The organism is Niveispirillum sp. FG156 (assembly GCF_057809555.1).
Genome location: NZ_JBMDKE010000003.1, coordinates 57,672 through 114,372, shown reverse-complemented (window position 1 = coordinate 114,372; position 56,701 = coordinate 57,672). Strand labels below are relative to the sequence as shown.

Here is a 56,701-nt window from a genome sequence, read left to right as displayed (position 1 = left end):
CGCACGGGGCGCGAAGGCTGGCTGGCCGACGAAATGGCCATCCTCACCGATGCCGCCACATACCGCACGGAGCCGGAGGATGCCTGGAAGCGCCTCAAGGTCCGTACCGAGAAGCCGCGCTTCCTGGCCATCCTGAAAGAGGTTGCCGCCTGGCGGGAGCGGGAGGCGCAGCGCAAAAACCTGCCGCGCAACCGCGTGCTGCGGGATGAGGCGCTGATGGAAATCGCCGCCCATGCCCCCACCAATATCGATGATCTGGGCCGCACGCGCGGGCTGGGCGTCGGCATGGCGCAGGGCCGTTACGGCACGGAAATCCTGGCCGCCATCAAGACGGCCCAGGCCATCCCCGACAGCGCCCTGCCGCGCGCCGAACCGCGTGCGGAGCCGGCCCCCGGCATCGCCCCCATTGTGGAGCTGCTGCGGGTGCTGCTGAAAATGGTCTGCGACGATAATGACGTGGCCAGCCGCCTTGTCGCCAACGCTGCCGACCTGGAAGCCATCGCCGGCGACGACAAGGCCGATGTCGATGCCCTGAAAGGCTGGCGCCGCGACCTGTTCGGCGACGCCGCCCTGCGGTTGAAGCAGGGCAAGCTGGCCCTGGCCATCGCCGGCAAGAAGGTGAAGATCGTCGATCTGGGGTGAGGGTGGGCTGGTAGCCTGTCGGATTACATCATCCGTCATCCCGGCGAAAGCCGGGACCCAGGGGCCAAATGCCCGACCTGTCGGCAGCGATGATCGACGCGGCGTATAGGTTTGATCCTGTGGCCCCTGGGTCCCGGCTTTCGCCGGGATGACGAAGAAAAGTGCGATTCAAGTCTGAAGAATGACGATCTAAAACACCCGCACATGCTGCTGCTCAAACGCGGCGCGAACGGGCGGGCGGAAGCTGTCGATTTCGCCCAGGTCCACCGGTCGCCCCAACAGCCCTTCCAGCATCAGCCGCGTATCTTCCATACGGATCAAGGAGAAGGAACGGTTGGGGTCGATGTCGATGGCGATATCAACGTCGCTGTCGGCCCGATCCTCACCCCGCGCAACTGAACCGAAGACCGACAGATGACGGATGCCGCGCCGGCGCAAATCGTCCGCGCGGTCCCTGATCCTTGTCACCACCTCGTTCAATGTGTCGGCCATGGGTCTGATCCCTTGCATGACCCGGACAGCATATAGGCATTCACCCCAAAAGAAAAACCGCCGAGGTTTCCCCCGGCGGCTTTCTTCAGATGCGTGTTCCTGTCGGAACCGTCAACCGTGGCTGGATCAGCCGACGATCTCGGTACCGGCGAAGAAGTAGGCGATCTCGATCTTGGCGTTGTCCAGGCTGTCGGAGCCATGGACGGAGTTCGCCTCGATGCTCTCGGCGAAGTCCTTGCGGATCGTGCCGGCGGCGGCGTTGGCCGGGTTGGTGGCGCCCATGATCTCGCGGTTGCGAGCCACGGCGTTCTCACCTTCCAGAACCTGCACGACGACCGGGCCGGAGATCATGAAGGACACCAGCTCGCCGAAGAACGGACGCTCGCGGTGAACGTCATAGAACTGCTCGGCCTGCTGCTTGGACAGCCAGACGCGCTTCTGGGCAACGATGCGCAGGCCGGCTTCTTCGAAGCGGGCATTGATCTTGCCGGTCAGGTTGCGGCGGGTCGCGTCGGGCTTGACGATCGACAGCGTCCGTTCGACAGCCATGGGTATCTCCATAAGACATAAGGCTTGAAACTGCGGCGGCTTATACAGGGGGTGTTTCCGCGCCGCAACGCCGAATCCGGCGGGCCATGTATGCGTCCCGCTTCTGCGCCACCCGGCTTTATGCTACAGGGCGGGCATCATGCTGCAGATCACCGACCTCACCTATCGCATCGCCGGCCGCCTGTTGCTGGATCAGGCCTCCGTCACCATCCCCGCCGGCCATCGTGTGGCGCTGGTGGGCCGCAACGGCACGGGCAAATCCACCCTGCTGCGCCTGATCGCGGGCGAGGTGCAGGGCGATGCCGGGTCCATCACCCTGCCCACCGGCCTGAAGATGGGCTGGGTCAAGCAGGAAGCGCCGGGCAGCGAGATGTCGCTGATCGACGCCGTGCTGGCCGCCGATACCGAACGCACCGCCCTGCTGGCGGAGGCGGAGATTGCGACCGATCCGTTGCGCATCGCGGAAATCCATCACCGCCTGTCCGATATCCAGGCCCATTCGGCAGAGGCGCGGGCCGCGCGCATCCTGTCGGGCCTGGGTTTTGATGCCGATGCACAGCGCCGCCCCTGTTCGGATTTCTCCGGCGGCTGGCGCATGCGTGTGGCGCTGGCCGGTGTGCTGTTTGCCGAACCCGACCTGCTGCTGCTGGACGAGCCGACCAACCATCTGGATCTGGAAGCGACCCTGTGGCTGGAGGAATACTTACGCAACTACCCGCACACCATGCTGATCGTCAGCCATGATCGTGGCCTGCTGAACCGCGTGCCGACCAGCATCGTGCATCTGGACCAGTTGAAGCTGACCGCCTATGGCGGCAATTACGATCAGTTCGTGCAGGTCCGCACCATGCGGATGGAGCATGCCAAGGCCCAGGCCGTCAAACAGGACGCCCAGCGCGCGCATTTGCAGGCCTTCGTGGACCGGTTCCGCGCCAAGGCCAGCAAGGCGACCCAGGCGCAGTCGAAGCTGAAGGCCATCGAACGGCTGGGCCCGCGCATCCAGGTTATTGACGACACGCCCGTCAATTTCAATTTCCCCTCGCCCGACGAACTGGCCCCGCCACTGATCCGGCTGGACGATGTCTCCGTCGGTTATGGCGACCGGGTGGTGCTTCGCAAGCTGGGTCTGCGTATCGATGCCGATGACCGCATCGCGCTCTTGGGCGCCAACGGCAACGGCAAGTCAACGCTGGTCAAGCTGCTGGCCGGGCGCCTGGGCACCATGGGCGGGGAGATGTTCCGCTCAAGCAAGCTGCGCGTCGGCTATTTCGCACAGCATCAGTCGGACGAACTGAACCTGGGTTGGACCGCGCTGCAGCAGATGCAGTCGGTGATGCCGGCGGGCACGCTGGAGGGGCAGGCGCGGTCGCATCTGGGCCGCTTCGGCTTTACCCAGCCCAAGGCCGATACCAAGATCAGCAGCCTGTCGGGCGGGGAAAAGGCCAAGCTGCTGCTGGCCATGATGACGCGCGACGCACCGCATATCCTGATGCTGGACGAACCGACCAACCATCTGGATATCGACAGCCGCGAGGCGCTGGTCGAGGCGCTGAACGAATATGAAGGGGCCGTCATCGTCATCAGCCACGACCCTTATCTGGTGGAACTGACCGCCGACCGGCTGTGGCTGGTCAATGACGGCACCTGCAAGCCGTTCGAGGGCGACCTGGACGATTACAAGCGCCTGCTGCTGGAGAAAAGCCGGGCGGAGCGGGCGGCAGCCGCCGGTGTGGGCGGGGGTGCTTCCGCCGACAAGTCCGGCGGGCGCGATGCGCGCAAGGACGAACGCCGGGCAGCGGCAGAGTTGCGTCAGCAACTGGCCCCCCTGCGCCGGCAGATCGAGGCGCTTGAAAAGAAGATGGCCACCCTGACCAAGCGCAAGACGGAGTTGGAGGCCAAACTGGCCGACCCCAAGCTCTATGAAGGCCCGTCGGACAAGGTCGCCAAATTGCAGATCGAGCTGGGCGCCGTTGCCAACGACCTGGAAGGCGTGGAAATGGAATGGCTGGACCTGTCCGAACAGATGGAAACGGCGCTGGCGGCGGGCGCGCCCTAAGCCCACATACAGTGAGGTGCGGCGAGACATCCCAGGCTTGTCACGGGGCGGTCGTTGCATTGCGGCAATGGGCATGCCATGTCTGTTGCCGGTATCACCGTCAGGTTGACAGAATGATCCATCGCCACGCCACGGTCCGCACGCATCAAGACGCCAGCGCCGCCTGGCTGTTCTTCAAGCGCTGGCTGGCCAATCCGCTGAGCATGGCGTCCATCACCCCGTCGGCCCCATCCCTGTCGCGCCTGATGGCCGAACAGATCACACGCGGACCGGACGAGGTGGTGGTGGAATTCGGCGGCGGCACCGGTTCGGTAACCCGCGCCATCCTGGAAGCCGGTGTGCCCGCCGACAAGCTCTACACCGTCGAACGCGACCCCGAACTGGCGGACTACCTGCGCCGGCATTATCCCGGCATTCATGTGCTGGAAGGCGATGTGGCCGATATCCGCGCCATGCTGCCCGATGATGTGAAGGGCAAGGTGGGCACGGTCCTGGTCTGCCTGCCCATGATCCTGATCCCGGCGGAGGATCAGGGGCGCATCGTGGATGCCATCTTCGACATCATGCCGCCGGGCAGCGCCTTCTATTCCTACACCTATTCCGCCCGCTCACCGGTAAAGCGCCGGGCGCTGAGCCTGAAGGGCCGCCGCGTCGGCTTCACCATCGCCAATATCCCGCCGGCCAGCGTCTGGCGGTTCTGGCGGGAATAGGCGGGCGTTGCTCCACGGATTACGACTAACGCCTAATCCACGCTACGATTGTCAATGCCGACCGGTCGGTTGTAGCGCGGATTAGCGCAGCGTAATCCGCGGCGCAACGGATCAGGTGGAAACAACCGGCCTGCAAAACGCAAAACGGGGTGCCGTTTCCGACACCCCGTTCGCAAACTCAAAGCCTGTCAGGCGCCTGATCAGGCGGCCTTCAGCTTCGACAGCTTTTCGACCGTCGCGTTGACGCGGGCGGTGATCGGCTCGGCGGCCTGGTTGGCGACCTTGATGCCGGCTTCGGAGACCTTGGTGGCCTCGGCGACGATGGCGTCGAAGGAGGACTTGGCGAATTCGGTCTGCAGGTCGACCAGTTCCTTCACCGACTTCACGGCGAACAGGGCCTTGGTGGTCGCGACCGACTGCTCATACTGGGCCTGGGTGAAGGCGGCGATTTCCTTCGACAGGGCTTCAAAGCCCTTGGTCAGGATCGTGGAGGAAGCAACGATTGCCTCCACATTCTCCTTCTGGAAGCCAACGACATCTTCGAACGTGGCGAAAACCTGCTTGCTCATCTTTTCCACCTTTTCCTGGGTATAGGCGACAGCCTGGACAACTTCTTTTGCCGCAGGGGCGGCGGGTTCTTTTGCCGCGGGCGCGGCGGGTTCGGGCGCTGACACCGCTTCCGGGATCGGGGCGGGGGCAGCAGCGGCCTTGGGAGCCGCCGGTTTCACTGGGCTGGGCGCCACCGGCTTGACCACGGCCTTGGGGGCCGGTGCCTCGGGCGCCTTGACCACCACCGGAGCCTCAACGGCCACAGGGGGGGCGACAGGCGGGGCCTGGGTGGGGGCCACAGCAGCGGCCACGGGCGTCGGCGCGGGTTCGGCGGGGGCGGTCTTCACCTCCTCCACCGCATGCGCGACCGCCGGGGCCGGTGCGGGTTCAGCGGCCACGGGGGCCGTCACAATCTTTTCAACCGGCGGAACCACCGCAGGCTTCGCAACGACTTTCTTCAGCGTCGTGCCAGCCACGGGCCCCTTCGGCGTGCGGGTTGCCATATGCTATCTCCTTCGCGCTCTGTCGTTGCCGGTCCGCTGGTGCAGCCCCGGCACCGGTCGCCGCCTTGTCATCCCGATGCGGACCTGCCGGCCCGGACCTGGACGTGCTGCAATGCAGCATGGGGATAGATATATCGGCACGATGGAGAAGAGTCAAGGCACTTTTGTGCAGTGCAACAAAAGTGTCGGTTGTCCATTCGGATAGGTTTCCCGCCTGCTGCCTGCATGCCTTCCCGTCGCGGCGGGGATGTACGCTTTTTGGTTTCGCGGCCCGGTTGAGCATGACAGGATGCCGCCCCTTCCGCATCGCACCCGGAGCCACTGGCCCATGACCTATTGTCTCGGCATCAAGATCAAGGACGGGCTGATCGCCCTGGCCGATGGCCGCATCACCGCCGGCACCCAGGTGACGGCGGCGCGCAAGGTCACCTTGATGAAGAATGGCAAGGAACAGTTCTTCGTCATGACGTCGGGCCTGCGCTCCGTCCGGGACAAGACGCTGGCCTATCTGCGCCGGGAAATGGCGGACAAGAAGGCCAAGCCGTTTCCCACCATGCTGGACGCGGCCAACGCCTTTGCCCGCTGCCTGCGCACGGTCGCCAAGGAGGACAAGGAGGCGCTGGAAGCGTCGAACCTGAAGTTCAACCTTCATGCCATCATCGGCGGCCAACTGTCCAAGGATGAGGAACCGACCATGTTCCTGATCTATCCAGAGGGCAATTGGATCGAGGTGGATGAGCGCACGCCCTATCTGTCCATCGGCGCCACCACCTATGGCAAGCCGATCCTGGACCGCGCGCTGAAGCATGACACGACCATGACGATGGCGCTGAAACTGGCCTATCTGTCCTTCGACAGCACGCGCTATTCCTCCGCCGATGTCGGCTATCCTATTGATGTGCTGACCTACCACCCGTCCGACCGCAAATGGCGGGAGGATCAGTTCGACTATGATCATCTGGTCGAACAGCGTCATTGGTGGAACAAGCACATCACCGATCTGGCCAACCGTCTGCCCAACGGCCCCTGGATGGACACGCTGCTGCCCGATCAGAAATAAGCAGCCGATTCGCCCGCACCCCCGCCCCGCCGCCGGTCACCGACAGGGGCGGGGCGGGCGGGGCCGTCAAAGGCCTGCATACGTGCATGTGCGGGTCAGTGCCCGACAGCGCAATCAGATGGCGGGCCACGCCAGGGGCGTGCATAAAGCTTGAACCTGAACACGCCGAAAGCGTAGTTTGCCACCATAGATATAGTTAACGGGAGTCCGTGGCCGTGACGGATTTCACCATCGTTCCCCCCACTTCGCAGGACGAAGAAGGCTGGCGCCGTAACTGGGCCACCTATCAGACACGGTATGATGTCATTGTTCAGCCAGTGACCACGGATGTCATCTGGGCCCGGCTGCTGGACCCCGCATCTTCCATGCGGGGGCTGATCGCCCGTGACGAACAGGGCAACGGCATTGGTTTCTGCCATCTGGTCCTGCATGACAATGCCTGGACCCTGCGCCCCTTCTGCAATCTGGCCGACATGTTCGTGGCCGCCAGCCACCGCCGGCGTGGCGTGGGGGGCGCCATGCTGAAGCGTATCATCGCCATGGCGGAGGAGAACCAGTGGGCCCGCGTCTATTGGACCACGGGCAGGGGCAACGAACCGGCCCGCGCCCTTTATGACAGCGTCGCCGGCGGTCCCGACCAGATGGTGCAGTACACGGTCAAGATGAAGCCCTGATCGTATCCCTTCCGTCAGTGTCGATGATTTTCGACAGCGCTGTCGTTCCCCTTTGGTTCGCGCGGTAACCATGTTAGGCTGCTGCCCGCCGGAAGGGTCGGGGGGGGCCTTGTCCGGCGGGCCGGTCCGTTTCACGAAGCCGCGAACCCGTTTCGCGTAATCGACCGTGAAAAGACCGCCCCCTTTACCGATATCCAAGCCGCCCCACCCTTATCCCCACGCCGCATGCCGGCGGGGAATGTCTGGATGCTGGACGGAAAACAACGATGACAGATAAACGTGACCTGCTGCGCTCCCTGACCATCGACCGCCCGGCGGATATGCCGGCGGCGGGGATGGCCCCGCCCCGATCCGGTCTGCCGGGCTGGGCCAAGGGGGTGGGCGTTGTGGCCCTGCTGGCCCTGGGCGTTGCAGGTGGCGTCTATGGTCCGGCCCTTCTGGGGGGTAAGGAAGCCGCCGCCCCGGCCAAGGTGGCAGCATCGGGCGCGCAGGCCACGGCACCCGCCAGCGGTGGTGCCGCCGCCGCCACACCGGCCACCCCTGTGGCCGCACCGCGCCCCACCAACACGCTGGTGGCATCGGGCTATATCGTGGCGCGGCGCACGGCCACGGTTTCCGCCGAAATCACGGGCCGGGTGCAGGATGTGCTGGTCGATGAGGGCATGGTGGTGACCAAGGGCCAGGAACTGGCCCGCCTGGACGCCACGCTGGCCGGCATCGATCTGGACCTCTCCAAGGCGCGCGTCGCCTCTGCCCAGGCGCAGATCGAGGGGCTGTCCGCCGACCTTCGCGACGCCGAGCGCATTCTGGCCCGCACCGCGTCCCTGTCGAAGGCATCAAACGTCTCCGAAGCGGAACTGACCCGCGCCCAAGCCCGCGCCGAAACCCTGCGCGCCCAGTTGAAGGGGGCTAGGGCCGACCTGGAGGTGGCGCGCATTTCCGTGGCCCGGCAGACGGAAACGGTCGACCGCCATATCGTGCGTGCGCCCTTCAACGGCGTCGTGATCGACAAGAATGCGCAGCCGGGAGAGATCATCTCCCCGATGTCGTCGGGCGGCTTTACCCGTACCGGCGTCTGCACCCTGGTCGATATGGACAGCCTGGAGGTGGAGGTGGACGTGAACGAGGCCAATATCGGCCGCGTCCGCAGCGGCCAGAAGGTGGAGGCGGTGCTGGACGCCTATCCCGACTGGAAAATCCCGTCCAGCGTCATCGCCGTGGTCCCGCGCGCCAACCGCGACAAGGCGACCATCAAGGTGCGCATCAAGCTGGAGCAGCGCGATGGCCGCGTGCTGCCCGACATGGGGGCCAAGGTCACTTTCCTGGACGCGCGTCCGGCGGGCAACTGAACCTGTTTCATCGATATTCAACCGGCTTCGGGAATGGCCGGCAACGGGGGGAATACCATGACGTCACTGATCAGCATCCAGGGTGGGGCCAAGCGCTTCGTGAAGGGGCGTGAGACCATCACCATCTTCGACCATCTGGACATGACCATCGAGGCGGGCGACTTCATCGCCATCATGGGTCCCTCCGGTTCAGGCAAGACCACGCTGCTGAACCTGCTGGGCGGCATCGACCGCGCCACCGCCGGCAGCATCACCTTTGCGGGGCAACGCCTGGACCAGATGAGCGAGGGGCAGTTGTCGGCCTGGCGGGCCGCCAATGTCGGCTTCATCTTCCAGTTCTACAATCTGATGCCGGCCCTGAACGCCGCCCGCAATGTCGAACTGCCCCTGCTGCTGACGAGCTTGGGGGGCGGTGAACGCAAGCGCCGGGTGGAAACAGCCCTGAGTATCGTGGGCTTGGCCGAACGGGCCAAGCATTTCCCCCGCGAAATGTCGGGTGGTCAGCAGCAGCGCGTGGCCATCGCGCGGGCCATCGTGGCCGACCCCAAGATGCTGCTCTGTGACGAGCCGACAGGCGATCTGGATCGCAAGACGGCGGACGAGATTCTGTCCATGCTCCAGCTTCTGAACAAGGAAATGGGTAAGACCATCATCATGGTCACCCATGACCCGGAGGCCGCGCGCTATGCAAACCGCGTCCTGCATCTGGACAAGGGCCGCTTCGTCGAACAGGTGGCCGCATGACCGATTTCTCCTTGATCCTGGCCAATCTGTTCAGCCGGAAACTGCGCGCGATCCTGATGCTGGTGGCGATCTTCTTCGCCTTCCTGATCTTCGGCGTGCTGGCCGGTGTGCAGAACGGCTTCAACAGCATTGGTGGCGGGGCCGGTGAAAACCGGCTGGTCACCATCAACAAGATCAACTTCACCCAGCCCCTGCCCGTCGCCTATGTGGAGCGTATCCGCGCGGTGAACGGGGTGGCCCGCGCCACCTATGCCAACTGGTTCGGCGGCTATTACCAGGATGGCAAGAACCAGGTCGTGACCTTCGCCATAGACCCGGAATTCTATCTGGATGTCTTTGCCAGCGAATTCACCCTGACACCGGAAGAGCGTGCGGCCTTCATGACCGACCGCACGGGCCTGCTGGTCGGGCGCAAGACGGCGGATCAGCAGGGCTGGAAACTGGGTGACCGCATCCCGCTCTCTTCCAACATCTACACCAACAAGAATACCGGCAAGCAGACCTGGGATTTCACCATTGTCGGCATCCTGGAACCGGCGCGGGAGGATGCGGGCACCAACGTCACCTTCTTCCACCACGCCTATTTCAACGAATCGGTGACCTTTGGCCAGGATACGGTGGGCTGGATCGTCATCGAAACGGCTGACAAGGCCCAGAATACCGCCGTGTCGAAGGCGATTGACGAGATGTTCGCCAACTCGCCTGCCGAAACGGCGACCGACACGGAGAAGGCCTTCAATCAGGCCTTCGTGGGTCAGCTGGGCAATATCACGCTGATCGTGACGCTGGTGGTGGGGGCGGCCTTCATCACCATCCTGATGATCGTGGGCAACACCATGGTCATGGCGGTACGCGAACGGACCAAGGAGATCGGCGTGATGAAGACGCTGGGCTTCCCGTCGGGCCGTATCTTCAAGATAGTGCTGGGCGAATCGCTGATGCTGTCGCTGCTGGGCGGTCTTCCGGCCCTGGGCGTGTCCGCCCTGCTGCTGCATCTGATGCGCAAGGCGGTGGGTTTTCCGGGTCTGGCCCTGTCGTCGGACTTCGTGGCGCTGGGCATCGCCATCATGCTGGCCCTGGGCCTTCTGACCGGGATCATTCCGGCCTGGAACGCGCTGCGGCTGAATATCGTGACCGCGCTCGGTCGGCAGTAAGGACAGGGGGCAAGGATGCGTATCCTCAATCAGATCATCGCCGTCTGTTCCATCAATCTGAAAAGCCTGCCGCAGCGTTTCTGGCTGTCCTTTTCCACCGTGGTCGCGGTGGCCATGGTGGTGACGGTACTGCTGGGCTTCCTGGCGCTGGCCGCCGGGTTCAAGCGCACGCTGGATGGCACCGGCTCCGATACTATCGCCATTCTGCTGCGCGACGGCTCGCAGCAGGAGGTGAACTCCGTCATCATGCTGGATCAGATCCGCCTGATCGGCGAGGCGCCAGGCATCGTCCGCAAGCAGGACGGCAATCCGCTGATATCGGGTGAGCTTTACGTCATCGTCGATGGTGTGAAGCGCTCAACCGGGTTGAAGGCCAACCTGCCCCTGCGCGGGATCGGCAAGGATGGTGCGGTCCTTCGCGACGACCTGACCATCACCCAGGGCCGCATGTTCGAACCGGGCAGCAACGAGATCGTGGTGGGTGAAGGCCTGGTGCGGGAATTTGCCGGCTTCGACCTGGGCAGCGAGGTCCGGCTGGGCACCGGCACCTGGAAGGTGGTGGGCGTCTTCTCCATGAAGGGGTCGGTTTTCGAAAGCGAGCTGTGGGGCGACACGGCGGTGGTACAGAGCCTGTTCCGCCGTGGTTCCTCCTTCCAGACGGTGCGCGTCCGCCTGGAAAGCCCGGAAGCCATTGACCAGTTGCGCGACTATGTGGCGGGCGAACCCCGCCTGAAACTGGAAGTGTTTTCGGAGAAGGGCTATTTCGCGGGCCAGTCGTCAAACACTGTCAAGCTGATCCAGAATGCCGGCTGGCCGCTGGCCATCGCCATGGCGCTGGGTGCCCTGGCCGGGGCGCTGAACACCATGTACAGCTCCGTCGCATCCCGCGCGCGGGAGATTGCGACCCTCCGCTGCCTGGGCTTCGGCGGCTTCCCCAGCTTTGTCGCCACCTTACTGGAAAGTCTGGTACTGGCCGGCATCGGTGGCCTGATCGGGTCGATGGGCATCTTCCTGTTCTTTGACGGGTTCAGCACCTCGACCCTGGGCCAGGGCTTCACGCAGATCGTCTTCTCGGTCAGCCTGACGCCCGCCCTGGTGAAGCAGGGCATCATCCTGGCCCTTCTGGTCGGTTTGATCGGCGGCTTCTTCCCGGCGCTCCGCGCCGCACGTCTGCCCATCGTGACGGCCTATTCGCAGGGTTAATTCCCCATATCCCCCGTGATGGTTCTGAAATGGGCCATCACGGGGGATGGCGCGTAGTAGGGTGCCGGATCGCCGGGCAGGGCCTTTGCACCGCGCAGGGCCGCCAGCCGCCCCTCATCGTCCAGCAATATCCAGGGCGGGTTGCGCCACAATTCCTCGTCCAGATCCAGCAGCAGGGCTGGCATCTCCGCCGCCTGCGCGCGGGCGGGGCCGGTATGGGCCGCCACCATGGCGACCGGCCCCCTGCCCTCCTCCCCATCCAGGCGATGCAGCCACTGGCTGACTGCCGGACGCTGACGACGGATGGCAAGGGCGGGCCAGGTCCCTTCCGGCAGGCGGACCAGCAAGAAACCGAAGGCACGCGCCGCCAACTGCCCCGTCGCCGCCCGCCCATCCGCCAGCAGCAGCGACAATGGGTCGGCCAGATCGGCACCGGTATCGGGCAGCAGCACCCATCCACGCGGATCGACGATCACCCCGGTATTGGCTCCCATCTGCACGCGCGCCGCGCCCGGCGCCACGGGCATTGCCGCCTGCATCGCCGGCTCCGGTTCCGGCGGTTCGTCTGCTTCGACCGTTGCGACGAACGGGGCAGGCTGACCCGGCACTGGCACCGGCAAGGCCGGAACCCGCCCGGCGGCGGCAGGCCCCTCACCCCCCAACGGCGACATCACCAACTGGCGGAATTCCGGCAATGCGGCCAGACGACGGGCGGCATCGGCGGCGGCATTGCGCAGGATGATATCGTACTGACCATTCAGGGACGGGATATCCGTCTCCCCCTCACCCACCGTGGTGAAACGGCGGACGGGCCCCGGCGGGTCGGTCAATTCCCAGTCGATGCGGACATTCCCTTCACCCGTGATGCCGATCGGCTTCTGCGACAGGGCATCGCGCTGCCGGCACAGCGACAGCTCGACATCGACCAGCCGCCCTGTCAGCACACGTGCCGCCCCCGCCGTCAGGCCCAAACCGCCCAGGCCGACACCGTCGCGCGCCGCCTGGGTCAGCAGTCCGGGCGTCCGCCCCTCCGTGATCCAGGCCACTTCGTTGAAGGGCGCCACGCAGCTCCAGTCCCAACGCCAAGTGTAGGAACCCGCCTTGTGTCCCACCGGCAGATCAACCTGTATCCGCCCCAGGCTCAACGGCACCGGCACGCGCGGCCCCGCCGGGGGTGGCGCATCGGCACAGGCCGACAGCAGCAGGATCAGGCACAGGGCAAGGATCGAACCGGTGGAACGGCGCATGCGACACAATCTGAAAGGATCAAGCCGCCCTAAAATTACAATTATAATCCACCTCGCGTCCAGGCCCGCGCAAGGGAACGGACGCAGCCTTGCAAAAGGTCCGGATGACAGGGACGGCCCTGGTTGATAGGAAATTCCCATGTCGAACGCAGCCGCCCCCTCCGCCCGTTCTCCGCGCCGTGCCGTTGTCGAACGCACGACGAAGGAGACCCGCATCCGTGTCGCCGTCGACCTGGACGGCACCGGGGTCTACAAGGTGTCCACCGGCATCGGGTTCCTGGACCATATGCTGGAACAGCTGTCGCGCCATTCGCTGATCGACCTGGAGGTTGAGGCGGTGGGCGATCTGCATATCGACTTCCACCATACGACCGAGGATACGGGCATCGCCATCGGCGAGGCTGTGGCCAAGGCCCTGGGTGACCGCCGGGGCATCCAGCGTTACGGCGACGCCCTGATCCCCATGGATGAGACGCTGACCCGTGTCGCCATCGACCTGTCGAACCGTCCCTACCTGATCTGGAAGGTGAACTTCACCCGCGACAAGCTGGGTGACATGGACACCGAACTGTTCAAGGAATGGTTCCAGGCCTTTGCGCAAGCCGCCGGCGCCACGCTGCATATCGAGAACCTGTATGGTGAGAATAACCACCATATCGTGGAAAGCAGCTATAAGGCATTGGCCCGCGCCTTCCGCGCTGCGGTTGAGATCGACCCGCGCAAGGAAGATGCCGTGCCCTCCACCAAGGGTGTGCTGGGCGGGTCGCTGTAAGCGCCCTCCCCTTTTCCCTTCCCTTCCCGTCGCATGGGCAAGGCACCATGACCGATAGCGTCGCCCTGATCGATTACGGCTCCGGCAATCTGCGTTCCGCCGCCAAGGCATTGGAACGCGCTGTGGCCGATGGCGGGCTGGATGCTCGCATCATCGTCACCAATGATCCGGATGTGGTGCGCGGTGCTGCCCGAATCGTCCTGCCCGGCGTCGGCGCCTTTGCCGATTGCAAGGCCGGTCTGGACGCCGTGCCCGGCATGGTCGATGCCCTGACCGAACGCGTGATCCGCCAGGGCACCCCCTTCCTGGGCATCTGTGTCGGCATGCAGTTGATGGCCAAGGCCGGGGTGGAGCATGGCGTGCATCCGGGCCTGGGCTGGCTGGATGCGACGGTGGAGGCGCTGACGCCCGCCGATCCCGCCCTGAAAATCCCGCATATGGGCTGGAACGAGTTGATCGTGAAGGCACCGGCGCACCCGGTGCTGGCCGGCATCGCGCCCGGCACCCACACCTACTACGTCCATTCTTATGCCATGAAGGTCGCTGATCCGGCCCTGGTCCTGGCCGCCTGCGATTATGCGGGGGAGTTCTCGGCCATTGTCGGGCGCGACAATCTGGTGGGCATGCAGTTCCACCCGGAAAAAAGCCAGGCCGCCGGCCTGTCCATCATCGGCAATTTCCTGCGGTGGCGGCCATGAGTGCGGAGCACCAGAACCCGCTGGCCGGGTCCGACAGCATCGTGACCGTGGAAAAGGTGACGGAGCTGAAGCGTTCCGACCTTTACGACCTGTGCGACGCGGCAGAGGCGGCCATCATCGATGGTGGGGGTTTCGGCTGGGTCACCCCGCCCGACCGCGAGGTGATGGAGCGTTACTGGAGGGGCGTGATGGCCGTGCCGGAACGCACCCTGATCGTGGGCCGCCTGGACGGCGTTATCGCCGGCTCGGCGCAGTTGGTCCGTCCGACCCGCAATAACGAGGCGCAGGCCTTTGCCTGCAACCTGACCACCAGCTTCGTCGCCCCCTGGGCGCGCGGCCATGGCATGGCGCGCATGCTGACCCAGGCCATCATCGACGAGGCGACGGCCCTGGGCTTCGGCATCCTGAACCTGGATGTGCGGGAGACGCAGCGGGCCGCCATCACGCTTTACGACCATATGGGTTTCACGCGCTGGGGCACGCATCCGCATTATGCCCGCGCCAAGGGCCGGACCATCGCCGGCCATTTCTATTACAAGGTCCTGAAACGGCCGGAAGACGAGACGGAGCCGCAAGCATGATCCTCTACCCCGCTATCGACCTGAAGGATGGCAATGCCGTCCGCCTGCTGCGTGGGGAGATGGATCAGGCGACCATCTTCAACACCGATCCCGCCGCCCAGGCCGAGACGTTCCAGGCCCAGGGCTTCGAATGGCTGCATCTGGTGGACCTGAACGGTGCCTTCGCGGGATCGCCCGTCAATGGTGCCGCGGTTGAGTCTATCCTCAAGCGTGTGAAGCTGCCGACGCAGTTGGGTGGCGGCATCCGCGATCTGGACACGATCGGTTTCTGGCTGGAACGCGGCCTGACCCGCGTCATCCTGGGCACGGTCGCGGTGAAGAACCCGACCCTGGTGAAGGAAGCCTGCAAGGCCTTCCCCGGCCATGTCGCCGTCGGCATCGATGCCCGCGACGGCTATGTCGCGGTGGAAGGTTGGGCAGAGACCAGCACCCTGAAGGCGCTGGACCTGGCCCTGAAGTTCGAGGATTGCGGCGTCGCCGCCATCATCTATACCGATATCGACCGCGACGGCGCCCTGGGCGGCGTGAATGTGGAGGCGACGGCCGATCTGGCCAGCCACCTGACCACGCCTGTCATCGCCTCGGGCGGCGTCTCCTCGCTGGCCGACCTGCACGCCCTGAAAAAGGTGGAGCATACGGGCATCAACGGCGTCATTTCTGGTCGCGCGCTCTATGACGGGCGCATCGACCCGGCGGCGGCGCTGGCGGTCTTAAGGGGGGAATGAGACGATGCTGAAGGCCCGCATCATCCCCTGCCTGGACGTGAAGGATGGCCGCGTCGTCAAGGGCGTGAACTTTGTCGACCTGATCGATGCCGGCGACCCGGTGGAACAGGCCCGTCTCTATGACGCCGCCGGCGCCGACGAGCTGACCTTTCTCGACATCACGGCCAGCAGCGACAATCGCGAGACCATTTTCGACGTGGTGCGCCGCACCGCCGAACAGGTCTTCATGCCGCTGACCGTCGGCGGCGGTGTGCGCACGGTTGAGGATATCCGCAAACTTCTGCTGGCCGGTGCCGACAAGGTGTCGATCAACACCGCCGCCGTCCACCGCCCGGAATTCGTGCAGGAAGGCGCGCAGAAGTTTGGCGCACAATGCATCGTGGTCGCCATCGACGCCAAGGAGGTCGAGCGCGGCCCCAACGGTGAGCAGCGCTGGGAAGTATTCACCCATGGCGGGCGCAACCGCACCGGTATCGACGCCGTTCAATGGGCGCGGCGCATGGCCGAATACGGGGCCGGTGAGATCCTGCTGACCTCCATGGATCGCGACGGCACCAAGCAGGGCTTCAACCTGGAACTGACCTGCGCGGTCGCCGACGCCGTGACCATCCCCGTCATCGCCTCTGGCGGCGTCGGAAACCTCGACCATCTGGTCGATGGCGTGAAGTTGGGCCATGCCTCCGCCGTGCTGGCCGCCAGCATCTTCCATTTCGGCACCTACACCATCGCCCAGGCCAAGGAACACATGGCCAAGGCGGGGATACCGATCCGACTGTAAAGGGAACGCCGATGTCCAATCCCGCCATCCTGGACGATCTCTACGCCACCATCCTCTCGCGCAAGGGCGGCGATCCCGACAGCTCGCATACCGCCCGCCTGTTCCATCGCGGCCGCGCCAAGATCGCCCAGAAGGTGGGGGAAGAGGCAGTGGAGACGGTGATCGAGGCCATGGCGGGAACGCCGGAAAAACTGGCTTCGGAATCCGCCGATCTTCTTTACCATCTTCTGGTGCTTTGGGCCGATGCCGGGGTGCAACCTGCCGATGTCTATGCCATCCTGGAAGGGCGGAAGGGCGTCAGCGGGATCGAGGAAAAGAAGAACCGCACACAAGCCTGAAACGGCGTTCCCATAACAGTGGAAGGATCGGTGCCTTGATCTATGATCGCAGCAATATCTTCGCCCGCATCCTGCGCGGGGAAATTCCCTGCAAGAAGGTGTACGAGGACCCGTACGCCCTGGCCTTCCACGATATCAATCCCCAGGCCCCGGCCCATATCCTGGTGATCCCCAAGGGCCCCTTCACCAGCTTCGCCGATTTCTCGTCCCAGGCCACGATCGAGGAAATCGCCGGCTTCGTGCGCGCCGCCGGTCTGGTGGCCCGTCAGGCGGGGGTGGAGGATAGCGGCTATCGCCTGCTGTCCAATCACGGCCCCGACAGCCACCAGGAAGTCCCGCATTTCCATATCCACATCGTGGGCGGAAAACCGCTGGGTCCGTTGCTGGCTTAGGGACTGTTGAGCTTGAGAAAATCTGCCTCCCCGGCGAAGGCCGGGGAGGCAATTTATAAACTTCAGCGGCTTAGCCCACATAAATTCTTGAATCCTCCCCCTACCCGATGTCCTTGCGCATCGGGACGAAGGGGATGACGTTGCCGTCTGACAATTTCTCGGCATGGGTACCGGTGGCGATGAAGCCCAGCGCCTTGTACAGCGGCACGCCAGGCAACGTCGCCATCAGTTCCAGGCTGCGGAACCCCTCGGCCAGGGCTGCCTGTTCGGCGGCGCGCATCATCAGGCTGGCAATGCCGCGCCGGGCAAAGGACGGGTCGACAAAGAAGGCCCGGATCTTGGCGGCATCGACGCCTGGGTCCAGCAATTCCGGTGACCGGCCCGCCGCCTGATCCCCACCGAACAGGGTCCGGCGCCGACTCCACCCGCCGCAGGCGGCATAGCGGTCGCCGACCATCACCGCGAAATAGGTGCCGTCGGCGATCAGAGTGCCGTCGATGCCGAAAATCGCCTGCAACGAGGCATCGATCTGGCCGGGGCTATAATAGTCCCGGCTGAGATCGCGCACCGACCGTTCCAAAAGCGCTTCCAGCGCGAGCCGGTCTTCGGGCGTGGCCAGGCGCAGGACGGGTTCATCCACCATGGTTACGGCCGCATCCCCTTCACATCCTCGGGCGTCACGGCATCCTTATAGCCGTTGCCGAAATGCGTGCGGACATAATTCACGACGGCGGCCACCTGTTCATCCGACAGATAGGCGAATGACGGCATGGCCTTCTGCCCGTTGACCACCATGTGGATCGGGTAGGTCCCGGCCTCCAGATTGCCATTGGCGGCCAGGGCCGGATAGGCACCCGCCCCTTGCGCACCCTTGCCGTCGGGCATGTGACAGGCCTGGCAGATGGCGTGGTAGAGCTGTTCGCCATTCTGATAGGAGAAGCGGCGGGCATCGGCGAAATCGCTGCTCTGCGCATCGGTGCGCTGGGCGCCTGCAGGGCCCGTGGCAGCCAAGGCGGCAAGGAACAGGGCGGCGATCGACATCGGCTTGGTCACGCGCATGATCTTTCTCCCCCTCTTCATTTCGCCACAACGCGCTGGTGCAGGCGGGTGATGGCGTCCAGCGACGATTGCACCGCCCCTTCCTGCCAGGCCGGCAGGTAGGAGACATGTTCACCGGCCAGCAGGATGCGCCCATCGATCTGGCACATGTTCTTGTAATGCTCGGCCCGCTTTGCCTCCGTCCAGGACCCGAAGCAGCCCAGCGTCCAGGGCACGCGGTGCCAGGCCACCGCCACGCCATTATCGAATTCCTTGAGATATTGCGGGTGGATCTGCGCGCCGAACTCCACGCATTTCTTCACCCGCTCCTCCGGCGCCATGGAGGCGAATTCATAGGCGAACGGGCCCCAGGGATAGGCACCCAGCAGCACGCCCTTGCCCTTCTCGCCATAATGGCTGTTGGGGTAGGCGATCAGGGAGATGGGCAGGTCGGTATAGGTGATGCCGCCATAGATCTCCTCATCCTGTTCCCAGAAGCGGCGCTTGAACTGCAGGCCCACCTTGAACGCCGCCTCGTACGGCAGGGCGTTGATGGCGGCATCCATGTCCGCCGAGACGTTCTTCTTGATCTGCGACAGGATGGAGGCCGGGATGGTGCACAGGCACCAGTCGGCCTTGGCCGTCTTCACGGCCCCGCCGGCCTTGGTGTCTTGATAGGTGACGGTGACGCCGCCCGTGTCCTGCTGAATCTCAGTGACCTTGGCGTTGAAGGTGATCTTGTCCTTCACCTTTTCGGCCAGCGCCAGGGGGCCGGCATCCATGCCGCCCTCGGGCTGGAACAGGGCTGTCTGGAACTCGTACCCCGATCCGGTACCGATGGCCCGCCACAGGCCGGATTGCAGCAACTGCGAAAACTCGATGGGTTTGGAGAAGACGGGCTCCCCCGACAGGCCACCGCCGGGGTCCTTCTCAAAGCCACGGCGATTGGAGGTCTCGGCATTGGCCTTGTAGGCGTAATTGTCGTCAAGCGCGCCCCAGTCCTGCATGGCCTCCAGCAGCTTTTCCTGGTCCTCCTTGGTGACATAGCCGTCCAGGCCGCCCTTGTGTCCCAGCTTGGACAGAAGCTCGGCGACATGGCCGTTGAAATCGGCCAGCACATGGCGGTAGCGCTGGGGCTTGCCGCCAAAGGCGCTCTTGGAGTGGACATAGGCGTTGTAATTGACCTGGAAGAACGGCTCCAGCTTCACGCCCAGCTCTTGATAGTAATGCATCACGCCGCGATGATGGTACGGCACGCGCCAGGGACCGGGGTTCAGGTAATGGCCCTTGTCGAACCCCACCTTCTGCGTGAACCCACCCAGTTCAGTGTAGGTGTCGCCACCGCGCAGGGTCCAGGCGCGGCCACCGGCCTTTTCCCGGTATTCCAGAACCTGCACCTTGTACCCGGCCTTGCCCAGCTCATAGGCGGCCACCAGACCGGCCCAGCCGGCACCCAGGATCAGCACGGACGTGCCCTTGGGCGCGCCGGACAGATTGGGCGGCCCCTTGAACGCGCTCTCCGCCGCATAGCCCAGCGACGTCGCCGCGTGATACATCACGGAGCTGCCGGCAGCCGTACCGATCATGGCCAGCAGTTCGCGCCGCGTCATGCGGGACCGGGTGGGCATGTTGTTCATTGCAACCATCATCGCCTCGGATGGGAAATTCAGGGCACGACCTCGCAAGCACCGCCCCCGGTGACGCCGGGGGCGGCGAAGGTCGAGATGACAGGGATTTCAAGGGCCGGGGGCGGGGGATGGGCCACCGCCCCCGGCCATGTGCCTCACGCTCAGAACTTGACGGTCACGCGGGCATAATACATGCCGCCATTATAGCCCATGGGCGAGGTGTCGGGATAAACCTGACCCACGGCATATCCGCCACCAGCCAGCGCATCGACCTTGTCCGGGTAATTGTCGAACAGGTTCTGCACACCGATGGCGAAGTTCATGTTGTCATAGAGATCATAGGAAACCTCGGCATCGAACACCCATTCGGAACCGAAGGTCTTGGCATAGTTAACGGTGTCGGTGAACTTGCTGTAATAGCTGGCGCGACCCAGGATCGAGAAGGCGTCCAGCGTATACTGGGCAGAGAAGTTGCCACGGAACTTCGGCAACTGCTTCTCCAGGTCGGCCTTGCGCGTATCGTCGATAACGGCGGTGTTGCGCTTGATGACCTTGGTCTTGTTGTAGTTCACGGCGGTGGTCAGATCGACCTTGCCCTCACCCGCCGACACCGTGGTATTGGCCACGAAATCCACACCCTGGGTGCGGGTGTCGAAGGCGTTGGTGAAGTAGTTGACGGCACCCAGGGTGTTGGCACCCGGCACGCCCAGGGCTGCCAGAGCGATCTTATCGGCAGCCGACGGGGTAAAGTCACCGGATAGAGCGATACGGTCCTCAACCTTGATGTTGTAATAGTCGATGGTGACATTGATATCCGCCAGATCGGCAACGATGCCGCCGGCAAAGTTCACGCTCTTTTCTTCAGACAGCGGCTTGGCGCCGAAATACTGTGCCACGACGCTGGCCGCCGGATAGGTGCCGCGCGCCACCGGGCTGGAGCTGCCGGCGGGGAAGTAGGTCTGCACCGAAGAGGTCTGCGACTGGCCCGGCGTGGGGGCGCGGAAGCCGGTATTGACGGAGCCACGGATGGCGAACGCATCCGTGAAGTCATAACGGCTGCTGAGCTTCCAGTTGAAGGTGGAGCCGAAATAGTCGAAATCCTCGTACCGGGCGGCGGCACCAACGGTCAGGCTGTCGGTCACGTCGCCTTCCAGATCGGCATAGAAGGCGATGTTGTCGCGCTTGAACTCGCCCGAATCCTCCGGACGGAAGCCGGGGTAACCGTTGGACCCGATGGGCAGGGCCGCCGGCTGACGCGACAGGACATCGATGAAGGAGGCATAGGGGCCGACCGTGTAGGAGGCCGTGTCGCCGGGACCGATTTCATACAGTTCGCGGCGGAATTCGGTACCGACCGCGATGTTCAGCGGCGTGGCCCAGCCGATTTCCACCGGATAGGACAGATCGACGTTGAAATTCTCTTCTTCCTGTACCAGGCGACCGACATAGAATTCGGTCGGGCTGGCCGGACCCATGGACGGGTTGACGGTATTCTTCAGGTCGTAATCGATCTGGCTGCGGCCAAAGGAGCCGGAGACATTGTAGGTCAGGCCGCTTTCCAGCTCATGCTTGAAACCGCCCAGAATGGAGGCGTCCTTCACATCGCCATAGAAGCGGGGGGTGAAACCCGTCGGGAACCATTCGCCGAAGCTGAAGCCGTTGGGATCACCCGCCACCGGCATCACCGGGCCCGTCACGCCATGGCTGCGGTCATTGGGGCGGTAATAGAAGGAGCCATTGGCCTTCGACGCGCCGTAATTACCGAACAGATAGATCGAGGCCGTGTCGGTCAGGTCGATGCCGGAATTCACGAAGACGCGCGTGGCTTCGCTGTCCGGGTCGCCCCAGTTCATGGCCAGGTCCTTCTTGGCCGCCGGTGCGCGCGGGTCCTGGACGCCACGGTTGGTCGGGTCGCCCTGGCTATATTCCGCCGACAGGTTGAAGAAGCCATTGGGGCCTAGCGGCAGACCGACATTGGCGGCGAACTTGGCATTGTCGCCATCGCCTTCATAGGTGGAGCCATACTGGATCGTGGCAGAGCCGCCTTCGGACGCGTCCTTCAGCTGGAAGTTCATCACGCCGGCGATGGCGTCGGAACCATACTGGGCCGCTGCACCGTCGCGCAGCACTTCCACCTGCTTGATGGCGATGGCGGGGATCTGCGACAGGTCGGGCGCCTGCGCACCCGCCGCCAGGGCACCACCGGACAGCTGCACCAGGGCCGACCGGTGACGGCGCTTGCCATTCACCAGGATCAGGGTCTGGTCGGGCGGCAGGCCGCGCAGCGTCGGCGGACGCACGAAGGTGGAACCGTCGGAGATGCCGTTACGGCTGACATTGAAGGACGGCACCAGGGTACGCAGGATGTCGTTGGTATCGCTAAAGGCCTGCTTTTCCAGATCACCCGCCCCCAGAACGTCGATGGGCGCCAGGCTTTCGGTCGCGGTGCGGTTGGCCACGCGCGTACCGGTCACAATGATCTCTTCGATCTCGCCCACCGGCTGGGCCAGGGCGGTCAGCGGCAGAAGGCTGGTCGTGCACAGGATGCCGAACGCGACCTTCCGCACGGATGCGCGCTTGGCCGGCTTGCTGTTATTTACCTGCATGAGAGGTCCCCTGTTCAACTCGGTTGTTTGGTTCCTTCCTCCTCGGTTGCGTTTCTTCCCCGATACGGTCCCTTTGCGGGACGCTTTGCCGGGGTCCGGTCCCCGCCGCCGGTGTTCCGGTCGTGCAGGCCCCCCGTCCCCGATCCCCCGCCTGTCCCTACCCGTGGAGCAGGCTGGAGGTTCGTTGAAAACCGAAGGGGCCGGTCAGGGGCTTTCCCGTGCCCCCGACCGGCCCCAGCCGGCTATTTCTTGGCCTTGGCGGCCACCACTTCGATTTCCACCAGCATGCCCGGTGTCACCAGGCTGGAAATCTGCACTGTGGAGCGGGCCGGTTTGTTGGGCTGCTCCGGCGTGCCGAAGAACTTGGTATAGCCGGCCATCATGCCGGCGAAATCCATCTTGCCCTCCTTGGCCGGGTCGCCGACCAGGTAGACATGCATCAAAACGACATCGCCCATGGTCAGACCCTGGGCCTTCAGCGTTTCCTGGATGCGGGTCAGGACATTGACCGTCTGCATTTCGGTATCGCCGAACACATCTACGCTGCCGGCGGGGGCATCCTTGTTCACAGCCGGCGGCACCGTGCCGGACAGGAAGAACAGATCGGACCCGGCCGGCACCTGCACTGCCGAGGCAATGGGGAAGTTCGGCACATCCGTGCGCTTGATCTCGCGGGCCTCTTCCTTGGCGCAACCCGTCAAGGCCGCCGCGAGGACCAGGAGACTACCCAACCGCTTCAACATTCTTCCTCCATTATGGATGGGCCGGGACCGCGTGTCAGCCACGGGCCGGCGGAGACAGGGGATGAACCAGCCAGACCTTGCGGCCTTCATCCCAGGAGACGCCGGACAGAAGTTCCGGCGGGTTGAGGCTGGCAGCCGGTTGCCGGACCTGACGGTCCACCGCCCGCGCCTTGGCAGCAACCAGAGCCGGCGGGGCCGTGACCACCCTGACGACATTCCTGACGGCGACCCTTACGGCATGTTTGGCCATATCCACCTTCGCGTCTGTCGGCGGGGAAGCGGCAGCCATCGGGCCTTTGCGTCGCCGCCCATCCCCCTGATACGAAACAGGGTTTCAGCAACAACCGTGCCACAGCTGTGCATGTGCGAAATCAAGGATGCCGCTGGGGAAGCCACCAAGACGACTGCTCAACAAAGGGGCAGCCTGCCATCAAAGAAGAAGTTCTGGTGATTTTTGAGGCAGGGAAGAATTGAAAAAGGGCAGTTTGGTTAATTTTTCCTTAATTAACGCAAGAATAGTGCCGGTCTTCGCGGCAAAGTTACAACTGTCCCCTACCTTGGCTGCTATTGCTTATGATTTGAGCAAATCTTCATCCATCCCCGCGTTCGGCCATCATTAGGGCCGGCTGGCTCTGCGCCCGGCGCCAGGTGCGGCGGCCCGGCACTTCCTGCGCCACGAAGATATAGCCCTCGGCGGCCAGCTGTTCGGGCCGCATCGGGTGGTGGTGGCGGTCATCCAGATAGATCTCCTCCACCCCCTGTTCGGCCTGACGCCGGACGGACAGGATCAGATGATGGCCGCCATTGCCGGGCAGGCGCACGATGGTGGCGCGCAGGGCGCCACGCGGGAAACCCCGGCGCAGCAGCCGGGAAATGCTGGTCATGACGACATCATCGCAATCCCCGGCCATGCCGCGCCCCGGCGTGCCCAGAATCTCCCATCGGTCCTGCTTGTCCTCGCGATAGATCAGGTCATCCACCACCTGCCGGTGGACCAGCACGGCCATGCCCAGCGTGGCGCGCCCGGCATCGACCCGGTCCATCCCGACGGGCGTGCCCACCCTGCCGCCCAGACCCACGGCGCAGCCGGGATCACGGTCACCATAGGTCTGGCAATAGGTGCGGTACTGGGCCAGCGGCTCCATCTCCCCATCCCAGGCCAGGGCAAGGGCCGGCGCATTGGCCGTCAGGACCGTGGCCAGCAGCAGGGTCAGCGCCAGGAAGGGCGACAGCCGGCGCAATCGGTCGCGCGCTATAGATCGAAGGACATAGAGACTATCTTGCCGACAACTAAATATTAATATTTTGGTAACCAATATCAAAATGACGATACGCCGCAGCACGGAATAATAATGTTCAATATTGCGCTGCAAAATTTCTGTATTTGCATCGCAATATAATGGATTTGATATCCCGTACAGGACAGTGACGGTCATGGCCGTTCGCTTATCTGCGTTTCCTCTGGCCCATCACTGTATGTCAGCAAGAATTATTCGCCACCCGAAAATTGCCATCACGACAAGAAAAGACGCGCCTTTCCTGTTCCGGCAGCAGGGGCGGCCAGGCGGGGAAGGCGCGTCAAGTGGGTAGGTATGGGTGTGAGATGACGGGGCAGGTCGGGTCGGACTATCCCTTGCTGCCCCCTGCAAGACCGGCGGCGGACATCCGCCGGGTAGTCACACCATCGGTCAGAAATCCTGACCGATGGTGTCCGCGCCGACTGGCGCGGCGGCGGCACATGCCGCCGAAGCCTTTAGTTTCGAATTATCGAAACTAAAGGCAATCAGTATCAGGCGCGACTGCGCCAACCTGGCGCTTCCGCGTCCAATATCCTTTCAAGCTGCAGGACCCGGTCCTCCAGCCGTGCGGCCCGATCCGACAGTTCGGCAGCCGCCCCTTCCGACAGGCCCCCGACACGCATGGCCCGCATCTGGGTCAGATGCTTCATGACGATGGCCACGATGGGGATCATCAGGGCCATGACGGGAACGATAAAGGGAGAGTTGAACATCGTGCGTCGCCTTGGCTACCGGATCAGGGGGAGGGGCGTTCCAGGTCGCGGAACTGCCGGTTCAAACCGAATTCAGGGCTGGTGACATAGCGTTCGATGCCGGCCACCCGGCGGTCGATATCGTCCAGCGCCCGGAAACGCCGGCGCAGGTCGACCTCGCTCTGCGCCACCTCGATATCGATCTGGTGCCACCGGCGCACCCCCCGGGCAATCAGCGCCACGATGGGGATGCACAAGGCCAGAACGGGGATCATGAAGGGGCTCATGGCTTCACCTGATGCGGGGGGGAAGAAGCGGCGGGGCGCCTTACTTCTTCTCCAGGTCGCGGAACTGCCGGTGCAGGTCATACTCGCGGGAGGCCACGAACCCTTCCAGCTTGGCGAGGTCACGGTCCAGGTCGCGGAACTTGCCGCGCAGACCGGACAGGGTCTGGTCGGGCTTGGTGGCGACGGAGTGCATGAAGACCTCCTCCTCCCGCGTCTCGTACAGGCCTGTGGGCCGTTCTTTCAGCAGCCACCACAGGATGATGTAACCGGTGAAGAAGACGGGCGGAAACAGGAAGAAGCCAACAACAAAGCCCAGGCGGATGATCCAGGTATCAAGGTTGGCATACTCGGCGATACCACCGCAGACGCCGGCGACCTTGCTGTCGGTGCGGCTGCGCCACAATCGATACCGCCGGGAAGGATAATGGTCGCCCATGCCGTCCTCCGCATACCGTTCGTGGTGGTCTTGGGCGCGACCGGGATCGGATGATGACGGGGCCGGGCCCCAATCCTCACGCTGCCGCTGCTTTCCCTTGGACCCGCCGAACGTGTCGGGCCCCAGGCCGAAATAGTCCGCCCAGCTCTGTTCCGGGCGCTTGCCGAAATATTCCTGTTCCCAGTTCCGGTTGTGGCCGGAACCGCGCCCCGACCGCGACCGATACGGGTCGCGGCCGGGGAAGGGCGGCGGGGTGCCGGGGCCGTGGCGGTCGCTCATGCTTTCGCCCTCCAGCCCGGCGCCTCGGCATCCAGGATCTTTTCCAGCTGCCGGATGCGGTCTTCCATCTTGTTGGCGGAATGCCAGAGTTCGGACAGCATCTGCTCATCATCCGCCGACAGCGTCTTGGCGATGCGCCAGCGGGTTACGTAGTGAAAGATGATCCAGACGGGCGCCACGATCACCATGAAGATGACGGCGACGACAAATACTCCTTCAGGCATAGTTGCCCCCCTTATCCCAAGGCCCAGCCCAGTGCGGGCGGCCCCCTCTCATTCCCGATGCGAGGGGCGCCCCGTTCGGGGTTACCCCTGCTGATCCTTGGCCGCGAGCCTGGCCTTGAGTGCCGCCAGTTCCGACTCCACCTTGGACTCGGCTTCCAGTTCGGCGATCTCGTCGTCCAGGCTCTTGGCGCCGCGGCCCATGCCCAGCACTTCAGAGCGACCTTCCAACACATCGAGGTTGCGTTCAACCTGCTCGAAGCGGGAGAAGGCATCGGTGATGCGATCGTCATAAAGCTGGGTGCGGACCTTCAAGCGGTTGGTGGCGGTTTTATGCCGCGCAATCAAGGTCTTTTCGCGGGTCTTGGCATCGGCCAGCTTCACCTGAAGCGCGCCGATATCCTCGTTGGTCTTGGCCAAGGCGCTGTCCAGGCGGCCCAGCTCGCCAGCCATCTGCTCGGCGGCTTCGGCCAGCTTGGCCTTGGCAACCAGGGCACCCTTGGCCAGATCTTCGCGGTCCTTGGACAGGGCGAATTCGGCCTTGCGCTGCCAATCCTCCGACTCGCGGCGGATTTCGGAGAGGCGGCGCTCGATCTCCTTCTTCTCCGCGACCGTCTTGACGGCGGAGGAGCGGACTTCGACCAGCGTGTCTTCCATTTCCTGGATGATCAGCCGGACCAGCTTCTCCGGGTCCTCAGCGCGATCCAGGATGGCGTTGATGTTCGAATTGACGATGTCGCCGAGGCGGGAAAAAATGCCCATGTCGGGGTCTCCTTCAGGCAAGGGCAATGAAAAGGTTGCTCAAACCGGTGGCCACCGCAAGGATGATCCAGGCTTCCACCGGCACGGCCCGGAAATCCTCATAGAGGTCCCGGAACATGCCGCCCGCGGGCCGGGCAAAGAACCCGTCAGCGGACTTGGTATAGCCGGTTGCCGGCTGATCGGACATCCCATTGTCGTAGGTGAAGTCGGTCATGGCTGGCTTCCTTGCGATCTCGTTGTTTCCCCGGTGTCTGAAAGCAGTAAAAGCAAGGGGTGTGCCAACTCTCGGCCACAATCTCACTTTTGTTTAATATCAATAGCTTAGTTGATTTGACGATTTTGCGACGATAGGGGGATGGGTGGCAATCAACCCACTCGTTGGCGATTCTCACCACTCGCTCGCCAATCCGCCCACTCTTCGCTAAGATGCTGATATTGGCAGTCAAAAAAGAGTGGCACCGGCCCCATGTCTCCCGCCGTTTCCCCCCCGTCGCTGATCGGTCAGGCCCCCTCCTTCCTGGGTCTGATGGAACATGTCTCGCAGGCCGCCCCCCTGAACCGCCCCACCCTGGTGATCGGGGAACGCGGGACGGGCAAGGAACTGGTGGCCGCCCGCCTGCATTACCTGTCACCCCGCTGGGACAAGCCGTTCGTGAAGCTAAACTGTGCGGCTTTGTCCGACACGTTGCTGGAAACCGAGCTGTTCGGGCATGAGGCCGGGTCCTTCACGGGCGCCGCCAAGCGGCATGTGGGCCGGTTCGAACTGGCCGATGGCGGCACCCTGTTCCTGGACGAGATCGCGACCGCCACCCTGCGCGTGCAGGAGAAGATCCTGCGCGTCATCGAATATGGGGAGTTCGAGCGGGTGGGCGGCAACACCACCATCCAGATCGATGTGCGCGTGGTGGGGGCGACCAATGCCGACCTGCCGCACCTGGCCGATCAGGGTAAATTCCGCGCCGACCTTCTGGACCGGCTCTCCTTCGACGTGGTCACCATCCCGCCCATGCGCGCCAGGCCGGAGGATATCCCCATCCTGGCCGAACATTTCGGCGTGGCCATGGCCCGCGAACTGGGCCGCCCCTTCTTCGGTGGCTTCACGCCCGACGCGATGCAGCAGATGCTGGCCTATGAGTGGCCCGGCAATGTGCGTGAGCTGAAGAATGTGGTGGAGCGCGCCGTTTATCGCGCCGGCGACCCGGAAAGCCCCATCACCGACATCCATTTCGACCCGTTCCAGTCGCCCTGGCGGCCCAAGCAGATGTCGATCTACGACCATGGGGCACCAGCGCCCATCGTCGTCACCATGCCCCCGCCCGCATCGACGCCCAGCGCGCCCGCCGCCGCGCCTGTGGACAATACCGGCCCCGCCCTGCCCGAGGGTCCGTGCGACTTCCTGGGTCTGGTCGCGGATTATGAGAAGGTGCTGCTGCGCAATGCCCTGGAACGCAACCAGTTCCACCAGAAGCGCGCCGCCGCCGATCTGGGCCTGAATTATCACCAGTTCCGGGGCTATCTGCGCAAATACGGCCTTCTGGAACGCCGCCACGGCCCGCGTGAGGCCGATGATGGCGACGAGGGGGATGAAGGCTGATGCCGCCCAAGGCCTATAAAAATATAGAGGCGTTCCTGGCGGACCTGCCGGCGGAAACGCTGGCGGTTGTGCAGGAACTGCGCACCCTGATCCGGGCCGCCCATCCCAGGCTGGTGGAGGGGATCAAGTGGAACGCCCCCAGCTTCGCCCTGGAAGGTACCGACCTTGTGACCCTGGGACTGCAACGCGACGGCACCGCCCGGCTTGTCCTGCATCGGGGGGCCAAGGCCAAGGACAATAGCGGCTTCCGCTTTGACGATCCCGAAGGACTGGCCGACTGGCCGGCACCCGACCGGGGCGTGGTGGTGATCAAGGACAGCGCAGAGATGGCCGCGAAGGCCGAACCGCTCGCCGTCATGATCCGGCGCTGGGTGGGCGCGTAGAGGGGGGCCGCCCCCTCACGGCGCGTGCATATCCATCAACCCACCCGGCAGTTCCATCATGAACGGCCCGTCGGTCCAGAGCAGGACGCAGCGCACATCCTTGCCCGGATAAATCCGCGACAGGGCGGCGCGGTAGGCGGCCATCTGCTGAAGATAGATGGCCGGCACCTTCTCCACCTCACGCGGGGGCGGGCGGTTGGTTTTATAGTCCACGATCCAGACGGCATCGTCGGTCACGCACAGCCGGTCGATCCGGCCCGACAGGGCGCGGCCACCGACCAGACCGACCAACGGCACCTCCGCCCGGCTGCCCGGCGCGAACAGGGGCGCAAAGGTCGGGTCGTTCAGGACGCGCAGCGCCTCCGCCCCGATTTCTGCCTGCTGCACGCCGGTCAGGTTGTGGGCGGGCCGGGCCAGCCAGGCCGCCGCCACCTCTGCCCACCGCGCCGGCTCCGTCTCCGGCAACACCTGCAACAGCGTATGGATCAGGTTGCCGCGCTTGAACCGCAGCCCATCGTCCGCACCCAATGGAGAACGCAGGGACGGTTCCGGCGCGTCGGGTTGCGACGGGGCCAGTGGCTTGGACGGGCTGGGATCGCGCGGTGCCGGTTCCAGCGCCCAGGCCGGCAACTCCACCCCCATCGCTGTCGCCGCCACAGCCACGGCCTCGTCGCGCACCGGCACCGTCTGCGCCTCATGCAGCACCAGTCCGGTTCCGGCCCAGCCGGCAGGCGACAGGGTGGTGAAATCAAACGGTTCCGGTCGCGCCATCCCCTCCAGCGCGCCTTCAATCAGCCGGTACCAGGAACCGGGGCCACCCGTCTTGCGCTGCTGTTCCCAGCCGCAAACGATCAAGCGATCCTCCGCCCGCGTCAGCGCGACATAGAGCAGGCGGCGATATTCCTGATCGCGCCGGCGGTTGGCGATGGCCCGGCGTGCCCCCGCCGTCGCATCCTCCATCCCCCGTCTTGGTGCATAAAGCGGCAAGGGCGGGCCGGGATCGTCCTGCACCTCCCCCACCAGCGGCTTTTCCGGCCACAGGATTTTCGGGCTTTTGTCCGGTTCGCGCATCGTGTCGGGCAGGAAGACGATGGGGGCCTGCAACCCCTTCGACCCATGCACCGTCATGATGCGCACCTGCCCCGGCCCGTCGCCGCCACCGGTATCCAGCTCGCGCTTGATCTCCGCCTCCGACGCTTCCAGCCACTGCAGGAAGCCTTGCAGGGAGGCCACATGCTCCCGCTCGAACAGCAGGCAGGCGGTCAGGAACTCCTCCAGCGGGTCCTGCGCCTCCGCCCCAAGACGGGACAGGATGGCGCGCCGCCCCGACCCGGCGGGATCGGGCGGACAGGGCCGCGACAGCACGCCGGCAAACAGCTCATAGGGCGCGCGGTAATCGGTATCGTTCAGGATGGCGCGCAGATAATCCCAGGCCGTGGCCAGGGCCGCATCCTCCTTTGCCTTGTCGGTCAATGCCGCCCACAGCCGCCCTGGCCGCCCATGCGCCACCTGGAACAACTGCTCCTCGCTCAACCCCACCAGCGGGGATTTCAGCAGGATGGCTAGGTTCAGATCATCCTCCGGCAGGACCAGGAACCGGGCCAGCGCCATCAGATCCATCACCGCCAGCTGTTCGGTCAAGACCATGCGGTCCACGCCGGCAACCGGCACATCCCGGTCCTTCAGGGCGCGCACCAGATGGCCCACGAACTGATCCCGGCTGCGCACCAGCACCATGATGTCGCCGGGCCGCAGGGGCCGGTTGCGCGACACCAGCCTCTCGCCATCGGAAAGCCAGCGGGCAATCTGATCCGCCATGGTGCGGGCCAGCCGCGCCACCGGCTTGTCCGCCTGTTCTGGTCTCAGCGGCAGGGACCAGGGGTCGGGATCGGTGGCATCCTGCGGGCTGACCAGGGGCCAGATTTCCACCCGTCCCGCATGGCCACGCCGGTGCGGAATGTGCCGCACCTCCACCTCCGGCCCGGCCACCCCGTCACGGGCCAGACCGCTGGAAAACACCTTGTCCACCGCCGACAGGACGGCCCCCACTGACCGGAAACTGGTCTGCAGGTCGACGATGCGCCATGTACGCTGGGCCGCATTGACCTTGGCATCGAAATGCCCACGCATGCGGGCGAATTCGGCGGGGTCGGCGCGCTGAAAGCTGAAGATCGACTGCTTGTCGTCGCCCACCACGAACAGGGTACGCACCCGGTCATCCCGCGCCCCCAGGCCCGCGAAGAACTCCTCCGCGATGGCAGACACGACCGCCCATTGTTCGGGGTTGGTGTCCTGCGCCTCATCGATCAGCACATGATCCAGACCGCCATCCAGCTTGAACAGCACCCAGGCGCAGGCATCCGCTCCCGCCCCGCCCGACAGCAGACTTGAGGCCGCCAGGATCAGATCGTCGAAATCCAGGACCCCGCGCGCATCCTTCAACCGCTGATACCGGCCCAGCAGCGCCTCGCCCAGGACCAGCAGGGCCGACGTATGGGCCGCGACGGCTACCCGTCGCCGTTCCTCCATCACGGCGACAAGACGCGCCGCCTCCCGCTGCAAAATCTCCAGCGCCATCGGATCGGCTTCCGACGGCTTCTTGGTCATCAGGGCCTTGCGCGGTTCCCCCTCATTGGTCAGGTACAGCGACGTGTAATCGGCCCAGCCGCGCAGGCGGCGCGGTACATCCCCGTCCAGCCAGGCCTGGATGCCGATCCCGCGTTCCACATCCGTCTTGGTGCCCGTGGCCAGCCTGGCGCAGGCCCGGCGTAACCCGACGTCATCCACAGTACCGGCGGCGCAGGCGCGCGACAGCACCGACAGGTCCGTCTCCCCGTTGGGCACGCGCAAGCTGCCGCGCAGGGCCGCGATGGCGGGTTCCAGCCCGCCCTCGGCGTCCAGGATGCGTTTCAGCCGCCCGCGCTCCGCCGTCAGGCTTGCCAGAAGATCATTGAACTCATCCTCCGACACCGACCCGGTCAGCAGATCGACCGCATTCGCCAAAAGACTTCCGGGTTCGAAACGACCAGCCAACAGAACGGATTGTTTTGCTTCCGCAAGCAACTCCTCTGCCGTGCGGTCGTCCATGACCTCGAAATTCGGGGCAAGCCCGGCCTCCAGCGGGAAGCGGCGTAGCAACGACTGGCAGAAGGCATGGATGGTCTGGATTTTCATGCCGCCGGCTGTATCCAGCACGCGGGCGAACAGGCGGCGGGCCGCCACCACCTCTCCGCGCGACGGTTCCCGCCCCGTCAGCGCGTGCAGATTGGCGCGCAGCTTATCCTCATCCTGCACCGCCCAGACCGACAGGCGGTCGGCGATGCGGTTGGCCATTTCCGCCGCCGCCGCCTTGGTGAAGGTCAGGCACAGAATGCGCGACGGGTCGGTACCGGCCAGCATCAGGCGCAGCACGCGGTCGGTCAGGACCTTGGTCTTGCCCGTCCCCGCCGACGCGCCCACCCACACCGAGCTTTCAGGATCGGAGGCAAGCCGTTGCAGGACATTGGGATCGGTGGGGCGGATGTCATTCATGGGGACGCAGCCTACAGGCACGATACCCCACGGGTCCAGACAGACGAACAGATCGCGCCGCACGTGTCCACCGACACACTTTCTTCACCCGGCCATTGTGGATTATGCTCTCTCCCTTGTTCGCTGCCCTGATGCGCGGAGGCGCCCATGGACACGGTACGCTGGCTGGCTTCCGCGCCCAACAAGGCGGCCTTTCGGGTGGCCTTTGCATTTGTCGCCGTCTCGTCTCTGTGGATCGTGTTTTCCGATCAGGCGGCCAAGGCCATGTTCGGCGACGTGACCGAGCTGTCGGCCTTTCAGACGGTCAAGGGCCTGCTCTATGTCGGCGTGACGGGGCTGATGCTGTTCCTGCTGGTCCGGTTCCTGGTGGGCCGTCTGGCCGACCGGACGACGGAGGCGCTGGGCGCACGCGAGGCAGCGGCGGAAGCGATGCGTCAGGCCGGCATTGAAAGCCGCGCCCTGGAACGCGCCAAAAGCCAGTTCCTGTCCTCGGTCAGCCATGAATTGCGCACGCCCTTGAACGCCGTCATCGGCTTTGCCGACATGCTGGGCGACCCAACCCTGCCCATGCCGGCGGACCGGGTGCGCGATTATGCGGGGGAGATTTCGGGGGCCGGTCATCATCTGCTGGAACTGGTGGAAAGCATCGTGGCCTGCGCAGAGGCCGAGACGGGCCACAGCCTGACCCCGGAACCGCTGGACCTGCGTGAAGAGGTGGGGCGGGTGGCGGGACAGGCGCGGGTGCGGGCACAGCACCGCCGCACTTCGGTGGAGAATCTGGTGCCCGACGGGTTGATCGTGAAGGCCGACCCGCTGGCCCTGCGCCAAATCCTGTTCGCGCTGCTGGACAATGCCGTCACCCATACGCCTGAACATAGCCATGTCCGCATCGATGGTGAGGCGACACCGGCGGGAGAGGTGGTGGTCAGCATCGTCGATGACGGGCCGGGCCTGCCGCCGGAAGTGGTGATGGGCATGGGCCGCCCCTTCCTGCGCGGCGGCGATCCGCTGACGGCCAGCGTCGGCGGGCTGGGCCTGGGCCTCTATCTCGCCACCCTGCTGACCAGCCGCCATGGCGGACACCTGTCGGCAGACAGCCCCGATAACGGCCAGGGAACCCGCATCCGCATCGCCCTGCCGGCGGGTGTGGCGGCTTGATGGGGGACTGTTTAGATTGATCTCAGCTTGAGCCTACCCGCCTCCCCGGCGAAGGCCGGGGCCCAGGGGCCAAACGCCCGACGCTGGTGAAGCGGATAGCAAGGCAGGTGGAGACGTTGATGCTTGTTGCCCCTGGGCCCCGGCCTTCGCCGGGGAGGCAATCTATTAATTTCAAAGGGATAGTGAGAAACACTCTCTGAATTTCAACGGACTGCCCCACACTGTACCCTGACATCACTTCGCGGGCGGTGCGGCCCAGCTGATGACGATGACCTCGATCCCCAGCAGGGCCGACATCTCGCCTGCCACCCGCTTGGCCGTCGCCTCATCCGGCTGTGGGGCCAGGGTGACCAGATACCAGGGTGGCATGCCGGCATAGTCGGCCATCACGATCTGGGGCCGGTATCCCTTTTCCGTCAGACGTTTGGCAAAGACGGTCGCGCTGTCCTGGCGTGTGAACCGGCCTAGCTGCACCGCCAGGATACGGGTGGAGGGGGGCGGGGCCGGCACCGCCGGCTGTGGCGGGGGCGGCGGTGGGGGCGGTGTCGCGGCCTGTGCCGCCAGCGGCCCCATCAGCGGGGATGATACGGGCTGTTTGGGATCAGCGGCACTGGTGACATCCGTCACCATGGGCGGCGGCGGTCCGACGGGAATGATGGGGGGCGGGTCCACCATCGTGCCCTTGGCCGGCGCTGCCGCCGCGTCCGGTGTCGGGACCGGGGCCGCATCCGGGGTGGCCACCGTTTCCTTTGGCGCCGCCGCCGATGAGGCCTTGGGTGCCGGTGTTTGCGCGGCGGGCGCTACCAAAGGGGCCTGCATGTTCAGCCCGACCAGCAGGCCGATGCCAAAGGTCAGCAGACCGAACAGCAGGATACCGGACAGGATCAGGATCAGACGGCCGCGCGTCACCGGGGCAACCCGGACCAGCGGACGGGCGGGGGCGCCATGCCGGCCCGCGCCATCTTCGCCTGCGCCGGTGCCGCTGGGGCGGGCGCTGCGCTGGGCGGCACGGGCGCCGGGGTGGTGGGGACGGGTGCAGCAGCGGCGGCAGCCGCCGGCTTGGCCGCCGTCGGGGCCGGGGCGGGCTTCACCGGGGCCGGCGGTGCGGGGGCGGCGGCCTTCACGGCGGGCCGGGCGGCAGAGCCTTCCTTCGCGGCGGCAGGGGCAGGCGCCGCCGCGGGCTTGGCCGGGGCGGCGGGTTTTTCCGGGGCCGTGGGGGCGGACGGGTCGCGGCGGTCCAGGAAGGTGCCGCGCTGCATGCCCACGCCGCCCATCTGCAATTTCTGCCAGGGCTGGAACCGCTCCACGGGCAGGCCCGCCTGTCCCTTGAACGCGGCCATGGGCTGGTACGTGCCGGAATAATTGCTCCACCATTCCAGCGCGCCATTATCGAATCGGGCCGTCCCGGCATACAGCACGGGCCGCCCGGCGGCGATGGCGGCATGGCCTACCTTGGACGATACCAGCGTTTCCGCCTTGGCCTGCGTCTCCCCCGTTACCCGCACGAAATTATAGGTGCCGTTGGGGCGGACCATGACGCCGCGCCCGCTGTCGCGCACCTGGAACATGTCGGCTGTGGCGCGGACCAGGGGATCGCCCGCCGTCGCCGTCTGCTGCCCGCCGCTGGGTCCGGGGCGCAGCGCCTCGAACGTCTTCTGCCGCTGTGCCACGGCGGCACCCGCGCCCGCCGGCGGGGCCGGGCGGGCTGGGATCGGGGGCTTGCGCGCAGCGTTGCCGGACATGCGGTCCTCGGGCTGGTGTCTCAACAGGGATGATAGGGGAACTGGCCCCCTGACTCAACCGGTGGCAGTCCGGGTCAGGGGACCTGCACCGTCGCCTGACCGGCGAAATTGATGGCGATCGACCCGCCCCAGGCGCACATGCATTTGGAGGAATTGTTCAGCGCCGGCATATTGCCGATCAGCACCGTCGGCGCCCCCACAACCCATGGCGCCACCGTCATGGGAATGCAGGGCATAGGCGTCAGCACGCCCAGCGCCGCCGCCGTCGCCGCCGCCACCATGGGGTTGGCCATGGATATACAGGTGCCGAATGGCATCACATTCATCATGGGCACGTAATCCATGATGTTGGCCGCCGGCATGTTGCAAGCCAGGGTACAATTGGCGGGCAGCACCATCATGCTGCTGGGCGCCGCCCCCATGGAGCATTGCAAAAGGGCGCCCATCACGACCTGCTGTCCCATCCCGTCCTCCGTCGCGTCCTGCCGTAGGTCAGGTCGAGGGCGCAAGCCCGAGCCCTGACAGCAATAGATTGAAAGCCGTTTCTGTCAGGGCTCGCCTGCGGCTCGACCTGACCTACGATTTTTTCCCAAACAGCTTTTGCCGCAGCCCCGCCTTGGGCACCGGCCCCGCCAGCGGCGCTAGCGGTCCCTGCGCCAGCCCCTTGTCGAAGATAACCCGCTCCGGCTCCGTGCCTGCGGGCCCGAAGGTCAGCACCTCCCCATGCAGCATATTGGCGACATAGCTGGACCGGCGCAGCAGGCTGCCATCGGGATTGAACTCCTCCACCGGGCCATGCATCTGGTCATCCTGCCAGGTTTCGCGCCGGAACAGGGTGCCGTCGGGCCGGAAAATCTGGCTGTCGCCCGACCGTTTGCCGCCCATGAAGCGTGTCACCGCCGTCAACCGCCCGGCGGGGTCGAAGCTGCGCACCTCCCCGTGCAGCAGGCCGTTGACATAGGACATCTGCACCGCCGGCCGTCCCGCCTGGAAGATGGTGGACGGGCCGTGGAGCGTACCCTGGTGAAAACTCATCCGCGACTCCGGCACACCATCGGCGTCGAACGTCTCCATCACGCCCTGCAAAACCCCGCCTTTCATGGCATAGCGGCGGCGGACGGTCCCGGCCTCGTCCCGGTCCTCCATGGGCACCGGCGGTTCGGGCGGCGGGCTAGCCTGATGCTTGTCATCCATCACCGCCCCCTCAATTGATCTTCACCAGGCCACCCTTGACGGTCAGCATGCCGCCGCCATCAATGGTGCCCGTGGCCGATCCCTTGACCGTGGCGCCGACATCGCCCTGCAACGTGGCGTTCAGGCCCTGCACCTTGGCATCGGTGGAGGCCTTGGCCGTCAATGCTGTTCCCGCCTTCAAATCCATACTGGTGCCCGACTGCACCGTCAGACCGGTGCCGGATTTCAGGGTCACCGATCCCCCCGCCTCGATGGTGATATTGCCATCAACCTTGAGGGAGAAATTACCGCTGACGGTCCAGGTGACCTTGTCCTTGTTGGTCTTGGTCTCCGCCCCTTCCACGGTAATGGCGCGGGTCCCCTTCACCCCATAGGTTTCCTTGCCCTTGGCCACCGAAAAGGTGCGGTCCCCCTCGGTAATGGTCAGGGTGTCATTGCCCTTGGTGATGGTGGTGGCGCGGTTGCCCTTGTCCAGTGTCAGGGTATCGTCAGCCTCGTTGATCGTGGTGGTACGGGAATTCTTGATCAGGACATTCATGTCCTTCTGGGCCTGGAGATAGATCTCTTCTGAGTCCTTCTTATCCTCGAACCGCAGCTCGTTATAACCGCCGCCACCTTTCGACGTGTTGGTCTTGACGGTGCTTTTCGTCTGATCGTCGGGCAGGGTGTAGGGCACCTGCTGTTCGCCATTATAGACGGACCCGGTGACCAGCGGTCGGTCGGGATCGCCCTCCAGAAAACTCACCACCACCTCCTGCCCCACGCGCGGCAGGAAGAAGGCGCCCCAGTTCTTGCCGGCCCAACCCTGGGCCACCCGCACCCAGCAGGAGGAATTTTCATCCTTCTTGCCGACCTGATCCCAATGGAACTGCACCTTGATGCGGCCGAACTTGTCCGTCCACACCTCCTCCCCCGACTTGCCGACCACGATGGCGGTCTGGGTTCCGGGGATGCGGGGGCGCGGGGTGCGACGGGCGGGGCGAAAGGTGGTGTCGGCGGGCAGCGCCTCAAAACTGTTGGAATAGCCGCCCAGGCTGACGGAATGGTTGACCCCGTGCAGGACGTAAGCCGCATTGGCATCGCTGCGCGGATGACCCGACAGGGTGAATTTCAACCCCGCCGCCACCCCGCGCACCGTGGACGACCCCGATGCCCGCTTGGCCGCCACCTCCAACTCCGCCAGCCGCACCTTGCCGCGCGCGTCGCCCGCATCCTTCTTGGTATAGCCGCCGGGATATTCATAGACCTGCAGGCTGCCGGTACCCGCGACATTGACCTTCAGTTCGGTGGACGGCGTTTCCAGGAAATAATCGTCGGTCTGGTATTTGCCCGGCACCATGGCGGTCTCAAGCAGGAAGCTGTCGACCCGGTCATCCTCCAGCCATTCCTTGCCAGATGGCAGCGGCAGATAGGGCAGGGTCGCCAGCACCGGCAGGTTGGTATGGGCGCTGGCATCATCGGCCAGCACCATCGAGTGCGTCCCGTCGGCAAAGGTGAAGAACCAGAATATCCCCTCGTCCTCCATCAGGCGGCAGACGAAATCCAGGGCGGTCTCATTATACTGGACGCAATATTCCCGCGCCGTATAGCTGCCGGTCAGACTGTCCTTGAAATCGGAAAAGCCCAGATCGCCGAACACCGCCTTCACGATCTCCGGCACTGTCTTGTCCTGGAAAATCTTGCAGTCGCTGGTCAGGCCCAGTTGCCACAGCCAGGGGCGCAGTTGCAGGGAATAGGTCTTCTCCATCTGCACGGCGCGCACGCAGATGCCGTTGATATAGCGCTTGGTGCTGTCCGGTCCCGTCAGGGTGACGGTGACGGATTTCCCCACCACCTTGCTCATGTCCAGCGCCGCATCGGATGCAATGGCGGTGATGTCGAACTGAAACAGCTCGCCTATCCCCTCCCGCCCCGTCATCTCCCGCAGGATCAGCTTGTCGGCGCCCAGCGGCGTCGTGATCGACAGCGACTGGCCGCTTTGCTTCTGATCGGCGTCGCTCATCGCCGGGCCGCCGGACGGTCGAACTGGATGCGGATGTCACCATCCTCGGCCACCGTCACATGCGCCATGTCGATACTGTCGCCCATCGATAGCCGGTCCAGGATGGTGGCCGACATCTGCGGCAGCAGGCCATTGGTCAATATCTGATCAATGGCACGCGCCCCCGATTCCACCGCCTGACAGCGGGACAGGACATGGACCACCAGACTGTCATCCCAGCTCAGTTCCGCCTGATAGGCATCCTCCATGCGGCGCTGGATACGGGCCAGTTTCAAGGTCACGATCTCCCGCAGCCGCCCCTCATCCAGCGGCAGATAGGGCACCACCACCATGCGCCCCAGCAGAGCCGCCTTGAAATGGCGCAGCAGGTCGGGGCGGATCAGGGCCTCCAGCGCGTCAGGTCCCGGCGGCGGGCCGGGCCGGCGGGCGCGGTCGATGATGGCATCAGACCCCAGATTGCTGGTCAGCAGGATCACGGTGTTCTTGAAATCAACCAGAATGCCCTCGCCATCCTCCAGCATGCCCTTGTCGAACACCTGATAGAACAGCTCCAGCACATCCGGATGCGCCTTCTCCACCTCGTCCAGCAGGACGACGGAATAGGGGTTGCGCCGCACCGCCTCTGTCAGCACACCGCCGCGACCATAGCCGACATAGCCCGGCGGGGCGCCCTTCAGGCCGGAAACGCTGTGCGCCTCCTGATATTCCGACATGTTGATGGTGATGACCGACCGTTCACCCCCGAACAGGGTTTCGGCCAGCGCCAGCGCCGTTTCCGTCTTGCCCACGCCCGACGGGCCGACCAGCAGGAACACGCCCGTGGGTTTGCCGGGTTCCGCCAGCGAGGCGTAATAGGTGCTGATACGTTTGGTGATGGCGTCCAGGGCCGCCTCCTGCCCCACCACCCGGTCGGCCAGCTTGGCGCGAAGATTGCGGACCACGGCGATACTGTCGGTCAGCATGCGGCCCACGGGAATGCCGGTCCAACCTGAGACGACCGACGCCACCGCCCGGTGATCCACCGATAGCGGCACCATGGCATCGGTTGCCTGCAACTGCTCCAGCTCCAGCCGCAACCCGTCCAGCCGGGCCTTCACCCGCGTGAAGTCGGCCCCGTTCAGGCTGCCACCCGCAAGCTGCCCCTCCAGGTCGCGTACCCTTCCCGCCAGATCACTTTCCTGCTGCCAGCGCTGCTGCAGGTGGGCTTCCTCCTCCTCGGCCTTGGCCTGTTCATCGGACAGCGTATCAATCCGGTCGGCATGGTCGCGGCCCAGCGCCGACTCGCGGCCCAGCAGGGCGATTTCATCGGACAGAAGCTTGCGCCGGCGTTGTGCCGCTTCCAGCTGCGGCGGCGGTCCGCTGCGGGCGATGGCGACGCGGGCACACGCCGTGTCCAGCACACCGATGGCCTTGTCCGGCAATTGCCGCCCCGTGATATAGCGATGCGACAGGCGGACGGCATCCGACACCGCCTCATCCAGGATGCGCACGCCGTGATGGGCCTCCAGCTTGGCCACCAACCCGCGCAGCATGGCGATGGCGTTCTTCTCGTCCGGCTCCTCCACCTTCACCACCTGGAAGCGGCGGGCCAGCGCGGGGTCCTTTTCGAAATATTTCTTATATTCGGCCCAGGTGGTGGCCGCGATGGTGCGCAGTTCGCCCCGTGCCAAGGCGGGTTTCAGCAGGTTGGCCGCATCCCCCTGCCCCGCCGCCCCGCCGGCCCCGATCAGGCTGTGCGCCTCGTCAATGAACAGGATGATGGGCTGGGGCGATGCCGCCACCTCCTCGATCACCTGTTTCAGACGGTTCTCGAACTCGCCCCGCACACCGGCCCCGGCCTGCAACAGCCCCAGATCCAGCGACAGGACGCGGACATTGCGCAGCGGCGGGGGCACCGAGCCTTCGACCACGCGCTGTGCAAACCCTTCCACCACCGCCGTCTTGCCCACGCCGGGATCGCCCGTCAGGATCGGGTTGTTCTGCCGACGGCGCATCAGCACATCGACCAATTGCCGGATTTCCGGATCACGCCCCACCACGGGATCGGACTTGCCGGCCCGTGCCTGCGCCGTCATGTCGATCGTGTAGGCATCCAGCCCCGGCGTCGGCCCACCCGCCAGCTTCACCCCCGCCGGGGCAGCCGGCGCCGCACCCGGCATCATGGCCGGCTTCGGTGCAGCGGCAGCAGCCGGGGCGGAAGACGATCCGCCCCCGCCCGCCGTGCCATCCTCCGCCGTGCCCCGCACCAGTTCCTTCAAATCCTCCACCAGCCGCCCGCGCGGAATTTTCGCCAGCAGCGGCACCGGCTCCAGCAGCAGGCCGCGCAAGCCATCATCCTCCAGCAGCGCCTTCAGGACGGCGCCCGAACGTACCTGTGTGGCTCCCAGTTCCAGCGACGAGACCAGCCAGGCCGATTGCAGCAGCCGCACCACATGGTCGGAAAAGGCCGGCGTGCGGCTGTTGCCACGCTTCAGCCGGTCCAGGGCCGTCGTCAGTTCCTTCTGCAACGCCCCCGCATCAACGCCGTAATAGCGCAGAACGGGCGTCAGATCGCCCTCGCCGCGCTCCACCAGCTTCAGCAGCAGATGCTCCACTTCAACGGCATAATGCGTCTGGGCCAAACAGAGCTGTGCCGCCCCCTCCATGGCCCGCTTGGTCAGCGGATTGAGGCGGGCGATCAGGGTGGCGATGGAAGACATGGGGCTGACCTCATTCCAGCTCATCCATATTGGTGAGCCATCCAACAAACATTGTTCGCCGAAATACCAAATGGCCAATGAAAATCATAGACACATCAACAAAATTAAACTCTTTCACTCACCAAATCAAAATTCGACACCAATAAGAATCACCAACGCATCCACTATTTTTTTGAATACTTAATTTGACCTTCATTTACCCACCATTGCTCTCTCTTTTCTATCCAATCCTTTTCTTCATCCGTATCATACTCACGATCTCCTTTCGAGCTATTACAATTCCTACAGACCGGCATAAGATTATCAGGATCATTACAACCGACGTGAATTTCCCATGCCGAGGCATTCCATAAATTATGACTGGTCAATGACAATGAATATTCCATCCATGGAACTTTGTGATCCAGGGAGAAATATTTCTTTGTCCGCTTTCCCTTGCAAAATGGACAAGTGAATTCCTCATTCACGTCCAGGTGCATTTGCTTCATGTAATCTTTTATACGTTTGTTAAAAGGCATTCTGGATGGTTCACCCATCTGCTGGCTTATGCCCTTCCAGCCGGCATAGCCCGCATCATCAAAGCTGTCGGCTGTTTCACCCGTGATAATCTGGACGCGTTGTTCAGCGGCCAAACCCCTCAGGTTGAAATCCGATGCGACGGCGTGACCGCTGAACATGCATTGAACCGCGAAGCCCGCCGCCATCCGGCGAATGGCCGGGAGCGGCCTGTTCATGTGCAACTGAGCGTGCATTTTCTTGGCCTGAAGCGCGGCATTGAATTCGCCACGAAAAGCCAGCGGGCGTACCGGTGGTGTCCAGCCCACGGACGATCCGGAATGCAGCGCAGCCCGTGCCCCCATCCGGTCGGCTTCGGCTTCAAGCACCGGGTCCTGGACAACCGTCATCCCGCCCCCGAACGGACTGCGCACACGACCTTGCCTTTGCTGAACGACATGGGCCAGTTCATGGCCGATCAGCGCCCGTCCTTGAGGCGTGCCGGGATTATACTGGCCTTGCGCGAAATGAATCTGGGAACCGACCGCGAAAGCCAAAGCTCCGATGCTGGGCGCCGCGGAACCGACATGCACACGCACATCGGAAAAATCGGCGCTGAAGAAATCTTCCATCTGCGTCCGCACCGTTTCCGGCAGCGGTTGGCCGACACCATTGAGATTGAGAAGACCCGGCGGCACCGCGAATGCGTTTCCCTTCCTCTGCAGGATCGGCGCCGCCACGCTTTTCGCAAGAAGAACGCCCGAGGCCGGGTGCGTGAAACCCGGCGGCATCACGAGACGAGGCCCCCCCCCCTGAAACCGGCCCTGAATGAGTCCCGATCGCACCGCCCCCCCAGTAGCCGGCATGACCGGCGGCGGCAGATGTACCCTGGGCAATGCCGCGGTGGGGCGCTGCTGGATCAAACCGGATCGCGCAGGAACATGGACCGGTGGCGGCGCGTGCTTCTTGGTCATCACAAGCCTCAAATCTTCCGGTACCATTCGCGCGGGCTTTTCACCTTGGCACCAGCGAAATCATCCACGCCCGCCGCCCGCGCCACATCCATGGCGAAGCTGCTGCATTGCTTGCGGGCCAGGCTGAACTGCGTGCCCTTGCGGTATTCGGCCACCTTGCCCATGGCCTGTTCGGCCTGTTCGCGGCTGATGGCATAGGAACGGGTGCGCACACCGGGCTTGGTGAAGGCGCTTGCGTCATCATGCACGCGGCCTAGCACGCCCGCCGTCAATTTGCCCAGGTCGCGCCTTGCGTCCATGTTGGAAAAACCGGCGGGAGAGAAGCCAAAGGCCTGACGCCCGCCGCCGGGCTTTTCAATGGCCACGAAGCCATGACCCGCCATGCCGTCGGGCAGGCCCTTTTCTTGATGCAGATAGCCGCCGACGATAAGCCGGTAACCGCCGGCATCGGGGGCCTTCGGCGCCTTGGGCTGGACGGGCCGTGGCACGCCGGCCCCGCGCGGCACCAGACCGGGGGCCGGTTTGGCCTGCACGGCTTCCGGTAAGCGGTGGTTGGCGGCACGCGCGCCCATCCGGTCGGCCTCCGCCTCCAGATGCAGATCCTGGACGACGGCGATGCCGCTACCGAACGGGTTGCGCACCCGCCCCTGCCGCTGCTGCACCACATGCGTCAGTTCATGGCCCAACAAGGCCAGACCCTGCGGGCTGTCGGGATTATACTGGCCGGGCGCGAAATAGAGGCTGGACCCCATGGTGAAGGCGAGCGCGCCGATGCTGGCCGCCTCCGACCCGACATGCACGCGCACGTCGGAGAAATCGGTACCGAAGAAGCTTTCCATCTGGCCGCGCACCCGTTCGGGCAGGGGCCGTCCACCGCCGCCGGGCCGGATCAGACCGGGTGGCAGCTGCTGGGCACCGGGATGGCCGCTGCCATGCCCGCCGGATGCCATGACGACACGGACATGCCCTGGCCCGCCGACCGTGATGCCGCCCAGCGCCCCCGGCAGCTTGGCGCCGCCGGCCCCGAACCGTCCCTGTATCACTGCTCCGGCCATGACCCTGCCCCCCAAATGGTCCCACATGTCCGCCAGACCTGTGATCCTACCCCAGTCCTGATACCCTTAAAAGCGTGAAGCATGGTCCCCTCACACCAACCGCTGGGTCAAAACCGCTTCGCGCTTCGTCCGCGACGGCAGCCAGGCGGTGCGGCCCAGAACGCGGTCCTGGCGGTCGGGCTTGAACGCCACCGCCGGCACTTCCTCCGCCTTCAGGCGCAGGCGCAGGGTGATGCCTAGGTCTGGTCCCGCATGCAGGGCCACCAGATCGGCCAGCGCCCGGGCCGCATCCCCGCCCGGCAGGAAGGAGCGAAAGGTGGCAAGGTCCAGCGGACCCAGTTCCACCGTGATGCCCGCCCCCTGGTCCCAGACGCGTCCGCCCAGAACCGCACCGATGCCCAACCTGGCATTATCGCCCTTGTCGCCCAGGCGCGTACGGTCCTCCGGCTCCAGTTCCATCCAGTCGCCGGTCAGCGGTTCCACCCGTACCGGCACCGCGAAATGCGCCATCAGCAGCCGTTCCAGCCCGTGCTGGCTGGCCACGGGCCGGTTCAGCAGGCCCGAATGCCGGTAAAGCGACCGGTCGGGCAGCGACAGGCGGCGGCGCAGCGGCTCCACCCCCAGCCCGCAGAGCGCGGCCAGCCAGTCGGCCATGCCCGTGCGCCAAGGCGCCTTGCCGGTCACATCGGGCCGGTGCGCGCGGCGCGACCGTACCAGCAGGCTGGCCAGCCGATGGTTGAACAGGTCCAGGAAGTCGCGCATGGCGGCATCGCCGGCCCGCACCCGGTCGGCCAGCAGTTCCGACACCGGCGGCGGCAAGGGGGCGAATGGCCCACCCAGGCCCAGAAAATTGATCTTCGCCCGGAACCGCGTGCGCCCCGACGGCATTTCCCGCCGGTCGATCCGTTCCAGCGGGTCGGCAGACGGACGCGCGCGCAGGCTGGCATGGAAGCGGATGGCCTCCTGCCCCGCATCGGCCCCTTCGCCCACGGGCACGGGCGCGGCCCCGCCGCGCGCGGCGTCGCGTTCCATGATCAGTGCCGACTGATACAGGTCGAACCATTCCGGGTTCGACCTGAGCTGGCTGATCAGAGAATGTTCCGTTCGCCAACCCGCGCCGGCCATTGCTTCCACACTCCCTCGCGCTGTGCGCTTTTCAGCACCAGCTGGCTGAAACTGTTCACCCGTCCATAGAGCGCCAGGAACCGGTCCAGGATGCTGGCCAGAAGATAGGCACTGCCGCCCGCGAACTGGCTTTCATCGATGGTCAGGCTGATTTCCGTGCCCCGCACGAAACCGCGCCAGGCCTCGTCCCCCAGCCGGCGCGTCACGGGGCGCGACGACAGGGCCGTCATGCCGCCCGCCTGCTGATGCACGGCCAGACCGCAGCCATCGCCATAGAGCACCATGATCTCCCTGAGCGCGCGCAAGGCCGACCCGCTGCCATCATCGGCAAGCGACAGATGGTTCAAGGTCAGGGCCGAGACCAGCTGCCACAGGGTTTCACCCTGCTCGGGCGCGCTGATCTGCGGCGTGGGCCGGGTCAGGCAGCGCACCTCGCGCACCGGCGCATCCACCTCCAGGTTCAGTACCGTATCGGGCGGCAGCTGTTCGGCCATGCCACGGTTGGTACAGAGCGTGTGCGCGAACAGGGTGCGCGTCGGTGGCAGCGACGGGTCGAGCGCCAGATCGACGAAGGACAGGAACATGTCCGTCCCCGGCATGTCGGCCCGCACCGTGGACCGCCGCCGCGCCATCCAGAAACAGTCAGGCGCGGACCGCACGGCCATGTGATCGTAGGAGAAGAAGGGACGCACCAGAGCCGTCTCATCCGCCCGGTTCATGACGGCGGAGACCTTCTGGATCGAATGGATTTCCGTGGACCGCTCCCAGCGGCTGTCGGGCAGCAGGCGATATTCCGACTGTGTCTGATCCAGACGCAACGGCTCGCTGGTCTTGGGGAACAGGTTGATGATGGGGGCGCAGTTCAGACGCACCGTCACCCGTTCCAGCCGCTCCGCCCGTTCCGGCTGCTGATCCAGCAGGAAGAACAGGTCCACCTCCGCGCCTGTGGGCCAGGTGGCGGGATTGCCGTCCGCATCGGTGAAGTCCAGGTCCAGAAACTGGAATTTCTGCGGGAACACGAAATATTCCCGGATCAGGCGATAACCCTGATGGGCATGGGCCGGAAACCGCAGCAGATCTTCTTCCGGCGCGAAGCCGACGGGCGACAGGCAATCACGCTTCAAGGTGGCCGTCGGCTCCGCGCCATCCACGGCGGGTGCCAGCACGACGGCGCGCGACTGATCCAGCAGCATTTCCATCAGGGGACCGGCCACCGCCGGCTCCCCGTCCAGGAACAGGCGCAGACGGTCAGGCTGCATGTCGGCGAAGGTCAGGTTGCCCTGGGCCCGCAGCCGCAGGCGCCAGACGGCGGCCCCGCCAAGGCGCGCCAGGAAGGGGAATTTCTCCGGTCGCAGCATCTCCTGCCGTACCACCTGCACCGGCCACAGCTTGACCGGGTAGCAGGTATTGAAGCGGCAGGTCAGCCCGTGCGAGGGGCTTTCGGCATGCAGGGCGATATTGTCGGGCAGGTGGAAACCCTGTGCGGCCCGCGCCTGACCGGGGTCCACCTCGAAATGCGCGATGGCGGCACTGGGCACCGGGGCCATCAGGGCGGGGTACAGCGTGTCCAGCAGGGCCGACGGGATCAGCGGGAATTCCGCGTCCAGCGTGCGCTGAATGCGGGCCGTCAGGAAGGCGAAGCTTTCCAGCAGCCGTTCGGTATGCGGGTCCCGGCTTTCATGGCCATTGAAATCCAGCCGTCCCGCCACGCGCGGATAGGTGCGGGCAAACTCCGCCCCCTCATTGCGCAGATACATCAGCTCGCGTTCATACGCCGCGAACAGGGCTTCGGCCTCGTCACGCGGCATCGCGGCCTCCCGAGGCATCGCGCAGCATCACGGGGAAACTGACCGGTTCGATCCGGTCATCCAGCCGAATGGAACCCGCCACCTCCACCAGCAGGGCGCGGCGGTCATGTTCGGGCGGCAGCACCGTGAACCAGGCCCCTTGCCGGCGCAGCCCCTGATTGGGCGGCAGCGATGCGGCGCGCTGCGACCATTCCGTCAGGAACGCTTCCTTCAGGGCCGGCGTCAGGCGCGACAGATGCACGCGCGGCGACAGCAGCCTGGGTTCGAAGGTGGTGATCGCCATCTCCAGCTCGGCCACCAGGGCAGCCTCTGCGGCGCTGTCAAAGGGCTGGAAGCCCGACAGGTCGGGAATGCCGTAATCCAGGGTCGTGCGCCGCCGTCCCGCCATCACGTCACGGGACCGAGGGCAGCGTGTGTTCAGCAGCAGCGAAATCTCCCCCGCGATGGACAGGATCAGCCCGTCGCGGTCCAGCATGGACTGCGCACCTGCCGCATCCTCCGTATCGACCAGCCGGTCGAACAGCGGCGCGGCCACACCTGGCATCAGGCGGGGACCCGTGATCATGCATCCTCCCGTCGGGGCGGCACTAGAGTGTGATCGGTTCAAATGCAATCATTTGAAGCGTGAATCACACGGCAAAACAAAACTTAGGGTTTCTAAGAGTTAGGTTGAGGCACCCCAGGTGTCATTCCCTTGATGAGCGGGAATCCAGCGTCGAGCGGCGATAGCCGCGATATGACTCATATCGGCGCTGACCGCGCCTCTCGCTGGGTCCCCGCTCATCAAGGGGATGACTGTTGAGCAAGCACCAACCCGATTCCATCAAAACCTGACAGATTCTAAAGACGCCGACGCAAAGGCCTGATACCGGTCCAGGGTGGGCAACGCCCGCTCTGGACCGGTTGGCGCATTGAGCGCCCGCGGGCACGTGCCCGCGCAAGCCAAGGGCGCGGATGCGCCCGCCCGGCGCCTGAGGGCGCGTGTTAAGACACTTCCTGCTTGATCAGGTCGTGCTTGACCGGCTGGGCGCCCTCGCCCGTGCCGTCATCTTCCTTCTGCGGGATGTACTTGTACTCGACGGTGCCATAGGAGAGCGTGATCGTCTCCGTCGGGATGTCGCCGGTGCCGCCGCCGATGGAGATGTTGGAGACGATGATCTTCTCCATCGTGATCACCAGATATTCCACCGGCTTGTTGTCGCCGTTGGAACGGTAGGCGGAGAACACGCCCTTCTGAATGTGCTTGCCGCTCCAGCACTGCTTCAGCAGGTCGTCGGTCGACGCGTCGATATACTTGGTGAAGGAAAAGTCGGAGTGGTTCGCCTGCTCCACGGTGCCGCCGCCCGCGCTGCTGCGGGTGGGGGAGGTGGGCTGATTGAAGGAATGGCTCCAGGACAGGACCTGGATTTCTTCCTTATGGGAACTGTCGGTCGACTCACCCTTGATATCCGGGGTGGTCAACTTCAGGAACATATTGCCGGCCATGGCCGCTCTCCATCTCGATATCTGTTCGGTCTGGGACTATCGCAAGGAGCACCCCACCCCGGAGCAATGCCGGGGTGGGGGCCGCACGGATCAGAAGGTAGCCGGCGCCGGCAGTTCGGCGACGAGGCGGATGGAGGCGGTCAGTTCCTCCAGCTGGAAATGCGGCCGCAGGAACACGGTGGCGCGGTAGGCACCGGGCTTGCCCGGCACGTCGAACACATCGACGCGGGCTTCACGCAGCGGATACTTGGCCTTCAGTTCCTGGCCGGCATCGTCCTTGCCCAGCACGTAATCCATGACCCAGGTGTTCAGGAAGGTCTGAACATTGTCCTTGGTCATGAAGCTGCCGACCTTGTCGCGCATGATGACCTTGATGTAATGCGCGAAACGCGAGGCGTTCAGCACATAGGGCAGCATGGCGGAGATACGGGCATTGGCATTGGCCGCGTCCGTATTGTACTGGCGCGGCTTGTTGGCCGTCTGACCGCCGAAGAAGGCGGCATAGTCGGTGCCCTTGCAATGGACCAGCGAGATAAAGCCGAGATCGTTCAGCTCCTTCTCGCGGCGGTCGGTGATGGCGATCTCCGTCGGGCATTTCAGCGCGACATCGCCTTCATCGGTGCGGAAAGTGTGGGCCGGCAGGCCCTCGACCTTGCCGCCGCCTTCGACACCGCGGATGGCGGCGGTCCAGCCATGCTTGGAAAAGGCGTCGGTGACGCGCTGGGTCAGGACATAGGCGGCATTGCCCCACAGATACTTCTTGTGGTCACGACCGTCCGTATCCTCCACGAAGTTCACGCCCTCCACCGGCTTGGTGTCCGGGCCATAGGGCAGGCGCAGCAGCACATGCGGCAGCACCAGGCTGACATAGCGGCTGTCCTCGCTGTTGCGGAAGGACCGCCACTTCACCAGCTCCATGCTCTCGAAGATCTTGGACAGATCGCGCGGCACGCCCAGCTCGGTGAAGCTGTCCATGTCAAACAGGCGCGGGCTGGCGGCGGAGATGAACGGCGCATGCGCGGCAGCGGCGACGTTCGACACCAGTTCCAGCAGCTTCACATCGTTGGGATGGCGGCCGAACTCATAATCGCCCATCAGCATGCTGTAGGGGTTGCCGCCGAAGGTGCCGTATTCTTCCTCGTACACCTTCTTGAACAGCGCCGACTGGTCGAACTCGACGGCCTTTTCCAGGTCCTTCAGCAGCTCTTCCTTGGTGATGTTCAGGATGCGCAGCTTCAGGGTCGTGCTGGTCTCGGTGTTGAAGACCAGGAAGGACAGGCCGCGCCAGGTGGCTTCCAGCTTCTGCAGGTCGGGATCGTGCAGAATCTCGTTCAGCTGGGCCGACAGCAGATCGTCGATCTCGGCGATCTTGTCATTGATCAGGGCCACAACGTCGTTGCCGACAGTGCCACCCTCTTCGGCCAGCACGGAATTGACGAACTCGGCGACCAGATCGCGAGCAAATTCCTTCTGGCTGTCGTCACGCGCCAGCTTGCCCTCGACAATGATCTTGTCAAGCAATGTAGTATCGGGCATCGCAAAGCCTCCATCGGCTTGGCCGGCACACCTTCATGGGCGCCGGCCCGGAATGGTTTCAAGCGGGTGCGGGCGCTCAGGCCTGCGGTTGCAGCAGCTTCTTCAGCTCGGCCTGTTCTTCCGTGCTCTTCACGACGGAGGAGAGCAGGGCATCCAGGCTGTCATTGCCGTCCAGCTTGGTCAGCAGGTCGCGCAGACGCTTGCGGGCATCCAGCAGCTTCTTCAGTGCCGGAACACGCTCCATGATCTCGACCGGATCGAAATCATCCATGTGCTTGAAGGAAAGCTCGACGCCCAGCTGCTCGTCGCTGTCCTTCACCAGCCGGTTCGCCACGCGCAGGGTAACGCGCGGGGTGGCGGCGGAAAGCACCTCGTTGAAATTGTCGCGGTCGATTTCCACGAACTTGCGGTCCTTGACCGGAGCCAGGGCCTCGGCGGGCTTGCCCGACAGATCGGCCATGATGCCGACGATGAAAGGCAGTTCGCGCTTTTCAAGCGCACCACCGGTTTCCACGTCATAGGTGATCTGGACCCGCGGCGGGCGAACCCGGCTCAGCTTGTGCTGTGTACTATCAGCCATCGTGTACCCCCTTTTGCAGCCGGCGCCCGGTTACGTGATCGGTCCGCCGCGTCAGTCAGTTGGAAGAGATATCAACAATCACGCTCACTCGGGACTCAATTAAAGCGATTTTGATCGAGAAAATTACTCGACCAATAGGAATCCCTGGCCCTATCCGGTGTCACCCGGCGCCCCCACCAGTTCAAAGATGGCAGCGACGTCCTTCCGGCCCCGGCTCAACTCCCCCAGCAGCACGGGCAGTGGCAGATCGCGCCACTGCACGATGCGGTGCAGGATGTAGGGCGTGGGGCTGTGGGGTTCTGTCCTGGCCAGGAAATCAGCGATTTCGGCCAGTTGGCGATAGGCGTCGCGGCGCGATGCGATGGGACCGGCGGCGGAGAGGGGATGTCCGCCGCCAGCGGGCGCCTCCTCCTCCAGCTCCAGCACGGTCTCCTCCGCCTCGGGCGGCGCCTGTTCCTCATCAATCATTGCTGGATCCTCCCCGCGTTCGCGCAGGATGGTCTGGGCCCATTGCGTCATGTCGCTCAGGCGTTGCACCAGTTCGCTCATGGACGGGGCATCGCCGTTCAGTTCGGTGTCCAGAGCGGCCCGCAACCCCTCCAACGCCGCCGCTGCCGAACGCAGGGAGATGTAGAGATCGCGGTAGAAGGGTGTGCCCGTGCCCCGGACCGTGGCGTTGAACAGCTGCAAGGTGACGGGGGCAGCACCGGATCGGCGGCCATTGCCCTCATTCCCGCCGCCCATGGCCTGCAGGCGCTGGCTGTTCAGGAAATCACCGAAGGTCAGGCCTGCCTCGCGGTCGGCGGGCGGGTTGGTGACGGCCAGCGTCAGAACCATCACCACCAGCCGGTTGTTCAGCCATTCGAACACCAGGGCCAGGCGCGACCGGTCGCCATCCTCGTCGGCACGCGGATGCAGGCTGGGGCCGCGCCCTTCCACCAGCCGGGTCAGCAGGTTTAACCCCGCCTCCATGCCCGGCAAGCTATACCGGCCCAGCAGCGCCTCGCACGCCCAGGCGGCGACCTGTGCATCCTTGCTGCGCGAAGTCAGCACGCCCTTGGCCAGCCGGATCACCTCCGGCCAGTCGGCCCGCTTGCGGTCGGATTTCCACACGCCCTGCGGCAGGTCGGCATCCTCGCGCCGGGCCTCCTTGATCAGGTCATGTTCGGCGCCATAGCGGATATCCTCCCCGGCGGGATCACCGCCGGGAATATCGGCCAGCAGCGCCTCGATATCGATGGGGGTTTTGCTCTGGGCAGCGCTCATCAACGGCCTCCCCCTACGCTGGCATTTTCATAGGGCGGCGCCTCTGCGGGGAAGGAGGGCAGGATATGGCGGCGCTTGGCCGGCGTGCCCCCACCCTCTGCGGGGGGCGGCACCGACGCCAGGGCGACACGGACATAGATGCGGCTTTCCCTCTCGGCCTTGCCCAGCGGATCGCTGCCCGCCGGAATGGTGGGAATGGTGAAGCGCAGCAGGTGGGGCTGCGGATCGCCGCCCCTGCCCACATCCTGGTCGCCGGCCTTCTGAGCCTGCAACAGCCGCAGCAGCGCCCAACGGCCCGTATAGCCGAAGATCGCCGACCGATCCTCCACCCCCGGCCCATCATCCAGGGCCAGCGGCACCTCCGCCCCATCCTTGGCCCAGCGCAGACGCAGGGCCACGGGATCGCCGGGGCGCCAGGTGGCAACCTGCTGTTCCGGCCCGTTATGCAGCAGGCCCCCGCCCACCTGCAGAACCCATTCGATGATCTGGTTGGCGCCTTGCTCGCGCTGCCGGTTCACGCGGAAATCGGCGGTCACCTCATAGGCACCCGTCTCCGGCGGCTTGCCGGCATCGGGGGCCGCGAAGGGGGCCAGGAAGGTCCGCATCTTCACGATGGATTCCACGAAGCGCGCGGCGGGACGCAGATCGGTGGCGGTCTTGGCGCGCGCCGACAGGATGGGGTTCAGGCGTTCGGCAATAGAGCCGTAATCGCGCAGGAACAGGGCCAGATCGTCGGGGTCGGCCTCCTCCGCCACATCCGGATCGCTATCGCGCAGCGTGAAGGGATAGCGGCCCGCCAGCTTGGCATTGAACGTCTCTGCCAGCCGCCCGTAATCGGCCTGCACCGCCGCCCCCGTCAGGTTCTGACAGCGTTCCAGAAGCTGCTGGCGGATCAGTTCGCGGCGGTAGAGGAAAAAATCGCCCGACTGCGCCTTCTCCGATCCCGCCAGCTTCGTCTCGCAATTATCCAGCCGCACCTCATCCAGGTCGAAGCGGATGAACTGCTCCAGTGCCGCCAGCGTGCTGCCCGGCGCCTTGGCGCGGTATTGCAGCAATTCCCGGCCCAGCGACTGCCACGAACCCAGCACGACCGGGTCCTGCCAGCCGCTGCCCAGTTCGCCGCGGGTCATGAAGGCTTCCAGCGGCCCGGCCAGATTGTCCCATAGCGTGTCCAGCCGACCGCGCATGCCGTCCAGATAATGGGCCGTGGCCACGGCATCGGTCGTGTAAAAGCCGGCGGGACGCGGTGATCCCTGCCCATCCCAGCCTTCAAAGCTCTCGGCGGCCTCATAGAAGGACTGGGTGCTGGCCAGTTCCTCCAGCTCCTGCAACAGGTTGCCGGACTGTTCACGCAGCACCTGACGCAGTTCGGCCTGCAGGCGGTCCATCTTATATTGCGACAGGATGGTCAGCAGCGCCATCAGCTGCTCTCGGGCATTGGACAGGTCGCGAATCTGGCTGGACAGGGCCGCTTCGCCATAATCATCGACGTCATTATCCTCCACCGCCAGACGCTGTGCCGCGACCAGTTCGGCGCGCAGCGCATTCTCCAGCCGCTGGCGGGCCATGCGGTCTGCCGCCCCCTGGAATTCCGACGGGATGCGCGGCAAGTCGGTGATGCGGAAATCCTCGTACGATTGCTGGTACGCGACGGCCTGGGCCAGATGCTCGCTATCCCAGCTCATCCCCCGGCCGGAAAAGGCGGGCGGGGCGGAGGCCAGTTTCTCCGCCGGACGCACCCGCATGAACGGGCGGGCCAGCGCCGGCTGGAAATGTTTCGACAGCCCGTCCAGATGATCGTTCAGGCGCAGACCCGGCCCCCCCACCACGGGCACGAACAAAGGCTGGCCCTGATTATCCTTCAGGCTGGTCAGATAGGTGCGCAAGCTTTGCTGGGCATTGCGCAGGTCCATCGCGAACTGTTCATGGATATCCCGGCCCACGGTGGGCGTGTCCATGGTGCGCAGCAGGTCGGACAGCATCGGGTCGGTGGTGATGTCGCGCAGGCCCAGCCAGAAGAAGCCGGGATCGTCCAGCATCTGCCGGACATCGACCAGGGCATCGGCCATGTCCTGCATGCGCGCGCCGACATCGGTGCCCGACCGGGGCTGTCGCACATCGACAACGGCATCGCGCAGGCGGCCCGCACGCTGCGCAATCTCCCCCGACGGGCCCATCCGCATCAGCACGGCGCGCGACATCTTCTCCACCACGGGGCGGATGCGGCGGGGATGATCCTCGCTGATATGGTCCAGCTTGATCGATTCCAGGCCCAGCTGATAAAGCCGCGAATTATGCGCGAAATTGCCGTCCAGTTTGGTCTTGAACAGGCTGTTGGACAGATCCGCCAACCCTTCCACAGGACCCTTGGTCACGCCGTGATACTGGGCCGACAGCCGGTCAAGCTTGCTCACATCGGTCACGAAATCGGCCATGACCTTCAGATCGGCGCTGCCGGAGAGAAGGTAATAGCCATCGGCCCCCACCTTCTCCACGCCCGGATGGCGGGCAAGGTCCAGATAGCGGGCCTCCAGTTCCTTGTGCAGCGAGGACAGGACGATATGGTGGATACCGCGCCCGAAGGCCGCCACCACCTCATCCTCCATATCCCCGGACCAGGAGGACGGGATAAGGCCATAGAACAGGAACCCGCGGCTGATCCCCTCGAAATTCGTCAGAAGCTGGCGTGCGGCCTCGACATCGAACGTCTCCCCCTGCCCCGCCGCCATGTCGCGGCGGATCAGTTCCAGCGGCGGCTCCAGCGTCGAGACAAGACGGCGCAGCGAGGCATCGACCAGGACCAACCCCACGACCAGCCCCACCGTCAGGCCCATCAGCCCCAGCTGCGCCATGCGGGCCCCCCGGGTGCGGGCGATCAGGCCGGCGCGGGCGGGACGGGTCAGCCGCGTCTCGCGGAACAGCTTCTCGGCCAGAAGATCGGTGATGAACATCACCTTGGCGGGGGCCACATCCAGCGGCACCTCTTCGGCGACGGGACCACCGCCGGGCCGCAGGCTGGACAGGGCTGCGGACAAAGGCTGCGGTGCGGCGGGTGCCGCCGGCACCGGCGGCGGGGCGCCGACCAGAAGATGCGCCGGCTCCATCTCCGCCTGGGCACCCGTGAACCAGATGCCGCGCAGGAAATGGCCTTCCTGATAGGGCGGGACACGCAGCACCCGGCCCAGAACCGTCTTCAGCGGCGACGCGATGGCGGCGAAGGCACCGGGGAAGCTGAACATCCCGTCGGGATCGACCGGCTTGTCCAGCCCCGCCGCCGCCTGCACATAATGCGTCCACAGCGTCTGCGACAGGTCGGCCATGGCCTTGTCGATATCTGCCGGTTCGAACGGCAGGTCGCTGACATGCGGCTGTGACCAGCCCAGCATGGTGTCGGGCCCACCGGCAGGCGGCATCTGCCAGAAATCGCTGAAGCCGGGCAGCCGGTCGCACTGTGTGACGACAATATGGATAGGCAGGCGCAGACCCGTCTGCCGCATCAGGTCCAGCAGACGTTCCTGCAGGATGTCGCCCTTGGCCAGCAGACTGTCGGGCCCCAGGGCGCCGGCGCCGGCCAGATCGGTGACGGGGATGGTCAGGATCACCCCGTCCAACCCGCGCTGCGGGCGGTGGATCTGCAAACGCCGGGTCAGGCCGCGCCAGCGGTCACGGTCGCCGGGCCGTCCCTCCGCCGTCATGATCAGGGCGCCGGGCGTATCGATGACGATCCCGCCTTCGAACGCGTGCAGTGTGGCATCCTTGCCGATCGGCGTTTCTTCCAGCGGCAGCAGGCGCGGCACGCGGGCCGAATGCACCAGCGAGCTTTTGCCGCTTCCCGTCTCCCCGATCAAAAGGAACCAGGGCAGCGTGTAAGATGATTTCACCCCGGCCCAATCGGCCAGACGGCGCAGGGTGGTGATGAAGGCCATGCCGGTGCCGGTATGGCGGCTGGCGGATGACGCCGGCGGTGCCGCCGCCGCAGGCCCCGCACTGGCCGCCTGGCCGGGCTTGGTCGCCGCCTTGCCGCGTTTCAGGGCCATGATCACCAGGATCAGCACCACCAACGCCAGCAGGCCAAGACCCAGCGCCACCCACAAGCCATATTCCGCCAGGAAGGTCCCGATATTCATCGCGCTCCCTCCGGCTTGGCCACAGGGACGGCCTTGGGGGCGACTGGGGTGGCGGGCGTGGTGACGGTGCTGTGGCCGGTCTCCGCCGTCACCGGGGTCGCCAGCGGCCCCAGACGGTAGGTGCGGACATACCAGACGCCGTGCGCGACCAGCGTGTGCAGGGCCAGCACGATCAGCAGGCCATAGAGCCAGGGCCGCAGGTGCGGCAGCCGCACCTCCCGTCCCTCGGTGACGGTAGAGGCATAGGCGGCAGGGCACAGCGCCGCCGCCGGCCCCGTCTGTCCCGCCGCCTGGGCCAGAAGATCGGCCAGCCCCTGACGGTAACGGCGGCGGATGGGTTCATCCTGGGGCCGGTGATACCGCCCCCGGAAGCCCAGAGACAAAGCCGCCAGATAGACGGACAGCAGGTCCGGGTCCTGTTGCTGCCGGCCTGACAGCAGCACATCCAGCCGCTGGAAAATCCGCTCGCCCGCCACCCGCGTGCCGAACAGCGACAGTTCCAGAAGATTGTCCAGCCAATGTTCGCGCCCTGTCCAGGCGTCGCCATGCAGCAGCACTTCATCGGCCAGGGCGGCCATCACATATTGCGCCTCGCGGTACAGTTCGACGCCGAACCGCCCGCCCTGGCGCATGGCCGTTGCGGCCTGGGTGTCCAGCAGCCGGTGCAGGCGGCGGTTGATGCGCACTGCCACCTGGGCCGGGTCGGGCAGCGGCTGGCCCTGCTCGGCCATGCGGTCGCCC

General features: G+C 65.0%; 54 protein-coding genes (2 of these 54 only partly in view). 19 read left to right on the top strand and 35 right to left on the bottom strand.

Going from position 1 to position 56,701, the window contains the following annotated elements:
* Positions 1-642: the 3' portion of a ribonuclease D gene (rnd, locus tag ACODSP_RS02940; protein WP_488964136.1), read on the top strand. It extends 510 nt beyond the left edge of the window; 642 of the gene's 1,152 nt are visible here — the last part of the coding sequence; the start codon falls outside the window, past its left edge; its stop codon occupies positions 640-642.
* 189 nt (positions 643-831) lie between these two features.
* Here rnd and ACODSP_RS02935 read toward each other — a convergent pair whose 3' ends face one another.
* Together ACODSP_RS02935 and ndk are read right to left on the bottom strand one after the other, a co-directional pair.
* Complete coding sequence (locus tag ACODSP_RS02935) at positions 832-1,134, bottom strand: nucleotidyltransferase family protein (RefSeq protein WP_488964135.1); 303 nt, start codon at positions 1,132-1,134, stop codon at positions 832-834.
* A 126-nt stretch (positions 1,135-1,260) separates the two neighbouring features.
* Positions 1,261-1,683, bottom strand: coding sequence for a nucleoside-diphosphate kinase (gene ndk / locus ACODSP_RS02930; RefSeq protein WP_054166643.1), 423 nt, complete (start codon positions 1,681-1,683; stop codon positions 1,261-1,263).
* A 139-nt stretch (positions 1,684-1,822) separates the two neighbouring features.
* Here ndk and ACODSP_RS02925 point away from each other — a divergent pair, with 139 nt between their 5' ends.
* Positions 1,823-3,739: an ABC-F family ATP-binding cassette domain-containing protein gene (locus ACODSP_RS02925; protein WP_488964134.1), complete on the top strand. Its 1,917-nt coding sequence runs from the start codon at positions 1,823-1,825 to the stop codon at positions 3,737-3,739.
* Positions 3,740-3,852: 113 nt separating this feature from the next.
* Positions 3,853-4,449, top strand: coding sequence for a class I SAM-dependent methyltransferase (locus ACODSP_RS02920; protein ID WP_488964133.1), 597 nt, complete (start codon positions 3,853-3,855; stop codon positions 4,447-4,449).
* Positions 4,450-4,649: 200 nt separating this feature from the next.
* On the opposite strand, the gene ACODSP_RS02915 is transcribed toward ACODSP_RS02920, so the two are convergent.
* Positions 4,650-5,501, bottom strand: coding sequence for a phasin family protein (locus tag ACODSP_RS02915; protein ID WP_488964132.1), 852 nt, complete (start codon positions 5,499-5,501; stop codon positions 4,650-4,652).
* Positions 5,502-5,829: 328 nt separating this feature from the next.
* Here ACODSP_RS02915 and ACODSP_RS02910 point away from each other — a divergent pair, with 328 nt between their 5' ends.
* The 6 genes from ACODSP_RS02910 (at position 5,830) to ACODSP_RS02885 (ending at position 11,685) form a co-directional block, all read left to right on the top strand.
* Positions 5,830-6,561, top strand: a complete 732-nt coding sequence (locus ACODSP_RS02910; RefSeq protein ID WP_054166648.1) for a proteasome-type protease — start codon at positions 5,830-5,832, stop codon at positions 6,559-6,561.
* Between the two features lie 215 nt (positions 6,562-6,776).
* The gene (locus tag ACODSP_RS02905; protein ID WP_488964131.1) at positions 6,777-7,235 is read left to right on the top strand and encodes a GNAT family N-acetyltransferase; all 459 of its coding nucleotides are present in this window, start codon (positions 6,777-6,779) and stop codon (positions 7,233-7,235) included.
* A 266-nt stretch (positions 7,236-7,501) separates the two neighbouring features.
* Positions 7,502-8,584, top strand: coding sequence for an efflux RND transporter periplasmic adaptor subunit (locus ACODSP_RS02900; protein ID WP_488964130.1), 1,083 nt, complete (start codon positions 7,502-7,504; stop codon positions 8,582-8,584).
* Positions 8,585-8,641: 57 nt separating this feature from the next.
* On the top strand, positions 8,642-9,328 hold the full coding sequence (locus tag ACODSP_RS02895; RefSeq protein WP_488964129.1) for an ABC transporter ATP-binding protein: 687 nt from the start codon (positions 8,642-8,644) through the stop codon (positions 9,326-9,328).
* Positions 9,325-10,482: an ABC transporter permease gene (locus ACODSP_RS02890; protein ID WP_488964128.1), complete on the top strand. Its 1,158-nt coding sequence runs from the start codon at positions 9,325-9,327 to the stop codon at positions 10,480-10,482. Before ACODSP_RS02895 ends, ACODSP_RS02890 begins: the two co-directional genes overlap by 4 nt.
* A gap of 15 nt (positions 10,483-10,497) precedes the next feature.
* Positions 10,498-11,685 (top strand): ABC transporter permease, encoded by a 1,188-nt coding sequence (locus tag ACODSP_RS02885; RefSeq protein WP_488964127.1) that lies wholly within the window; start codon positions 10,498-10,500, stop codon positions 11,683-11,685.
* Here ACODSP_RS02885 and ACODSP_RS02880 read toward each other — a convergent pair.
* Complete coding sequence (locus tag ACODSP_RS02880; RefSeq protein ID WP_488964126.1) at positions 11,682-12,932, bottom strand: hypothetical protein; 1,251 nt, start codon at positions 12,930-12,932, stop codon at positions 11,682-11,684. The genes ACODSP_RS02885 and ACODSP_RS02880 overlap by 4 nt on opposite strands.
* Positions 12,933-13,071: 139 nt before the next feature.
* On the opposite strand from ACODSP_RS02880, the gene hisB reads away from it, so the two are divergent.
* From hisB to ACODSP_RS02845, 7 genes are read left to right on the top strand one after another with little or no spacing between them, the layout of a single operon-like run.
* Positions 13,072-13,704, top strand: a complete 633-nt coding sequence (gene hisB, locus ACODSP_RS02875) for an imidazoleglycerol-phosphate dehydratase HisB (protein WP_488964125.1) — start codon at positions 13,072-13,074, stop codon at positions 13,702-13,704.
* A 47-nt stretch (positions 13,705-13,751) separates the two neighbouring features.
* The gene (hisH, locus tag ACODSP_RS02870) at positions 13,752-14,402 is read left to right on the top strand and encodes an imidazole glycerol phosphate synthase subunit HisH (protein ID WP_488964124.1); all 651 of its coding nucleotides are present in this window, start codon (positions 13,752-13,754) and stop codon (positions 14,400-14,402) included.
* On the top strand, positions 14,399-14,983 hold the full coding sequence (locus ACODSP_RS02865) for a GNAT family N-acetyltransferase (RefSeq protein WP_488964123.1): 585 nt from the start codon (positions 14,399-14,401) through the stop codon (positions 14,981-14,983). The genes hisH and ACODSP_RS02865 overlap by 4 nt, the downstream gene beginning before the upstream one ends.
* Entirely contained in the window at positions 14,980-15,708 is a 729-nt protein-coding gene (gene hisA, locus ACODSP_RS02860; RefSeq protein WP_488964122.1) for a 1-(5-phosphoribosyl)-5-[(5-phosphoribosylamino)methylideneamino]imidazole-4-carboxamide isomerase, read from the top strand. Before ACODSP_RS02865 ends, hisA begins: the two co-directional genes overlap by 4 nt.
* Before the next feature lie 4 nt (positions 15,709-15,712).
* On the top strand, positions 15,713-16,486 hold the full coding sequence (gene hisF, locus ACODSP_RS02855) for an imidazole glycerol phosphate synthase subunit HisF (protein WP_488964121.1): 774 nt from the start codon (positions 15,713-15,715) through the stop codon (positions 16,484-16,486).
* A gap of 11 nt (positions 16,487-16,497) precedes the next feature.
* Positions 16,498-16,824, top strand: a complete 327-nt coding sequence (locus ACODSP_RS02850; protein WP_488964120.1) for a phosphoribosyl-ATP diphosphatase — start codon at positions 16,498-16,500, stop codon at positions 16,822-16,824.
* A gap of 35 nt (positions 16,825-16,859) precedes the next feature.
* A complete protein-coding gene (locus ACODSP_RS02845) occupies positions 16,860-17,216 on the top strand; it encodes a histidine triad nucleotide-binding protein (RefSeq protein WP_488964119.1) in 357 nt (118 codons plus the stop codon).
* Positions 17,217-17,316: 100 nt separating this feature from the next.
* Here ACODSP_RS02845 and ACODSP_RS02840 read toward each other — a convergent pair whose 3' ends face one another.
* The 13 genes from ACODSP_RS02840 to ACODSP_RS02780 form a co-directional block, all read right to left on the bottom strand.
* The gene (locus tag ACODSP_RS02840) at positions 17,317-17,859 is read right to left on the bottom strand and encodes a GNAT family N-acetyltransferase (protein ID WP_488964118.1); all 543 of its coding nucleotides are present in this window, start codon (positions 17,857-17,859) and stop codon (positions 17,317-17,319) included.
* Positions 17,860-17,861: 2 nt separating this feature from the next.
* Positions 17,862-18,275, bottom strand: a complete 414-nt coding sequence (locus ACODSP_RS02835; protein ID WP_488964117.1) for a c-type cytochrome — start codon at positions 18,273-18,275, stop codon at positions 17,862-17,864.
* Positions 18,276-18,292: 17 nt separating this feature from the next.
* Positions 18,293-19,891, bottom strand: coding sequence for a flavin monoamine oxidase family protein (locus ACODSP_RS02830; protein ID WP_488964116.1), 1,599 nt, complete (start codon positions 19,889-19,891; stop codon positions 18,293-18,295).
* Between the two features lie 152 nt (positions 19,892-20,043).
* Positions 20,044-22,488, bottom strand: a complete 2,445-nt coding sequence (locus ACODSP_RS02825; RefSeq protein ID WP_488964115.1) for a TonB-dependent receptor plug domain-containing protein — start codon at positions 22,486-22,488, stop codon at positions 20,044-20,046.
* 242 nt (positions 22,489-22,730) lie between these two features.
* On the bottom strand, positions 22,731-23,231 hold the full coding sequence (locus ACODSP_RS02820; RefSeq protein WP_488964114.1) for a RidA family protein: 501 nt from the start codon (positions 23,229-23,231) through the stop codon (positions 22,731-22,733).
* 34 nt (positions 23,232-23,265) lie between these two features.
* Positions 23,266-23,520 (bottom strand): hypothetical protein, encoded by a 255-nt coding sequence (locus ACODSP_RS02815; RefSeq protein ID WP_488964113.1) that lies wholly within the window; start codon positions 23,518-23,520, stop codon positions 23,266-23,268.
* Positions 23,521-23,821: 301 nt separating this feature from the next.
* The gene (locus tag ACODSP_RS02810; protein ID WP_488964112.1) at positions 23,822-24,472 is read right to left on the bottom strand and encodes a transglutaminase-like cysteine peptidase; all 651 of its coding nucleotides are present in this window, start codon (positions 24,470-24,472) and stop codon (positions 23,822-23,824) included.
* Positions 24,473-25,020: 548 nt separating this feature from the next.
* Positions 25,021-25,242 (bottom strand): envelope stress response membrane protein PspB, encoded by a 222-nt coding sequence (locus ACODSP_RS02805; RefSeq protein WP_102112714.1) that lies wholly within the window; start codon positions 25,240-25,242, stop codon positions 25,021-25,023.
* Positions 25,243-25,265: 23 nt separating this feature from the next.
* Positions 25,266-25,508: a hypothetical protein gene (locus ACODSP_RS02800; protein ID WP_488964111.1), complete on the bottom strand. Its 243-nt coding sequence runs from the start codon at positions 25,506-25,508 to the stop codon at positions 25,266-25,268.
* A 40-nt stretch (positions 25,509-25,548) separates the two neighbouring features.
* Positions 25,549-26,223 (bottom strand): PspC domain-containing protein, encoded by a 675-nt coding sequence (locus ACODSP_RS02795; RefSeq protein WP_488964110.1) that lies wholly within the window; start codon positions 26,221-26,223, stop codon positions 25,549-25,551.
* A complete protein-coding gene (gene pspB / locus ACODSP_RS02790; RefSeq protein WP_054166666.1) occupies positions 26,220-26,447 on the bottom strand; it encodes an envelope stress response membrane protein PspB in 228 nt (75 codons plus the stop codon). Before pspB ends, ACODSP_RS02795 begins: the two co-directional genes overlap by 4 nt.
* A gap of 81 nt (positions 26,448-26,528) precedes the next feature.
* Positions 26,529-27,206, bottom strand: coding sequence for a phage shock protein PspA (gene pspA, locus ACODSP_RS02785; RefSeq protein ID WP_488964109.1), 678 nt, complete (start codon positions 27,204-27,206; stop codon positions 26,529-26,531).
* A 13-nt stretch (positions 27,207-27,219) separates the two neighbouring features.
* Complete coding sequence (locus ACODSP_RS02780; protein WP_054166664.1) at positions 27,220-27,420, bottom strand: hypothetical protein; 201 nt, start codon at positions 27,418-27,420, stop codon at positions 27,220-27,222.
* A 252-nt stretch (positions 27,421-27,672) separates the two neighbouring features.
* On the opposite strand from ACODSP_RS02780, the gene pspF reads away from it, so the two are divergent.
* Together pspF and ACODSP_RS02770 are read left to right on the top strand one after the other, a co-directional pair.
* A complete protein-coding gene (pspF, locus tag ACODSP_RS02775; protein WP_488964108.1) occupies positions 27,673-28,800 on the top strand; it encodes a phage shock protein operon transcriptional activator in 1,128 nt (375 codons plus the stop codon).
* Complete coding sequence (locus ACODSP_RS02770) at positions 28,800-29,183, top strand: DUF1801 domain-containing protein (protein ID WP_488964107.1); 384 nt, start codon at positions 28,800-28,802, stop codon at positions 29,181-29,183. The genes pspF and ACODSP_RS02770 overlap by 1 nt, the downstream gene beginning before the upstream one ends.
* Before the next feature lie 15 nt (positions 29,184-29,198).
* Here ACODSP_RS02770 and addA read toward each other — a convergent pair whose 3' ends face one another.
* Positions 29,199-32,777, bottom strand: coding sequence for a double-strand break repair helicase AddA (gene addA / locus ACODSP_RS02765; protein WP_488964106.1), 3,579 nt, complete (start codon positions 32,775-32,777; stop codon positions 29,199-29,201).
* Between the two features lie 84 nt (positions 32,778-32,861).
* Between addA and ACODSP_RS02760 the strand changes: the two genes are divergently transcribed.
* Complete coding sequence (locus tag ACODSP_RS02760) at positions 32,862-33,872, top strand: sensor histidine kinase (RefSeq protein ID WP_488964105.1); 1,011 nt, start codon at positions 32,862-32,864, stop codon at positions 33,870-33,872.
* 234 nt (positions 33,873-34,106) lie between these two features.
* On the opposite strand, the gene ACODSP_RS02755 is transcribed toward ACODSP_RS02760, so the two are convergent.
* From ACODSP_RS02755 to ACODSP_RS02675, 17 genes are all read right to left on the bottom strand, one after another.
* A complete protein-coding gene (locus ACODSP_RS02755) occupies positions 34,107-34,781 on the bottom strand; it encodes an SPOR domain-containing protein (RefSeq protein ID WP_488964104.1) in 675 nt (224 codons plus the stop codon).
* Positions 34,778-35,614 (bottom strand): hypothetical protein, encoded by an 837-nt coding sequence (locus tag ACODSP_RS02750; protein ID WP_488964103.1) that lies wholly within the window; start codon positions 35,612-35,614, stop codon positions 34,778-34,780. The genes ACODSP_RS02755 and ACODSP_RS02750 overlap by 4 nt, the downstream gene beginning before the upstream one ends.
* A gap of 74 nt (positions 35,615-35,688) precedes the next feature.
* Entirely contained in the window at positions 35,689-36,078 is a 390-nt protein-coding gene (locus ACODSP_RS02745) for a DUF4280 domain-containing protein (protein WP_054166676.1), read from the bottom strand.
* Between the two features lie 112 nt (positions 36,079-36,190).
* On the bottom strand, positions 36,191-36,808 hold the full coding sequence (locus tag ACODSP_RS02740; protein ID WP_488964102.1) for a toxin-antitoxin system YwqK family antitoxin: 618 nt from the start codon (positions 36,806-36,808) through the stop codon (positions 36,191-36,193).
* A 10-nt stretch (positions 36,809-36,818) separates the two neighbouring features.
* Positions 36,819-38,810: a type VI secretion system Vgr family protein gene (locus tag ACODSP_RS02735; protein ID WP_488964101.1), complete on the bottom strand. Its 1,992-nt coding sequence runs from the start codon at positions 38,808-38,810 to the stop codon at positions 36,819-36,821.
* Positions 38,807-41,509, bottom strand: a complete 2,703-nt coding sequence (gene tssH, locus ACODSP_RS02730) for a type VI secretion system ATPase TssH (RefSeq protein WP_488964100.1) — start codon at positions 41,507-41,509, stop codon at positions 38,807-38,809. The genes ACODSP_RS02735 and tssH overlap by 4 nt, the downstream gene beginning before the upstream one ends.
* A gap of 164 nt (positions 41,510-41,673) precedes the next feature.
* Positions 41,674-42,978 carry an eCIS core domain-containing protein gene (locus ACODSP_RS02725; RefSeq protein WP_488964099.1) on the bottom strand — a complete coding sequence of 435 codons (1,305 nt, stop codon included), beginning with the start codon at positions 42,976-42,978 and terminating at the stop codon, positions 41,674-41,676.
* 8 nt (positions 42,979-42,986) lie between these two features.
* Positions 42,987-44,033 (bottom strand): eCIS core domain-containing protein, encoded by a 1,047-nt coding sequence (locus ACODSP_RS02720; RefSeq protein WP_488964098.1) that lies wholly within the window; start codon positions 44,031-44,033, stop codon positions 42,987-42,989.
* Positions 44,034-44,123: 90 nt separating this feature from the next.
* A complete protein-coding gene (gene tssG, locus ACODSP_RS02715) occupies positions 44,124-45,158 on the bottom strand; it encodes a type VI secretion system baseplate subunit TssG (RefSeq protein ID WP_488964097.1) in 1,035 nt (344 codons plus the stop codon).
* Positions 45,122-46,966 (bottom strand): type VI secretion system baseplate subunit TssF, encoded by a 1,845-nt coding sequence (tssF, locus tag ACODSP_RS02710; protein WP_488964096.1) that lies wholly within the window; start codon positions 46,964-46,966, stop codon positions 45,122-45,124. Before tssF ends, tssG begins: the two co-directional genes overlap by 37 nt.
* Complete coding sequence (gene tssE, locus ACODSP_RS02705) at positions 46,956-47,531, bottom strand: type VI secretion system baseplate subunit TssE (RefSeq protein ID WP_488964095.1); 576 nt, start codon at positions 47,529-47,531, stop codon at positions 46,956-46,958. Before tssE ends, tssF begins: the two co-directional genes overlap by 11 nt.
* A 419-nt stretch (positions 47,532-47,950) precedes the next feature.
* Positions 47,951-48,451: an Hcp family type VI secretion system effector gene (locus ACODSP_RS02700; protein ID WP_488964094.1), complete on the bottom strand. Its 501-nt coding sequence runs from the start codon at positions 48,449-48,451 to the stop codon at positions 47,951-47,953.
* Between the two features lie 90 nt (positions 48,452-48,541).
* Complete coding sequence (tssC, locus tag ACODSP_RS02695; RefSeq protein ID WP_488964093.1) at positions 48,542-49,987, bottom strand: type VI secretion system contractile sheath large subunit; 1,446 nt, start codon at positions 49,985-49,987, stop codon at positions 48,542-48,544.
* A gap of 76 nt (positions 49,988-50,063) precedes the next feature.
* Positions 50,064-50,567: a type VI secretion system contractile sheath small subunit gene (tssB, locus tag ACODSP_RS02690; RefSeq protein WP_488964092.1), complete on the bottom strand. Its 504-nt coding sequence runs from the start codon at positions 50,565-50,567 to the stop codon at positions 50,064-50,066.
* A 150-nt stretch (positions 50,568-50,717) separates the two neighbouring features.
* Complete coding sequence (tssA, locus tag ACODSP_RS02685; RefSeq protein WP_488964091.1) at positions 50,718-51,833, bottom strand: type VI secretion system protein TssA; 1,116 nt, start codon at positions 51,831-51,833, stop codon at positions 50,718-50,720.
* Positions 51,833-55,960, bottom strand: a complete 4,128-nt coding sequence (locus ACODSP_RS02680; RefSeq protein WP_488964090.1) for a type VI secretion protein IcmF/TssM N-terminal domain-containing protein — start codon at positions 55,958-55,960, stop codon at positions 51,833-51,835. Before ACODSP_RS02680 ends, tssA begins: the two co-directional genes overlap by 1 nt.
* Positions 55,957-56,701, bottom strand: the 3' portion of a protein-coding gene (locus ACODSP_RS02675; protein WP_488964089.1) for a DotU family type IV/VI secretion system protein. The gene runs 122 nt beyond the window's last position; 745 of the gene's 867 nt are visible here — the last part of the coding sequence; its start codon lies off the right edge, out of view; the stop codon is at positions 55,957-55,959. The genes ACODSP_RS02680 and ACODSP_RS02675 overlap by 4 nt, the downstream gene beginning before the upstream one ends.

Excerpts from the sequence above, each read along its gene's own strand:
- ACODSP_RS02935 (WP_488964135.1), bottom strand. The coding sequence starts at position 1,134 with ATGGCCGACACATTGAACGAGGTGGTGACAAGGATCAGGGACCGCGCG.
- ndk (WP_054166643.1), bottom strand. The coding sequence starts at position 1,683 with ATGGCTGTCGAACGGACGCTGTCGATCGTCAAGCCCGACGCGACCCGC.
- ACODSP_RS02925 (WP_488964134.1), top strand. The coding sequence starts at position 1,823 with ATGCTGCAGATCACCGACCTCACCTATCGCATCGCCGGCCGCCTGTTG.
- ACODSP_RS02920 (WP_488964133.1), top strand. The coding sequence starts at position 3,853 with ATGATCCATCGCCACGCCACGGTCCGCACGCATCAAGACGCCAGCGCC.
- ACODSP_RS02915 (WP_488964132.1), bottom strand. The coding sequence starts at position 5,501 with ATGGCAACCCGCACGCCGAAGGGGCCCGTGGCTGGCACGACGCTGAAG.
- ACODSP_RS02910 (WP_054166648.1), top strand. The coding sequence starts at position 5,830 with ATGACCTATTGTCTCGGCATCAAGATCAAGGACGGGCTGATCGCCCTG.
- ACODSP_RS02900 (WP_488964130.1), top strand. The coding sequence starts at position 7,502 with ATGACAGATAAACGTGACCTGCTGCGCTCCCTGACCATCGACCGCCCG.
- ACODSP_RS02895 (WP_488964129.1), top strand. The coding sequence starts at position 8,642 with ATGACGTCACTGATCAGCATCCAGGGTGGGGCCAAGCGCTTCGTGAAG.
- ACODSP_RS02890 (WP_488964128.1), top strand. The coding sequence starts at position 9,325 with ATGACCGATTTCTCCTTGATCCTGGCCAATCTGTTCAGCCGGAAACTG.
- ACODSP_RS02885 (WP_488964127.1), top strand. The coding sequence starts at position 10,498 with ATGCGTATCCTCAATCAGATCATCGCCGTCTGTTCCATCAATCTGAAA.
- ACODSP_RS02880 (WP_488964126.1), bottom strand. The coding sequence starts at position 12,932 with ATGCGCCGTTCCACCGGTTCGATCCTTGCCCTGTGCCTGATCCTGCTG.
- hisB (WP_488964125.1), top strand. The coding sequence starts at position 13,072 with ATGTCGAACGCAGCCGCCCCCTCCGCCCGTTCTCCGCGCCGTGCCGTT.
- hisH (WP_488964124.1), top strand. The coding sequence starts at position 13,752 with ATGACCGATAGCGTCGCCCTGATCGATTACGGCTCCGGCAATCTGCGT.
- ACODSP_RS02865 (WP_488964123.1), top strand. The coding sequence starts at position 14,399 with ATGAGTGCGGAGCACCAGAACCCGCTGGCCGGGTCCGACAGCATCGTG.
- hisA (WP_488964122.1), top strand. The coding sequence starts at position 14,980 with ATGATCCTCTACCCCGCTATCGACCTGAAGGATGGCAATGCCGTCCGC.
- hisF (WP_488964121.1), top strand. The coding sequence starts at position 15,713 with ATGCTGAAGGCCCGCATCATCCCCTGCCTGGACGTGAAGGATGGCCGC.
- ACODSP_RS02850 (WP_488964120.1), top strand. The coding sequence starts at position 16,498 with ATGTCCAATCCCGCCATCCTGGACGATCTCTACGCCACCATCCTCTCG.
- ACODSP_RS02840 (WP_488964118.1), bottom strand. The coding sequence starts at position 17,859 with ATGGTGGATGAACCCGTCCTGCGCCTGGCCACGCCCGAAGACCGGCTC.
- ACODSP_RS02835 (WP_488964117.1), bottom strand. The coding sequence starts at position 18,275 with ATGCGCGTGACCAAGCCGATGTCGATCGCCGCCCTGTTCCTTGCCGCC.
- ACODSP_RS02830 (WP_488964116.1), bottom strand. The coding sequence starts at position 19,891 with ATGAACAACATGCCCACCCGGTCCCGCATGACGCGGCGCGAACTGCTG.
- ACODSP_RS02825 (WP_488964115.1), bottom strand. The coding sequence starts at position 22,488 with ATGCAGGTAAATAACAGCAAGCCGGCCAAGCGCGCATCCGTGCGGAAG.
- ACODSP_RS02820 (WP_488964114.1), bottom strand. The coding sequence starts at position 23,231 with ATGTTGAAGCGGTTGGGTAGTCTCCTGGTCCTCGCGGCGGCCTTGACG.
- ACODSP_RS02815 (WP_488964113.1), bottom strand. The coding sequence starts at position 23,520 with ATGGCTGCCGCTTCCCCGCCGACAGACGCGAAGGTGGATATGGCCAAA.
- ACODSP_RS02805 (WP_102112714.1), bottom strand. The coding sequence starts at position 25,242 with ATGTTCAACTCTCCCTTTATCGTTCCCGTCATGGCCCTGATGATCCCC.
- ACODSP_RS02800 (WP_488964111.1), bottom strand. The coding sequence starts at position 25,508 with ATGAGCCCCTTCATGATCCCCGTTCTGGCCTTGTGCATCCCCATCGTG.
- ACODSP_RS02795 (WP_488964110.1), bottom strand. The coding sequence starts at position 26,223 with ATGAGCGACCGCCACGGCCCCGGCACCCCGCCGCCCTTCCCCGGCCGC.
- pspB (WP_054166666.1), bottom strand. The coding sequence starts at position 26,447 with ATGCCTGAAGGAGTATTTGTCGTCGCCGTCATCTTCATGGTGATCGTG.
- pspA (WP_488964109.1), bottom strand. The coding sequence starts at position 27,206 with ATGGGCATTTTTTCCCGCCTCGGCGACATCGTCAATTCGAACATCAAC.
- ACODSP_RS02780 (WP_054166664.1), bottom strand. The coding sequence starts at position 27,420 with ATGACCGACTTCACCTACGACAATGGGATGTCCGATCAGCCGGCAACC.
- pspF (WP_488964108.1), top strand. The coding sequence starts at position 27,673 with ATGTCTCCCGCCGTTTCCCCCCCGTCGCTGATCGGTCAGGCCCCCTCC.
- ACODSP_RS02770 (WP_488964107.1), top strand. The coding sequence starts at position 28,800 with ATGCCGCCCAAGGCCTATAAAAATATAGAGGCGTTCCTGGCGGACCTG.
- ACODSP_RS02760 (WP_488964105.1), top strand. The coding sequence starts at position 32,862 with ATGGACACGGTACGCTGGCTGGCTTCCGCGCCCAACAAGGCGGCCTTT.
- ACODSP_RS02750 (WP_488964103.1), bottom strand. The coding sequence starts at position 35,614 with ATGTCCGGCAACGCTGCGCGCAAGCCCCCGATCCCAGCCCGCCCGGCC.
- ACODSP_RS02745 (WP_054166676.1), bottom strand. The coding sequence starts at position 36,078 with ATGGGACAGCAGGTCGTGATGGGCGCCCTTTTGCAATGCTCCATGGGG.
- ACODSP_RS02740 (WP_488964102.1), bottom strand. The coding sequence starts at position 36,808 with ATGGATGACAAGCATCAGGCTAGCCCGCCGCCCGAACCGCCGGTGCCC.
- ACODSP_RS02735 (WP_488964101.1), bottom strand. The coding sequence starts at position 38,810 with ATGAGCGACGCCGATCAGAAGCAAAGCGGCCAGTCGCTGTCGATCACG.
- tssH (WP_488964100.1), bottom strand. The coding sequence starts at position 41,509 with ATGTCTTCCATCGCCACCCTGATCGCCCGCCTCAATCCGCTGACCAAG.
- ACODSP_RS02725 (WP_488964099.1), bottom strand. The coding sequence starts at position 42,978 with ATGACCAAGAAGCACGCGCCGCCACCGGTCCATGTTCCTGCGCGATCC.
- ACODSP_RS02720 (WP_488964098.1), bottom strand. The coding sequence starts at position 44,033 with ATGGCCGGAGCAGTGATACAGGGACGGTTCGGGGCCGGCGGCGCCAAG.
- tssG (WP_488964097.1), bottom strand. The coding sequence starts at position 45,158 with ATGGCCGGCGCGGGTTGGCGAACGGAACATTCTCTGATCAGCCAGCTC.
- tssF (WP_488964096.1), bottom strand. The coding sequence starts at position 46,966 with ATGCCGCGTGACGAGGCCGAAGCCCTGTTCGCGGCGTATGAACGCGAG.
- tssE (WP_488964095.1), bottom strand. The coding sequence starts at position 47,531 with ATGATCACGGGTCCCCGCCTGATGCCAGGTGTGGCCGCGCCGCTGTTC.
- ACODSP_RS02700 (WP_488964094.1), bottom strand. The coding sequence starts at position 48,451 with ATGGCCGGCAATATGTTCCTGAAGTTGACCACCCCGGATATCAAGGGT.
- tssC (WP_488964093.1), bottom strand. The coding sequence starts at position 49,987 with ATGCCCGATACTACATTGCTTGACAAGATCATTGTCGAGGGCAAGCTG.
- tssB (WP_488964092.1), bottom strand. The coding sequence starts at position 50,567 with ATGGCTGATAGTACACAGCACAAGCTGAGCCGGGTTCGCCCGCCGCGG.
- tssA (WP_488964091.1), bottom strand. The coding sequence starts at position 51,833 with ATGAGCGCTGCCCAGAGCAAAACCCCCATCGATATCGAGGCGCTGCTG.
- ACODSP_RS02680 (WP_488964090.1), bottom strand. The coding sequence starts at position 55,960 with ATGAATATCGGGACCTTCCTGGCGGAATATGGCTTGTGGGTGGCGCTG.